This is a genomic window from uncultured Arcobacter sp., from assembly GCF_937982575.1.
Classification (GTDB): Bacteria; Campylobacterota; Campylobacteria; order Campylobacterales; family Arcobacteraceae; genus Arcobacter.
The window spans coordinates 1-57,671 of record NZ_CALJLR010000019.1 but is presented as its reverse complement, the minus strand read 5'-3'; the positions used below and the strand labels follow the sequence as shown (position 1 = coordinate 57,671).

56 protein-coding genes and 1 other RNA gene (1 of these 57 running past the window's edge) are annotated in these 57,671 nt (G+C 28.0%); 13 read left to right on the top strand and 44 right to left on the bottom strand.

Translation table 11 applies throughout. The features are described from left to right. Both Q0617_RS11505 and Q0617_RS11500 read right to left on the bottom strand, forming a co-directional pair. Positions 1-1,592, bottom strand: partial view of a transporter substrate-binding domain-containing protein gene (locus tag Q0617_RS11505; protein WP_298753445.1) — the 5' portion only. It extends 1,120 nt beyond the left edge of the window; the window shows 1,592 of its 2,712 coding nt (coding positions 1-1,592); its start codon is at positions 1,590-1,592; its stop codon lies off the left edge, out of view. 213 nt (positions 1,593-1,805) lie between these two features. Further along, on the bottom strand, positions 1,806-2,693 hold the full coding sequence (locus tag Q0617_RS11500) for a magnesium chelatase domain-containing protein (RefSeq protein WP_298753443.1): 888 nt from the start codon (positions 2,691-2,693) through the stop codon (positions 1,806-1,808). Between the two features lie 182 nt (positions 2,694-2,875). Here Q0617_RS11500 and Q0617_RS11495 point away from each other — a divergent pair, with 182 nt between their 5' ends. Then, positions 2,876-4,222, top strand: a complete 1,347-nt coding sequence (locus tag Q0617_RS11495; RefSeq protein WP_298753442.1) for a hypothetical protein — start codon at positions 2,876-2,878, stop codon at positions 4,220-4,222. A 68-nt stretch (positions 4,223-4,290) separates the two neighbouring features. Here Q0617_RS11495 and Q0617_RS11490 read toward each other — a convergent pair whose 3' ends face one another. The 4 genes from Q0617_RS11490 to tig are packed head-to-tail and all read right to left on the bottom strand — an operon-like array spanning position 4,291 to position 7,771. Beyond that, entirely contained in the window at positions 4,291-5,301 is a 1,011-nt protein-coding gene (locus tag Q0617_RS11490) for a TIGR00341 family protein (protein ID WP_298753441.1), read from the bottom strand. A gap of 37 nt (positions 5,302-5,338) precedes the next feature. After that, positions 5,339-5,851, bottom strand: coding sequence for a peptide deformylase (gene def / locus Q0617_RS11485; RefSeq protein WP_298753440.1), 513 nt, complete (start codon positions 5,849-5,851; stop codon positions 5,339-5,341). A gap of 12 nt (positions 5,852-5,863) precedes the next feature. Then, positions 5,864-6,448: an ATP-dependent Clp endopeptidase proteolytic subunit ClpP gene (clpP, locus tag Q0617_RS11480; protein ID WP_298753439.1), complete on the bottom strand. Its 585-nt coding sequence runs from the start codon at positions 6,446-6,448 to the stop codon at positions 5,864-5,866. A 21-nt stretch (positions 6,449-6,469) separates the two neighbouring features. Then, positions 6,470-7,771: a trigger factor gene (gene tig / locus Q0617_RS11475; RefSeq protein ID WP_298753438.1), complete on the bottom strand. Its 1,302-nt coding sequence runs from the start codon at positions 7,769-7,771 to the stop codon at positions 6,470-6,472. A gap of 101 nt (positions 7,772-7,872) precedes the next feature. On the opposite strand from tig, the gene Q0617_RS11470 reads away from it, so the two are divergent. Continuing rightward, positions 7,873-9,570: a VWA domain-containing protein gene (locus Q0617_RS11470; RefSeq protein ID WP_298753437.1), complete on the top strand. Its 1,698-nt coding sequence runs from the start codon at positions 7,873-7,875 to the stop codon at positions 9,568-9,570. A gap of 2 nt (positions 9,571-9,572) precedes the next feature. On the opposite strand, the gene ppk2 (Q0617_RS11465) is transcribed toward Q0617_RS11470, so the two are convergent. The 5 genes from ppk2 (Q0617_RS11465) to Q0617_RS11445 all read right to left on the bottom strand — a co-directional run bounded on the left by ppk2 (Q0617_RS11465) (position 9,573) and on the right by Q0617_RS11445 (position 14,254). Next, entirely contained in the window at positions 9,573-10,691 is a 1,119-nt protein-coding gene (gene ppk2, locus Q0617_RS11465) for a polyphosphate kinase 2 (protein WP_298753436.1), read from the bottom strand. A 3-nt stretch (positions 10,692-10,694) separates the two neighbouring features. Then, a complete protein-coding gene (gene ppk2 / locus Q0617_RS11460; protein WP_298753435.1) occupies positions 10,695-11,618 on the bottom strand; it encodes a polyphosphate kinase 2 in 924 nt (307 codons plus the stop codon). A 19-nt stretch (positions 11,619-11,637) separates the two neighbouring features. Continuing rightward, entirely contained in the window at positions 11,638-12,774 is a 1,137-nt protein-coding gene (nspC, locus tag Q0617_RS11455; RefSeq protein WP_298753433.1) for a carboxynorspermidine decarboxylase, read from the bottom strand. Then, positions 12,767-12,931 (bottom strand): rubredoxin, encoded by a 165-nt coding sequence (rd, locus tag Q0617_RS11450; RefSeq protein ID WP_298753432.1) that lies wholly within the window; start codon positions 12,929-12,931, stop codon positions 12,767-12,769. Before rd ends, nspC begins: the two co-directional genes overlap by 8 nt. A 129-nt stretch (positions 12,932-13,060) precedes the next feature. Continuing rightward, positions 13,061-14,254, bottom strand: coding sequence for a saccharopine dehydrogenase family protein (locus Q0617_RS11445; RefSeq protein ID WP_298753431.1), 1,194 nt, complete (start codon positions 14,252-14,254; stop codon positions 13,061-13,063). A gap of 143 nt (positions 14,255-14,397) precedes the next feature. Here Q0617_RS11445 and ssrA point away from each other — a divergent pair. Beyond that, positions 14,398-14,792: a transfer-messenger RNA gene (gene ssrA / locus Q0617_RS11440) on the top strand. Positions 14,793-14,802: 10 nt separating this feature from the next. Here ssrA and Q0617_RS11435 read toward each other — a convergent pair. From Q0617_RS11435 to Q0617_RS11410, 6 genes are all read right to left on the bottom strand, one after another. Beyond that, positions 14,803-16,713, bottom strand: a complete 1,911-nt coding sequence (locus Q0617_RS11435; RefSeq protein WP_298753430.1) for an ABC transporter substrate-binding protein — start codon at positions 16,711-16,713, stop codon at positions 14,803-14,805. Positions 16,714-16,788: 75 nt separating this feature from the next. After that, entirely contained in the window at positions 16,789-18,231 is a 1,443-nt protein-coding gene (locus tag Q0617_RS11430; RefSeq protein ID WP_298753429.1) for a DEAD/DEAH box helicase, read from the bottom strand. Positions 18,232-18,352: 121 nt separating this feature from the next. Further along, the gene (locus Q0617_RS11425) at positions 18,353-18,700 is read right to left on the bottom strand and encodes a DsrE family protein (protein WP_298753428.1); all 348 of its coding nucleotides are present in this window, start codon (positions 18,698-18,700) and stop codon (positions 18,353-18,355) included. 11 nt (positions 18,701-18,711) lie between these two features. After that, positions 18,712-20,427: a PAS domain-containing sensor histidine kinase gene (locus Q0617_RS11420; protein WP_298753427.1), complete on the bottom strand. Its 1,716-nt coding sequence runs from the start codon at positions 20,425-20,427 to the stop codon at positions 18,712-18,714. Next, positions 20,428-20,802 (bottom strand): response regulator, encoded by a 375-nt coding sequence (locus tag Q0617_RS11415; RefSeq protein WP_298753426.1) that lies wholly within the window; start codon positions 20,800-20,802, stop codon positions 20,428-20,430. A gap of 11 nt (positions 20,803-20,813) precedes the next feature. Beyond that, positions 20,814-22,217: a methyl-accepting chemotaxis protein gene (locus Q0617_RS11410; RefSeq protein ID WP_298753424.1), complete on the bottom strand. Its 1,404-nt coding sequence runs from the start codon at positions 22,215-22,217 to the stop codon at positions 20,814-20,816. Between the two features lie 172 nt (positions 22,218-22,389). Here Q0617_RS11410 and Q0617_RS11405 point away from each other — a divergent pair, with 172 nt between their 5' ends. From Q0617_RS11405 to Q0617_RS11395, 3 genes are all read left to right on the top strand, one after another. Continuing rightward, positions 22,390-22,686, top strand: a complete 297-nt coding sequence (locus Q0617_RS11405; RefSeq protein WP_298753423.1) for a hypothetical protein — start codon at positions 22,390-22,392, stop codon at positions 22,684-22,686. After that, on the top strand, positions 22,687-22,884 hold the full coding sequence (locus Q0617_RS11400; protein WP_298753422.1) for a hypothetical protein: 198 nt from the start codon (positions 22,687-22,689) through the stop codon (positions 22,882-22,884). A gap of 123 nt (positions 22,885-23,007) precedes the next feature. Further along, the gene (locus Q0617_RS11395; protein ID WP_298753421.1) at positions 23,008-23,337 is read left to right on the top strand and encodes a DUF2325 domain-containing protein; all 330 of its coding nucleotides are present in this window, start codon (positions 23,008-23,010) and stop codon (positions 23,335-23,337) included. 94 nt (positions 23,338-23,431) lie between these two features. Here Q0617_RS11395 and Q0617_RS11390 read toward each other — a convergent pair whose 3' ends face one another. Continuing rightward, complete coding sequence (locus tag Q0617_RS11390) at positions 23,432-23,878, bottom strand: Fur family transcriptional regulator (RefSeq protein WP_298753420.1); 447 nt, start codon at positions 23,876-23,878, stop codon at positions 23,432-23,434. Positions 23,879-24,017: 139 nt separating this feature from the next. Between Q0617_RS11390 and Q0617_RS11385 the strand changes: the two genes are divergently transcribed. Then, positions 24,018-24,254: a FeoA family protein gene (locus Q0617_RS11385; RefSeq protein ID WP_298753419.1), complete on the top strand. Its 237-nt coding sequence runs from the start codon at positions 24,018-24,020 to the stop codon at positions 24,252-24,254. Further along, complete coding sequence (gene feoB / locus Q0617_RS11380; RefSeq protein WP_298753418.1) at positions 24,242-26,359, top strand: ferrous iron transport protein B; 2,118 nt, start codon at positions 24,242-24,244, stop codon at positions 26,357-26,359. Before Q0617_RS11385 ends, feoB begins: the two co-directional genes overlap by 13 nt. Before the next feature lie 16 nt (positions 26,360-26,375). Here feoB and Q0617_RS11375 read toward each other — a convergent pair whose 3' ends face one another. From Q0617_RS11375 to trpA, 3 genes are read right to left on the bottom strand one after another with little or no spacing between them, the layout of a single operon-like run. Next, positions 26,376-26,714 carry a hypothetical protein gene (locus tag Q0617_RS11375; RefSeq protein WP_298753417.1) on the bottom strand — a complete coding sequence of 113 codons (339 nt, stop codon included), beginning with the start codon at positions 26,712-26,714 and terminating at the stop codon, positions 26,376-26,378. A 35-nt stretch (positions 26,715-26,749) separates the two neighbouring features. Beyond that, entirely contained in the window at positions 26,750-27,487 is a 738-nt protein-coding gene (locus tag Q0617_RS11370; RefSeq protein WP_298753416.1) for an arginyltransferase, read from the bottom strand. Between the two features lie 2 nt (positions 27,488-27,489). After that, entirely contained in the window at positions 27,490-28,230 is a 741-nt protein-coding gene (gene trpA, locus Q0617_RS11365; protein WP_298753415.1) for a tryptophan synthase subunit alpha, read from the bottom strand. A gap of 162 nt (positions 28,231-28,392) precedes the next feature. Between trpA and panB the strand changes: the two genes are divergently transcribed. From panB to Q0617_RS11350, 3 genes are read left to right on the top strand one after another with little or no spacing between them, the layout of a single operon-like run. Next, positions 28,393-29,202, top strand: coding sequence for a 3-methyl-2-oxobutanoate hydroxymethyltransferase (panB, locus tag Q0617_RS11360; RefSeq protein ID WP_298753414.1), 810 nt, complete (start codon positions 28,393-28,395; stop codon positions 29,200-29,202). Between the two features lie 2 nt (positions 29,203-29,204). After that, positions 29,205-30,221, top strand: a complete 1,017-nt coding sequence (ruvB, locus tag Q0617_RS11355) for a Holliday junction branch migration DNA helicase RuvB (RefSeq protein ID WP_298753413.1) — start codon at positions 29,205-29,207, stop codon at positions 30,219-30,221. After that, on the top strand, positions 30,218-31,285 hold the full coding sequence (locus Q0617_RS11350) for an AI-2E family transporter (protein ID WP_298753412.1): 1,068 nt from the start codon (positions 30,218-30,220) through the stop codon (positions 31,283-31,285). Before ruvB ends, Q0617_RS11350 begins: the two co-directional genes overlap by 4 nt. On the opposite strand, the gene Q0617_RS11345 is transcribed toward Q0617_RS11350, so the two are convergent. From Q0617_RS11345 to clpS, 6 genes are all read right to left on the bottom strand, one after another. Then, a complete protein-coding gene (locus Q0617_RS11345; RefSeq protein WP_298753411.1) occupies positions 31,282-32,379 on the bottom strand; it encodes a hypothetical protein in 1,098 nt (365 codons plus the stop codon). The genes Q0617_RS11350 and Q0617_RS11345 overlap by 4 nt on opposite strands. Positions 32,380-32,390: 11 nt before the next feature. After that, positions 32,391-33,329, bottom strand: a complete 939-nt coding sequence (locus Q0617_RS11340; RefSeq protein WP_298753410.1) for a DnaJ domain-containing protein — start codon at positions 33,327-33,329, stop codon at positions 32,391-32,393. A gap of 237 nt (positions 33,330-33,566) precedes the next feature. After that, on the bottom strand, positions 33,567-34,307 hold the full coding sequence (locus tag Q0617_RS11335) for a ferredoxin-thioredoxin reductase catalytic domain-containing protein (protein ID WP_298753409.1): 741 nt from the start codon (positions 34,305-34,307) through the stop codon (positions 33,567-33,569). Then, positions 34,307-34,903 carry a c-type cytochrome gene (locus tag Q0617_RS11330; protein ID WP_298753408.1) on the bottom strand — a complete coding sequence of 199 codons (597 nt, stop codon included), beginning with the start codon at positions 34,901-34,903 and terminating at the stop codon, positions 34,307-34,309. Before Q0617_RS11330 ends, Q0617_RS11335 begins: the two co-directional genes overlap by 1 nt. A gap of 13 nt (positions 34,904-34,916) precedes the next feature. Beyond that, positions 34,917-37,148 (bottom strand): ATP-dependent Clp protease ATP-binding subunit ClpA, encoded by a 2,232-nt coding sequence (gene clpA, locus Q0617_RS11325; RefSeq protein WP_298753407.1) that lies wholly within the window; start codon positions 37,146-37,148, stop codon positions 34,917-34,919. A gap of 3 nt (positions 37,149-37,151) precedes the next feature. Then, positions 37,152-37,451: an ATP-dependent Clp protease adapter ClpS gene (gene clpS / locus Q0617_RS11320; RefSeq protein WP_298753406.1), complete on the bottom strand. Its 300-nt coding sequence runs from the start codon at positions 37,449-37,451 to the stop codon at positions 37,152-37,154. Between the two features lie 55 nt (positions 37,452-37,506). Between clpS and bioD the strand changes: the two genes are divergently transcribed. Continuing rightward, positions 37,507-38,142 (top strand): dethiobiotin synthase, encoded by a 636-nt coding sequence (bioD, locus tag Q0617_RS11315; RefSeq protein WP_298753404.1) that lies wholly within the window; start codon positions 37,507-37,509, stop codon positions 38,140-38,142. A 38-nt stretch (positions 38,143-38,180) separates the two neighbouring features. On the opposite strand, the gene Q0617_RS11310 is transcribed toward bioD, so the two are convergent. Genes Q0617_RS11310 through ectA form a run of 7 tightly spaced genes read right to left on the bottom strand, consistent with a single transcriptional unit; the run spans position 38,181 to position 43,582 of the window. After that, positions 38,181-39,557 carry an aspartate kinase gene (locus tag Q0617_RS11310; RefSeq protein ID WP_298753403.1) on the bottom strand — a complete coding sequence of 459 codons (1,377 nt, stop codon included), beginning with the start codon at positions 39,555-39,557 and terminating at the stop codon, positions 38,181-38,183. Continuing rightward, positions 39,554-40,429 (bottom strand): phytanoyl-CoA dioxygenase family protein, encoded by an 876-nt coding sequence (locus tag Q0617_RS11305; protein ID WP_298753402.1) that lies wholly within the window; start codon positions 40,427-40,429, stop codon positions 39,554-39,556. The genes Q0617_RS11310 and Q0617_RS11305 overlap by 4 nt, the downstream gene beginning before the upstream one ends. Before the next feature lie 22 nt (positions 40,430-40,451). Then, the gene (locus Q0617_RS11300; protein WP_298753401.1) at positions 40,452-41,096 is read right to left on the bottom strand and encodes a winged helix-turn-helix domain-containing protein; all 645 of its coding nucleotides are present in this window, start codon (positions 41,094-41,096) and stop codon (positions 40,452-40,454) included. A gap of 1 nt (position 41,097) precedes the next feature. Then, entirely contained in the window at positions 41,098-41,400 is a 303-nt protein-coding gene (locus Q0617_RS11295; RefSeq protein ID WP_298753400.1) for a hypothetical protein, read from the bottom strand. 2 nt (positions 41,401-41,402) lie between these two features. Beyond that, positions 41,403-41,798 carry an ectoine synthase gene (locus Q0617_RS11290; RefSeq protein ID WP_298753399.1) on the bottom strand — a complete coding sequence of 132 codons (396 nt, stop codon included), beginning with the start codon at positions 41,796-41,798 and terminating at the stop codon, positions 41,403-41,405. Between the two features lie 3 nt (positions 41,799-41,801). Continuing rightward, positions 41,802-43,082, bottom strand: a complete 1,281-nt coding sequence (gene ectB / locus Q0617_RS11285) for a diaminobutyrate--2-oxoglutarate transaminase (RefSeq protein ID WP_298753398.1) — start codon at positions 43,080-43,082, stop codon at positions 41,802-41,804. Then, positions 43,082-43,582 (bottom strand): diaminobutyrate acetyltransferase, encoded by a 501-nt coding sequence (gene ectA, locus Q0617_RS11280; protein WP_298753397.1) that lies wholly within the window; start codon positions 43,580-43,582, stop codon positions 43,082-43,084. Before ectA ends, ectB begins: the two co-directional genes overlap by 1 nt. A gap of 183 nt (positions 43,583-43,765) precedes the next feature. On the opposite strand from ectA, the gene Q0617_RS11275 reads away from it, so the two are divergent. Further along, on the top strand, positions 43,766-44,104 hold the full coding sequence (locus Q0617_RS11275) for a MerR family transcriptional regulator (RefSeq protein ID WP_298753396.1): 339 nt from the start codon (positions 43,766-43,768) through the stop codon (positions 44,102-44,104). A gap of 22 nt (positions 44,105-44,126) precedes the next feature. On the opposite strand, the gene Q0617_RS11270 is transcribed toward Q0617_RS11275, so the two are convergent. The 10 genes from Q0617_RS11270 to Q0617_RS11225 all read right to left on the bottom strand — a co-directional run. Beyond that, the gene (locus Q0617_RS11270) at positions 44,127-45,311 is read right to left on the bottom strand and encodes an MFS transporter (protein WP_298753394.1); all 1,185 of its coding nucleotides are present in this window, start codon (positions 45,309-45,311) and stop codon (positions 44,127-44,129) included. Positions 45,312-45,321: 10 nt separating this feature from the next. Beyond that, a complete protein-coding gene (locus Q0617_RS11265) occupies positions 45,322-46,032 on the bottom strand; it encodes a hypothetical protein (RefSeq protein WP_298753393.1) in 711 nt (236 codons plus the stop codon). A 10-nt stretch (positions 46,033-46,042) separates the two neighbouring features. Continuing rightward, positions 46,043-47,512 (bottom strand): BatD family protein, encoded by a 1,470-nt coding sequence (locus Q0617_RS11260; protein WP_298753392.1) that lies wholly within the window; start codon positions 47,510-47,512, stop codon positions 46,043-46,045. Between the two features lie 2 nt (positions 47,513-47,514). Continuing rightward, positions 47,515-49,626, bottom strand: a complete 2,112-nt coding sequence (gene flhA / locus Q0617_RS11255; protein ID WP_298753391.1) for a flagellar biosynthesis protein FlhA — start codon at positions 49,624-49,626, stop codon at positions 47,515-47,517. 16 nt (positions 49,627-49,642) lie between these two features. Next, positions 49,643-50,761 (bottom strand): flagellar hook-associated protein FlgL, encoded by a 1,119-nt coding sequence (flgL, locus tag Q0617_RS11250; protein ID WP_298753390.1) that lies wholly within the window; start codon positions 50,759-50,761, stop codon positions 49,643-49,645. Beyond that, positions 50,758-52,065: a flagellar protein export ATPase FliI gene (gene fliI, locus Q0617_RS11245; RefSeq protein ID WP_298753389.1), complete on the bottom strand. Its 1,308-nt coding sequence runs from the start codon at positions 52,063-52,065 to the stop codon at positions 50,758-50,760. The genes flgL and fliI overlap by 4 nt, the downstream gene beginning before the upstream one ends. A 1-nt stretch (position 52,066) precedes the next feature. Continuing rightward, positions 52,067-54,061, bottom strand: coding sequence for a hypothetical protein (locus Q0617_RS11240; protein WP_298753388.1), 1,995 nt, complete (start codon positions 54,059-54,061; stop codon positions 52,067-52,069). Between the two features lie 3 nt (positions 54,062-54,064). Continuing rightward, positions 54,065-55,114 (bottom strand): flagellar biosynthesis protein FlhB, encoded by a 1,050-nt coding sequence (gene flhB, locus Q0617_RS11235; RefSeq protein WP_298753387.1) that lies wholly within the window; start codon positions 55,112-55,114, stop codon positions 54,065-54,067. A gap of 12 nt (positions 55,115-55,126) precedes the next feature. Continuing rightward, positions 55,127-55,876 (bottom strand): flagellar biosynthetic protein FliR, encoded by a 750-nt coding sequence (locus Q0617_RS11230; RefSeq protein WP_298753386.1) that lies wholly within the window; start codon positions 55,874-55,876, stop codon positions 55,127-55,129. After that, positions 55,876-57,671, bottom strand: a 1,796-nt coding sequence (locus Q0617_RS11225; RefSeq protein WP_298753384.1) for a flagellar hook-length control protein FliK, incomplete at its 5' end; no start/stop codon positions are given. The genes Q0617_RS11225 and Q0617_RS11230, both read right to left, overlap by 1 nt.

Here is a 57,671-nt window from a genome sequence, read left to right as displayed (position 1 = left end):
ATTGCTTTTTTTTGTCTAGTTAAAATACTTTGACGAAATAGCATAAAAAATATTATTATTATGAAAAGCACACCAACTATGTATATAAAGGTATAATCTACTTTTTCAAATTTTGTATTATGAAGCCATTTATTAATTATTTCTTGTTTTTTATTTTCATCTAAATTATCAATTAATTTATTTAAAATAGGTACCAATTCTTTATTTTCTTTATTTACCATTATTTGCACATCAAAATTAAACTTACTAGTTCCAGATATTTTTAAATTAGTAAAACTATTTCTATTAAGTTCATAATTTAAAACAGGTAATATATCAGCAACTGCATAAACTTTCCCATTGGCTAGCAGATTAAGTGCAGTTTGTATATTTTCAACGGGTACAAAATTAATCTTTGGAAAATATTTTTCAAGTAGTTTATGAGCAGAATAGTTTTTTCCAACTGCTACAGTTTTCCCTTCAAGTTTTTTTAAATCTATTAAAAAATCTTCTTTTATATTAGTTGCAATTCCAATAGGAAATGAAACATAAGGTTTACTAAAAGAAGCGTATTTTTCTCTCTCTTTTGTAGAAGAAGTGGCTGTTAATAAAGAAGTGGGATTTTGTTTAAAAAGCTTTAAACTTTCTGAAAAAGTATCTACTGGAAAATATTTTGCTGAAATTCCCGAGCTTTTTGCAATTTCATCCCAAAAATCTACTGCAATACCTTTTAAAATATTATTTTCATTAAATATAAAAGGTAACCAACCTTTTACATTATAGTAAATCGTGAATTTATTTTCTTGAATATATCTATTTTCTATAGATGATAAAATTGAAGAATGCTGATAATTTGTTACATTATTTACTATATTGATTTTATCTTCATAAGTTATTGAATTTAGTGTTTTAGTTAATATAGACTGAAGTGTTTTATTCGAGCTAGCTGCTACTGATTCAGTTTGCAGATCATTTAAAAGATACAGAGGCTTGACGTTATTAAGAAAATGTTTTTTAATCAAATAATTACCATCATTATGAAAAGCAATTAGCACATCTGCTTTATTGTTAATAACCTTCTCAAAAGCTTCAAATGTTGATTTAACTTTTATTAATTTAAATTGTTCATTATATCTTTTTAAATAGTTATCTAAAAATTTTATATTTTCTACATATACAACACGAAGATTATTTAAATCTTCAATTGAATTTATTGTTAATTCTTTTTTTCCAAAAACTCCAAGTAAATGAGTATAAATCGGGTCTGTGATAAGTAGCTTATTATTTTTTGCAGTATTTGGTGCCATTAGTGGAATAAAATCAATTTTGCCATCTTGTGCATCTTTAATTGTTTTATCCCATGTATTTGTTCTGAAATTTATTTTTATGTTTAATTTTGAACTAACAAGACTATATAAATCTGGAATAATTCCATTTACAGTGCCCTCTACCCCATCTTTATTATACAAAGATTCAAAATCTGTAGAGTAACCTGCAGTTAATACAGGATTATTTTTTAAATAATTCTTTTCTTCTTTTGTTAGTATCAACTCTTTTGAGAACAAACTATTATTTATAAATAATAGTACAATCAACAATATAATATTTTTCAAACTTTTTCTCTTATCTTACAATTTAGGTAATAATATAGTATATTCACTTATTAACGCCTAAAGTATGGACATAAAAGTTTAACTTTACAGTGCACAATCAGTAGGATTAGAAGACAAAATATACTTTTAACAAGCCAATTAATTTTTCATTATAAAAAGCTATAAAATATAATACTATAAAATTTTGCATTATTTACTGCATATTTGCATCTTTTATTGAGAATAACAACCTCCACCAAATATAGATGCCTTTGTTGACGTATGGTGGGGAGAACGAAAGACAATACTACCATCAAAGTTTGGCTCTCTTAAGTTTAAGGAGTCTAGTTTTGCTTTTTCAAGTATTTGATCAACTGTTTGTGGAGGCATAATATATTTTAATCTTTTTATTATCATAGATTTTCCACAACCAGGACTTCCCTCAAATATAACATTATGATTGCCACATACTGCTATCAAGGCTGCTCTTTTAGCTATGATTTGCCCTTTTACATCACGAAAGTCTAATTCATACTTTTTATTATAATAATAAATCTTATCATCAATAGTGAGAGTGTCACAAGGCATTTGGGCTTGAGTTACTTTATAAGTATCTTTCTCTTTTGTGTTAAAAAACATAATTGCTTCATTTAGATTTTTTACACTATATACATTTATATTAGGAATCATTGCAATTTTATTTTCTATTGATTTTGGTACTAACACATTTAGATTCTCTATCTTTTTTGCCAAAGATAATACCAAAGGAAAAATTGAACTGTTATCTTTTAGTGTTCCATCAAGGGCAAGTTCAGCAAATATATAAAAACCATCAAACTTTACTTTTGTATCATACATTGCAATTAAAAGTGCAATTGATAAATCAAAGTGGGTACCATTTTTATTTATATCAGAAGGTGAAAGGTTTATAGTGATTTTTTTAGGTGGAAATTTAAACTCATTGGTTAATAAGGCAGATTTAACCCTATCTTTTGACTCTTGAATAGATGAACTTGCTAGTCCAACTATTGAAAAACTTGGCAAACCTTTTGTAAAAGTAGCCTCTACATCCACACATATGGCATCTAAAGATTCTAAAGTAGCACTTTTGATAGTTTTCATATAAAATCCATTTAATAATTAATTTATTTATTATATGTGATTTTTTATTAATTTTATTATAATTTTATAACTTTTCTGAATATTTGTTGAAATTTATCTAAAACAATTCTTTTTATCAATTATATATAGCTTTTAAAAATAAAGAAAATGTATAATTAAATATTGACTTAGTGGAGGTATTTATGCAAGTATCAAGAACAGCTACAAAAGAAGATTTTAATCATCTAAGAATAGATGATATAAAACAACCAATAAGTGAAAGTAGATTTGATGCTCTACTTGAAAAATTGCAAATAAATAATTTATCTGAGGATGAAAAAGATTTTTTTCAATCCATTGTGGAAGATAGAATGGTTACTGAAGAAGAATTTAGTACTTTAACATATGAACAAACAAAAAAAATCAAACAATTTACTTCAAGAAGTGATTTAGAGGGAAATTATATAGCAGATAGTTCTATTGGCTTTGAAAAGCTATCTATGGCTCCACTATTATCTGCACAAAATATAAGTGATGATGAAGAGTACAATGAAGCTATTTTTAATACTTTTAAAAAACTGAATCTTTCACAAGATGATGGAATATCTATGTTAAACGAACTTGGTGGATATATTAATCAAGAAGAAAAAATCATCTTTGAAGACTCATTGACTGATGAACAATATGATTCAGGGATAAGATATAAAACCTATATAGGTTTAGATATGAAGGAGTTAGTTAGTAAACGTTTAGAAGAGCTTAACCAAGGACTTTTAGAAACAAGTGATGAAGATGTAAAAAGTGATTATAAAAATATGATTTATGTTTATAGGGAAATAGAAACCCAATACAATAATATACAAGATAAAAATAGAGTAGAAAATGAAGCACAACTTGAACAATATACTAGAAATACAAAACCAAATCCATTGTATAACGCTGACGTTGTAGAACTTTATAATAATATAACACATGAATATGAAGAAAAAGAGAAAAAAGAGTTTGATGAATTAATGGATAAATTAGATATCAGTAATTTAAACAATAGAGAAAAAGAACTTTTTAGAACTATCTTAGAAGACAAAGAGATTTCAAATATAGAAATGGACAAACTCTCTTATGAAGAGATGAAAAAAATCAATCAGTTTATCTTTAAAAAAGATGAAAAAGGAGAAATTATTGATGATACTCTAATTAGAACAAACAGTAGAATCAATGCATTACTAAGAACTACAGAATTAACAGATGATGAAACTTTTAATCAAGTGTTATTTAATACAGTAAAATCTATGAATGATATATATGAAATAAATAACTTTTTAAATCCTATTTTAAATTTAATATCTGAAAAGTTTACTGCTTTTGATGAAGTAAATAGTATAAACTTCATAACAGAAGATATGAATAAAGTCTTAGATGAGTTAATCAAAACTTTTGATGAGCATTACCAAGAAACAGAATATGACGAGATTAAAGAGCACTACCTAAGTGTAATAAATAAATATCAAGATTTAAAAGAGCAATATAATAAAACAACGATAGATAGTTAAGATAATATTTCAGGAGTATATTTTATAAAAGTCCATATAATAATTATATAGACTTTTATATAGTTTATTTACTTTTTTGAGCTTCCCGAAAAAGTCTCTTCTAATATACTTGGATTAAAATAAATATATATAAATAATATTATCAATATGATTACCCATGAAGAGATGTAAATTATCATAGCCTTTTTAGCTTCCTCTTTTTCATGCCATAATCTTGGTCTAATACCTTTAATAAAAAATATTACTTTACTAGCTAAATTGATACTTGTAATATTAATTAAAAGTAAAACTCCAGCTCCTATAGCTAACTCACTATTCCCAGATCCAATCATAATTCCTAAAACTGCAGCAGGAGGTAAAAGCGCTGCAGATACCATAACTCCAACTAACACACTAGACAGACCTGTTGTAATTGATAAAGAAGCAGCAGCACCTGAAGCTAAAGCAAGAATAAAGGAGTCATAACTAACATCTGTCCTTGATAATAATTCAGGGGCATCAAAACTTTGATTAAAGGCCATTGCAAAAAACATTGGAAGGATTATTGATATAAAAAGTCCAAATAGCACTGTTTTAATTGAAGAATACATTAACTTTGTATCTCCAATTGAAGCTGAAAAACTAAATGCAATATTAGGTCCTAATAATGGAGCAATAACCATTGCTCCTATAATAATTGCTAAATTATTGTGAATAAGTCCAATTGTAGCTACTATTGTAGAAAAAACTAATAAAGAAACATAGTTTGAATTAATATCACTATTTTGTTTCATTTCTTTATATATTGTTTCTTTTGCAGCATTTGCTTCATTTTCTTTTTTTTCTTTTTCTTCTGATTCTTTGGGCAAATAAGCTTCTATAGGAAGAATCATAACTTTTGAGCATATTTGATCTCCCATAATATGAGAAAAACTATCTATGGCTTCTTGTAAATTGTAGTCTGTTACAATCATCCGTGATATTTGCATACCATCTTTATCCACAGGATAAAAACGTAAATCCTTAGCTTTTACATTTTCAGCAATTTTTTTTATAATTTCGTTGCTTGATTCATTTAAAACAATTTCAAGATATTTCATATAATCTCTTTTTTATTTTATTGTATAAAAAAGCTCTTTATTTACTCTTTTGAGCTTTTTTATACTCTTTTTCGAATTTCTTTCTTTTCATTAAAGAAAGCTTTTCTATAAAAAGGTGACCTTCTAGATGGTCCATTTCGTGTTGCCAAGCAACTGCTGGGAAATCTTCTGTTTCCATTTGTAGATGATTTCCATATCTATCTTGATATTCAACAATTATATGTTGAGCTCTTTTTACATCTTCATTAAATCCTGGAACACTTAAACAACCTTCTGTAAAGACTTGAATTCCATCTTTATGTGTAATTTTTGGATTTATTGCTTCTATTAAAGAGTCTTTTTCTTGAATATCATTCTCATCTGGAATTAAGATAATAAGTACATTTAGAGGAATAGATACTTGAATAGCAGCTAAACCTACTCCACTTTGTGCAACCATAGTGTCGTACATATCATCCAAAAGAGTATGAAGTTCTTCATCGAACTTCACTACATCTTTTGATTTTGTTCTAAGCAGTTTGTTTGGATAAGTTATTACTTCTCTTATCATTTATTCTCTTTACTATTTATGGTTTGTAATCACTTCATCAATCAAACCATATTTGCATGCTTCATCAGCACTCATAAAGTTATCTCTATCAGTATCTTTTTCAATAACTTTTAATGGTTGACCAGTTTGTTCAGCAATCATTTTATTAAGAGTATCTTTCATTCTTTGAATCTCTTTTGCCTGAATTTGGATATCAGTTGATTGACCTTGTGCTCCACCTGATGGCTGGTGAATCATAACTCTAGAGTTTGGTAAAGAGTATCTTTTACCTTTTACTCCTGAACTTAATAAAAATGCACCCATTGAAGCAGCTTGTCCAATACAAATAGTACAAACATCAGGTTTGATATAGTTCATAGTATCATATATAGACATTCCACTTGTGATAACTCCACCCGGAGAGTTTATGTATAAATAGATATCTTTATCTGGATCTTCAGCTTCTAGAAAAAGTAATTGCGCTACAACAGTAGAAGCAACAGGATCATTAATCTCTCCACTTAACATAATAATTCTATCTTTAAGAAGTCTTGAATAGATATCATAACTTCTTTCACCTCTACCAGATTTTTCTACAACGTATGGAATATAACTCATATAATCTTCCTATTTATTAATTTATTTACCTAATTTTTCATCAAATAATTTATTTAGAACTTTATCTTCAATCATTGACATTTTAATTGCTGGCATATAACCTGCATCTTGATATTGTTTTAAAACATCTTGAGGATTTTGTCCATTTTGCATTGCTTCATAATAAATTACTTGAGTAACTTCTTGATCATTTACTTCAACACCTTCAGCAGCTGCTAAGGCATCTACAATAAATGTAGCTTTTACAGAAGTTTCAGCATCTGCTCTTAACTCATCTCTGATTACATCAACTTTTGCTGCATCTTCTTGAAGTTCTTTGATTTCTTCTTCTTTCATTGTTCTAACTTTGTTGTTTAACGCATAATTTACTTCTTGTTCAACAACTGTTGCAGGTAATGCAAAGTTTACTTTTTCAACTAATTTATCTAAATATGCAGGTTTTAACTCTTCTCTATAATAAGAGAACATTAATTCTGTTTTCATTTGCTCTTCAATTTTAGCTTTTAAAGTATCAATTGTAGCATCTTCTTCATTTGGAAGCATTTTTTTAGCAAATTCATCATCTAATTCAGCAGGAACTTTTTCTTGAATTTCATGTAATGTTACTTTAAATGTAGCCTCTTTACCAGCTAAATCTTTTGATTGGTAAGCTTCAGGGAAAGTTACTACTACATCTTTTTGCTCTTCATATTTCATACCTAAGATTTGTTCTTCAAATCCTGGAATAAAAGAGTTTGAACCAATTTCTAGTGCATATTTCTCAGCTTTTCCACCTTCAAATGCAACACCATCAACAAATCCTTCGAAATCAATAACAGCGAAATCACCATCTTTTACCATTCTTTTTCTTTTGATTTTTTCTAAAGGAGCAGAACCTTTTGCAAGAGAATCTAATCTTTCATTTAAATCTTTTTTAGCTACTTTTTTCTCTTTAACAGCTGGAATTAATGATTTATAATCACCTAATTCAAATTTTGGTTTACAAGATATTTTAAGTTCAACATCAATATCACCATTATCTTTTTTCTCATATTTAGTAACAGCTGGCTCACCAATTAACTCTTCATTCGCAATTTCTAACTCAGCTAAAGCTTCTTGTAATAAATCTCTTAATACTTCATTAGCAGCATCTTCAGATAACTTTTCACCATATCTAGCTTTTACAACATTAATAGGAACTTTACCTTTTCTAAATCCTTGAATGTTCATTGTTTTAGCAGCTTCTTTAGCAATCTTGTCTGTTTTTGCATCGATTGCAGCGCTATTCATAGTTGCAGTTATTTCTGCATTAGCTTCGTCAACTCTTTTTGCGTTAAATTCCATTAACTTTTCTCCAATATAATAATTTTGAGCGATTTTATCTAAATTTTACTAAGGCTTATATAAAATAAATTTTTAATCAAATCTACACACAAAGAGTAACAATGCAATTTTTATACCCTAATGTACTTTTTCTTATGCTAATTCCAAGTTTAATACTCTTTTTTTTGATTATTACACAAAAGAGTAAATTTGAAAAAATATTCAATCAAAATGTTTTAAATAAACTCACAATTTCAAGTTCAAAATTAACAAAAAAAAGTAGAAATATTTTACTATTTATTTCTCTTATATTTATGATAATTGCCCTTTCTAGACCTGTTAGTAATGAAAAAGAACAAAATATACAGCAAGAGTTAATTCCTATTGTTATTGCAATTGATGCCTCAAAATCAATGTTGGCACAAGATGTTTATCCTAGTAGATTAAAAATGGCAAAAAAGAAGATATTGGACCTAATAAAATCCTCAAAACAACTATCAATTGGAATTATTATTTTTGGGGAATCCTCTTTTATCTTGTCGCCTTTAACAAATGATTTTTTATCACTAAATTTTTTAATAGAGAATTTTGACTATAATTTAAACATAAGTAATGGTTCAAATATCTTTTCAGCACTAGAGGCTTCAAATAAATTATTAAAAGATTATAAATCTAAAAATATTCTTCTTCTAAGTGATGGTGGAAATGCAAATGAATATCAAGAAGAAATAGAGTATGCAAACAAAAATGACCTTAATATTTATACTATTACAATAGCAACAAATGACCCTACACCAATACCTACAAAAGATGGTTATCTAAATGACATAGATGGCAATATTGCAATGGTAAAACTAAATGAAAATATTAAAAAACTTAGCTTAAATACACAAGCAGGATATACCAACTATACTCTAAACAATGATGATATAAACTCAATAATCAATGATATTTCTAAAAAAACAAAAAAGATAAGCATGGAAGTAAAAAAACAAAAAATTTATACTGAACTTTTTTATTACCCTCTTGGATTTGCACTTTTTATACTTTTAATTGCTTTTTCTTCACTGCCAAGTATCAAATCATTTACTAAAGCCTCAGTTTTGTTAATAGGGCTATGCAATATTGATGCAAATGCCTCAATTTTAGATTTTAATACTATAAAAGAAGCAACAAAGGCATACAACAGTAAAGACTATGCTACCTCATCAAATAAATTTAAAGATTTTATAAGTACAAATGAAGGTAAATATAACTTTGCCAACTCATTATATAAAGAAAAGAAATATGAAAGTGCTTTAAAAATGTATAAAGATATTACCACAAGTGATGATTCTTTGGAGTTTAAGAAGTTGCACAATATGGGCAATACCTATGTAAAACTCAATGATTTAAATAGTGCTAAAAAAATGTATGAAAATGCTTTAAAAATAAAAGATGATAAACAGACAAAAGAGAATTTGGAACTTGTTAAAAAAGCTTTAGAAAACAAGCAGAATAAAGATTCAAAACAAAAGCAAGACAATAAAAACAATAAACAAGAAAAAGAAAATAAAGAAAATAAAAATAATAGTAATAACAAAGAGAAATCTAAACAAAATAAAGAAAATAGTACTAATAATAAAAAGAGTAAAGATAGTAAAAGTAATGAAAAGAAAGATAATAAAGAGGCTTCCCAAAGTAAAATAAATGAAGATTTATTATCAAATAAAGAGGAAAAGAAATGGCTAAATTTACTAAAAAATCAAAAAACTCCTATTCTTTTAAAAAAAGTGGAAACAAAGAACAATTCTGAAAATAGTTCTTCATCTCCTTGGTGATATTAGTAGTTAGCTGATTTTCTCATTTGCATCAACTCTCTTTGTACTGAAATATTGATTTTTTCATTTCCTTCAAAGTTAATAGCATAGTTTTTACCATCATAGTCTACTGAATTTAGTATGATTTTCATAGCTTCAATTCTAGATAAAAATTTATCATCACTTCTAACAATATGCCAAGGTGCACTTCTTGAGTTTGTTCGTCTTAGCATTTCGTATTTTTTCTCTGAAAACTCACCCCATAAATCCTGAGCTTGCATATCTACTTCTGAAAACTTCCATTGTCTAAGTGGATCATTGATTCTTCTATCAAATCTTCTTTTTTGTTCATCTTTTGAAACTGAAAAATATAGTTTAATTAGAATCATTCCTTGTCTTACTAAATCTTGCTCAAAATTAACAACATCTTCCATAAAGATTTCATGTTCTTCATGTGTACAAAATCCAAATATTGGTTCAACCATAGCTCTGTTATACCAAGATCTATCAAATAAAACTATCTCACCACCTGTTGGAAAATGCTGAATATATCTTTGGAAAAACCACTGATTTCTTTGTGTATCATTAGGTTTACCAAGAGCAACTATTCTGTAGTGTTTATTATTCATATATCTTGTGATTCTTCTGATTGCCCCACCTTTTCCAGATGCGTCTCTTCCTTCAAAAAGAATAATCATTCTTTTATTCTCTTTTTCTAAATAATTTTGAAGTTTTATTAGCTCAATTTGATAATGCTTAAGCTCTTCTAACTCATAAATCTTTTTGATACCACTTTTCATAATATTTTTATCAAGAGTTTTATAATTTCCAAGTATCTCTTTCATCTCTTTATTTTGAGATAATAGCTTTTCATACTCTTTGTTTGTTATTGATTGGTCTTCATTTTTTATTTCTATTTTTGGTTCTTCTTGTGTAGCAATAATAGTCTCTTTATAAGTATTCATTAGAGATATTGCATCTCTTTTTGTAATATTATCTTTTTTTGAGTACCCCAAAACTTTTACATATCTTTTTTTATTGTATTGAAATCTAGCTACATATTTTTTTCCAAAAGTAACGTGAGCTACTTTAGAAATATATAAACCATTATAATCTGTCTTCTCAAAATCGTTTAAATTCATCTATTATACCTTTGCAAATTTGTTTTCTTTTTCCATATATTCTATCTCTTGTGTTCCTGTATTTACGAAGTCTTTATCTACTTCAAATATGTTTGACTCAACTTTTTCTGGATAATTAACATTTGACAATATATATTTAATACAGTTTAATCTAGCTAGTTTTTTATTGTCACTTCTAATAACTGTCCATGGTGCAATGTCAGTATTAGAAGCCATTAGCATAGAAAACTTAGCCGTTGTATAATTATCCCAAAGTTTTTGTGACTCTTTATCTACAGGAGAGAGTTTAAACTGTTTTAGCGGATCTATCTCTCTTTTTTTAAATCTTCTTGCTTGTTCTTTTTTTGAAACAGAAAAATAGAACTTAAATAAAATTATTCCAGACTTTACAATCATCTTTTCAAACTCTGGGACCTCTCTTAAAAACTCATGATGTTCTTCTGTCGTACAAAATCCCATAACAGGCTCAACACCACCTCTGTTATACCAAGATCTATCAAAAAGAACTATTTCACCAGCACTTGGAAGATGTTGAGTGTATCTTTGAAAATACCACTGTGTTTTTTCTATGTCACCTGGCTTTCCTAATGCTACAATTCTTGCACCCCTAGGATTTAAATGTTCTGCAATTCTTTTGATTGTACCACCTTTTCCAGCAGCATCTCTTCCTTCAAAAAGCATCAAAACTTTTAAGCCTTGATCTTTTACATAGTTTTGAAACTTTAACAATTCTATTTGTAATAAAGTGAGTTCTTTTTCATACTCTAAGGTCTCTTTTTTGACCCATATTTGAACTTTTTTACCTTTTTGTTTTAACTCTTTTCTTTTTCTTTTAAAATTTTTAGATTTATGTTTTAAACTCTCATGGGTATCAATTTCTTCTTCATCCCTAAATTCATCTTCAATTATTGAGCGTTTTTGTCCCATGTTTATAACCTTTTTGTATTTATAGTCTTGATTTATATTCATTATAACCAAAGTTTTTTACAATTTGGTAACAACCATCCCCTTTTTTTATTGCAATAGATGGCAACTTAATTCCATTGAAAGTTGTAGTTTTTACCATCGTATAATGTATCATATCTTCTAAGATTATCTTATCTCCAACTTTCAAAGGCTCATCAAACGAATAATCCCCTATAATATCCCCTGCAAGGCAAGTATTACCGCCAAGCCTATAATTGTGTTTTTTAACATCTATTTCAGCACTATTTTTTATATCTGGTCTGTAAGGCATAGCAAGTGTATCTGGCATATGAGCTTCTGCAGAAGTATCTAAAATAGCTATATCCATACCGTTATTTACTATATCCAAAACTGTTGCAACTAAATATCCAGTTCTCCATCCTACAGCTTCACCTGGTTCTAAATATACTTCTAAATGAGGGTATCTTAATTTAAACTCTTTTAGAAGATATATCAAGCCATTTACATCATAATCCTCTCTTGTAATATGGTGACCACCACCAAAATTTACCCACTTCATTTGAGGTAAAAATTCACCAAATTTTTCTTCAAAATTATTTAAAGCACCCTCTAAAGCATCAACATTTTGTTCGCAAAGTGCATGAAAATGAAGTCCATCAACATTTTCGATTGCATTTTTATCAAAGTTTTTTCTTGTGATTCCTAATCTTGAAAATGCTCCGCAAGGATTATACAAATCAACTTCAACAGAAGAGAACTCAGGATTAACTCTAAGTCCAATTGATGTTTTTCCTATAGCTTTATGTTCAAGCTTCTTTAATTGTGCCATTGAATTAAAAACTATATGATTTGATATGGATACTATCTCATCCACTTCTTCTTCTTTAAAAGCAGGTGAATAAGTATGAACTTCTCTTCCAAACTCTTTAGAAGCAAGTAGTGCTTCATGTAATCCTGATGCACAACACCCTTGCAGATACTCTTTGCATAAACCAAAAGTAGAATAGAGTGAAAAGCCTTTTAGAGCAAGTAAAATTTTCACTCCCGCTTCATCTTGAACTTTTTTTAAAAGTTCAAGATTTTTCTTTAAAAGTTCTTCTTCACATACAAAGCAAGGACTTGGTAGTTCTTCAAAAGAATTAACAATATCACTCATTATAAGGCTCAAAGTCTTCTTTACTTACACCACAATCTGGACACTCCCAATCTTCTGGAAGATCTTCAAATGCAGTACCAGCAGCTATTCCACTATCTTCATCGCCAAGAGCTGGGTCATATATGTAATCACACACTGTACAGATATATTTTTGCATAATTTTTCCTTTAAAAATGTCCCATTTTTCAAGGGGAACCATAATCTTTAACTTCTTTTATCGATGGAAATAAATTCCATCTAAAGAAGCAAAACCTAAAGAAAGTAACGAATTACTTTTTAAAATGTTTTATTCTAACTCAACAATTTTCCAAGGAAGACCTTGTTCCATTAACTCATCCATAAATGGTTTTGCATCAAACTCTTCGATGTTGAATACACCTTTGTTTTTCCAAATACCTTTATAAAGTAATTTAGAACCAATCATTGCAGGAACTCCTGTAGTATAACTTACAGCTTGTGCTCCTGTCTCTTTATAACACTCTTGATGATCACAAATATTATAGATATAAACTTTTTTTGGCTTACCATCTTTTATACCTTCTATGATACATCCAATATTTGTTTTTCCAACAGTTCTTGGTCCTAAGCTTGAAGGGTCTGGTAATAATGTAGTTAAAAACTCTATTGGAATAATTTCTACACCTTTGTGCATAATAGGTTCAATTCCAAGCATTCCTACATTTTGTAAGCAATTCATATGTTGAATATAAGAATCGCCAAATGTCATAAAAAATCTGATTCTTTTAAGACCTTTTATATTTTTAGATAGTGATTCCAACTCTTCATGATATAAAAGATATGATGGCTTTACACCAACTTCAGGATAATCATGGTCAACTCTTATTTCTAAAGGTTTTGTTTCTATCCACTCGCCATTTTCCCAATACCTACCATTTGCAGATACTTCTCTAAGGTTAATCTCTGGATTAAAGTTTGTAGCAAAAGGATATCCATGATCACCTGCATTACAATCCATTATATCAATATAGTGGATTTCATCAAAAAGATTTTGTTGAGCATAAGCACAAAATACGCCAGTAACACCTGGGTCAAATCCTGAACCTAATAATCCCATAATTCCAGCATCTTTAAACTGATCATTTCTTGCCCATTGTTCTTTGTATTCAAATTTTGCAACATCTGGATGTTCATAATTTGCAGTATCCACATAATCAACACCACATTTTGTACAAGCGTCCATGATTGTTAAATCTTGATATGGCAATGCCACATTTAAAACTAACTTTGGGTTAACTTTTTCAATAAGTATTACTAAATCATCAACACTATCAGCATCTACAGAAGCTACAGAGATTTCTACATTTTGATTTTTTAAAATGTCATCTCTAATTGATTCACATTTTGAAATAGTTCTTGAAGCTAATGTAATTTTCTCAAATGTATCTATATTCATCGCACACTTTACAGTTGCAACTCGACTAACCCCACCAGCACCAATAATTAATATACCTTTTTTCATAAAAACCTCTAATTTTAAAATTGTATTATTATATTAAAATAATAGTTAAAGAACAACAAGGTTACCAAAATTTGGTTAAAATTTAATTACAAAAAATAAATTCTCTTTAAAGAAATTTAAGCTATACTTCTCCTCTTCGATATGGGGATGACTTGGTATCGATTAGAGCAGTGAGGATTGGTTGCATGTCGGCCTGAACACGCCGTTATACGGTTCATTTTTTTTAGACGCAAATAATACAAATTACGCTCCAGCTTACGCTAAAGTAGCATAAGTTAAACACAGACTCGCCTAACGGCTTGAGACTTTGGAGGTTTCCACTACAGATTCTATCTATGTAGTATTACGGAGATTCACCCTAGATAGATTATCATTTTAGAGTTGATTTGACTATTTTGAGACATTTAAAATCTTAGCTTCACAATATGCCTTGCAGGTTGAGTTGTTGTAAAGTGAAATTCTTCAACCTTTTACTAAACATGTAGACGCTGGTAGTAGCTGTTTTAAGACTGGAGTTCAATTCTCCACATCTCCACAAAAAATCTAAATCAATCCTTAGAAGTTTGGTTTTTCCCACTATGTTTAGATACATACATTAACTTATCTATTCTTTCATAAATAGAAGTTGGAGTATCGTTATCTTTTACTTCCGTAATACCTATACTAATTGTAATTTTTTTATTATTAACCATATTCATTTTAGAAACTGCTTCTCTTATTTTTTCTGTGACTACATAGGCTTCATCTATTAATGTTTTAGGAAAAATTATAACAAACTCTTCACCACCAACTCTAAAGATTAAATCTGTTTTTCTTATATTGTCTTTTATCTCTTTTGTCATTTCCACTAAAACTTTATCCCCTACATCATGACCATAAGTATCATTTATGACTTTAAAATCATCAATATCATACATGGCCATACAAAATTTACTTTTGTATCTATTATATAAATCAAACTTCTCTTCTATTCTTTCATTGTATGCTTTTCTGTTAAAAACTGATGTCAATTCATCACGATATGCTTGTTTTTTTAATTTTTGATATACTTCATGTAGTTCAGTTATATCTCTACTAATTCCTAAAATACCTTCATTTTTACTTTTTTTATACTTGAAAGGAACCTTTTTTGTTTGCAATAGTATATTAGAGTTTTCTATTTTTGCCCATTCATTATTTACCAATAATTTATTTTTACTAAGTACCTCTTTGTCTTTTTCATAAGATAATTGTGCATACTCTTTTTCAAAAATATCAAAATCATTTTTACCTATAATCTCAGACTCTTTTTTACCACAAAACTTCTCAAAACTCTTATTACAGCCTAAATATCTAAATTTATTATCCTTATAAAAAATCAAATCATCAGTAGAGTTTATTACTATATGAAGTAGCTCTTTGATACGTCTACTTTTATTTAAAAAATAGATAATTAGCAAAAAAACTACAATTAATGAAAGTATAAAAAACATAGTTAGCTTTTGATCTCTTTTAGAAATTTCTATAGTCATCATCTTACGAGGATTTTCATCATAGATAAACTCGTCTATATTAATCTCTTCCTTTACTAAACCAAATAGTTTAAAAACGTTATAGATATTTTCTAGTTTATTCTTATCAAGATAACCTATACCTTCATTATCAGAATAAGCTAATCTTTCTAAAATCTCACCTTCTTTTATAAGATGTATGTATGATTTATTTTGCGTATTGTATTTTTTATATATTAATTCAGCTGCTTCAGTTTTATTCTTAAATGCATATTCCCAGCCTCTTATACTTGCTTCATAAAAGTCTTTTGTAATTTTTGGATTATTTTTTATAAATTTTGAAGAAGTAAAAAGTATATCACTGTAAAAATGAAACCCATAATCACTTGGATGAAATATTTTATAATCTATATCTTTATCTTTTAATACTATTGGTTCATTTGATAAATATGATGCCATCGCATCAGTTTTTCCTACTATTAAATCATTTATATCAAAAGAGTGTTTTTGTACGATATAATCACTATTTTTTAAGTTATTTGCACTTAACATTGCCAATAAAGATGCAGAAAAAACAGCATCAGGTGTAATCATAACTTTTTTATTTCTTAAATCTTGAACACTATTTATATTTGCATCTTTTCTTACTAAAAGCATCAAAGGTGATTCTTGAAAAATTGCACCCAAGGCAACAACATCCTCACCATTTTCTCTCTCAACTAATAAAGAAGATCGACCAACTGCAAAATCAGCTTTGTTTGTTTTAATATCATCAACTAAATTAGTAGTAGAAGTAAATTCTTTAATTTCTACATCAAGCCCTACATCATTATAAAATCCTTTTTCTTTAGCAATATAATATCCTGCAAATTGAAATTGATTTAGCCAGTTAAGTTGAAGTGTTATTTTTTTATTATTAGCAGATAAAAGAAGTGAAAAAAAAGTTAATAGTAAGAGTATCTTTTTCATGAATTGCCCTTGTTTATAACATTAGTATATCAATATTTTTATTATTTTTCCACTTTTTTTAAGAGTTCAAAGGGATTAATCCTTTTGAACTCTTGGTTTTCGTTGTCTATTTTGTCTATTATCTACTCTTGAAGAGTTTGGTTTAGCTGAGCCAAACTTTGAGTTATTTGAAGATTCTTTAAATTTTTTACCTTCATTACTCAATTTAGACTTTCTATTTTCTTGAGTATTTTTTGATTCATTATCTTTTCTAAAAGGTTTTTTATCTTTATTTCTGTTATCTCTTGGAGCTCTTGTATCAGTTTTTTTAGGCGAATTTCTAGATGATGAATTGTTTCTTCCTCTATTTCCACCTGCTTTAATAGGTTCAGCTTTTATTCTAGGGTCTACTTCAAAACCTTCTATTACAACTTTTTTTATTGAAGTTTTGATTAATTTTTCTATACCTTTTAAATAGTCATGTTCATCAACACATACTAAAGATACAGCTTCTCCTTCATTTCCTGCTCTTCCTGTTCTTCCGATTCTATGAACATAATCCTCAGCAACATTTGGCAACTCAAAATTAACCACATGGGGAAGTTGGTCTATATCTATTCCACGTGCTGCAATATCTGTTGCCACAAGTACTCTTACAGCACCTGCTTTAAAATCAGCCAAAGCTTTTGTTCTAGCACCTTGAGATTTATTACCATGTATTGCAGTAGCACTAATTCCATCAAGTTCTAATTGCTGGCTTAATTTATTTGCTCCATGTTTTGTTCTTGTAAAAACAAGTATTTGTTTCCAATTACCCTCTTTTATAAGTTTTGATAAAAGTGCTTTTTTTCTATCTTTATCCACTAAGTGAATAACTTGAGAAACCATTTCAGAAGAAGTGTTTCTTCTAGCTACTTCTATTAACTTTGGATTGTTTAATATTCCATCTGATAATTTTTTAATCTCGTCAGAAAATGTTGCTGAAAATAGAAGGTTTTGTCTATGAGCTGGTAAAAGAGCAAGGACTTTTCTAATATCTCTTATAAAACCCATATCAAGCATTCTATCTGCTTCATCAAGGATAAAACATTCAACATGTGATATATCAATTGTATTTTGTTCTATATGGTCCAAAAGCCTTCCTGGCGTTGCAATTACTATATCAACACCTTTTCTTAAAAGTGCTTTTTGGGGATTTATTCCAACTCCTCCAAAAATAACTGCTGTTTTTATAGGAAGATATTTTCCATAATCATCAACACTTTGTGCAACTTGAGCTGCTAATTCTCTTGTGGGTGTTAAAATCAAAGCCTTAATATTTGGCTTTGTATTTTTTGAAGTTTTGCTACTTAATAATTGTAATAATGGAAGTGTAAATCCTGCAGTTTTACCAGTACCTGTTTGAGCACCTGCTAAAACATCATGTTTGTCTAAAATAACAGGAATAGCCTGCTCTTGTATAGGACTTGGTTTTGTATAACCTTTATCCTTAATTGCTTTTAATAATGGTTCAATTAAACCAAGTTCTTTAAATGTCATAAATACCTTTTGTAAATATATGTTGTTTTGTTGGTTGGTTTTTCGTAAGAATTACTAGAAACTGAGTCAATCTGTGAGTAATATATTTTATTTTGTATATTATAGCATATAAATCAAACTTTTATACTGTAAACATAGCCCAATGCTTGTCATCTTTTAAAGCAGTAGTTAAAAGTTCTCCTGTGTGATTACAAATAATCCCTAAACTTTCTAATTGTTCAACTGCTCCATATTCCTCAACACATACAATACAAGAACTAAATTCAACGCCAACTTCTAAAAGTTCTTTTACTTTTTCTTGTAGTGCAGTTTCATTTTTAAGGGTTTTAATTGAAGCTCCCCAAAACATAATATGAACTCTTTTCCAATACTCTCGAGGTAAAGAAACACCACCATATAAAAAAGGAAATTTCAATATTGTATCTAGATTATCAGTTGAAATTACAATTAAAAGATTCTCTTTTGCCATATTTATAATCTTTATTTATTTCTTCTATCTTTATTTGGAAGAATAATTTTAAAATTAACACCATCATTATAATTCTTAACACTAATCTTACCACCAAGTTTATCCACAATAAGTTTTGTTGCATACATTCCAACACCTGTACCTAAACCTATTGGTTTTGTAGTAAAGTTTAAATCAAATATTTTATGAAGAATATTCTCTTTTATTCCACCTGCATTATCAAAATAATCTATTTCTATATTCTCATCTTTTTTAAAAAATAGTATCATTATTTTTCTATTGCTTATGCTATTTTCGATAAAAGCATCTCTTGAATTACTAATAAAATTAAGAAAAATATGTTGAAACTCATTTGATATGCCATATAATTGAATATCTTTATTACCATCAATTTTTACATCGATTTGATTATTTTTTAGCTCATCATCAACTAACAATAAAACATTTTGTAGATTTTCATATAGAGTAAATTTATCATAAGTATCACTTGGATTAAAAAAAGTTCTAAATCCATTTAAAGTAGATGCTAAGTGAGTTATTTGTCTTTGTATCTTTCCTGATAAGTCATCAGCATAAGCTTGATTCATCTCACCATGTTTTACACTCTCACTCAAATCAATAGCATATAAAGACATTATAGATAAAGGCTGTTTCCACTGATGTGCAATAATATCAACCAAATTACCAATTAGTGCTTTTTTAGATTGTTGAACTAAATTGGAATCTAAAACTTCCATTTCATTAATATTTTTTTCAATTTGTTTTTTAAGTTCACTATTTATATCATCCAATCTTTTTTTATCTGTGATATCTTTTCGAAATGAGATAAAACCACTTATATTCATGTCTTTATCATATTTTGGAACAATTGTTCCATCAACCCAATATGTATGTCCATACTTATCAATATTTTTAAGCTCACCCTTCCAAATCTTTCCAGAATGTAAACTTTCCCACATATCCTTAAAAACACTTTTTGGAATATCAGGATGTCTTATTATACTGTGAGGTCTTCCTATTAATTCATTTTCTCCATAACCAGTAATCTCACTAAAAGCAGATGAGATATGAGTTATTATCCCATCTCTATCTGTCTCTGTCATTAGAATATATTTATCCATAACATCTAACAGATTTTTATACTCTTCATTTTTTAGAGCAAGTCTTGCTTTTATATTATACACATAATATGCATGTGCAATTAAAATTAAAATCAAGATTGAAAGAACAAAAAACAATATCTTTGTTCTATATTTCATATCGTAAATTCCTGCTTGATTATTAAACTCTATAAAATAGTTTAAATCTCTTTTTATATCATAATAAGGAATTAAAGATATTGATACTACTTTTTTATCTCTTTCAAATAAAAGAATATCTTTTTGTGCATATTTAATTGCATTAAATACTTCAGTTTTTTTCAAGTAGTATAACTGTTCTTCATCTGTAAATATTGAAGAAAGTGTTAGCAGTCTTTTTTCATATTCTAAATAGTTATGAATATCTTTTACTGAATTTAGTAAAATGATCTTACGAAACTTATTATAAATTTTTTTGTCAATATCTTCTGAAAAAAACTCTTTTATAACTTTAAACTCTTTATAGTCACTGGCTAAAGTATTTTCTAAAACACTATTTATATGTAAGTTTTGATTATAAATTAAACTAGTATATATGACTAATTCTAAAAATAAAAAAATAAAAAAAGTAGAAATTATATTTAACATTTATGCACTTAAAACAGTTTCTAACTTTTTCTCAATATTTTCCATAGAGCTAAATGGCTTCATTATATAATGAGTTGCTCCATTTTTGTGGGCTTTTAAAACTCTATCAAGAGTTGAACTTGCAGTCATCATAATAACTTTTATTCCAGGATTCTTTTTGACTATCTTATCTAAAGCTTCAAGTCCATCCATTTGTGGCATAACAATATCTAAAAAGACTACATCTATCTTAGAGTCAATATTATCAATAGCAGTAAGAGGATTAGAATAAGTAGAGATATTATACTTTTTACTTCTTGACAGAGACTTTTGTAACATATCAATTATTTCTCGTGTATCATCAACAATAGCTATATTATAAATTTTATCATTCATTATCTATCCTTTTATTTTTTTTCAAATAATTTATTAGCAGCATCATGCATTAGGTGTTCATTTTTTTCTTCTAAAATTTTATCTAAATACTCAAATACACCAGCACTTGCTTCTTCTATTTTTTGTATTTTATTCTCGATAACTTCTGTTGTACATATTTCATCTTTACTAGAACACTCTGTTGCAAGTTCATTTGCATTGTCATGTACAGCTTTATGGTAAGGTTCTAGTTGTTTATATGATTTAACAAAGCTAAATTCTGTTTTTCCAAGTCCATTTTCATACCATTTACCAAGTCTACAATTATGGTGATCTACTCCATTAAAGCCGTTTGGTTCACCAAACAGTAGTTTATATAAATTATTTTTGTAAATAATATGATCTAATTTTGCTAGATTAATGAAAATTTTATTACTAATACTTTCCACTTCAAAAACAGACCGGCTAGAATTTTTCTCAAAACCATTCATTAACTTAATTAGTTCATCTACTCTTGATTTTGTTTCATCTACAGATTTTGCAATTTGGTCTGAACTATTTTTTATATTTACAGTCTCATTTTGAATTAAATCAACTACACTTTTTATCTCTTTTGCAGCTTCTGCACTTCTTGTTGCTAGATTTCTAACCTCTTGTGCAACTACGGCAAATCCTTTACCTGCTTCTCCTGCAGTTGCTGCTTCAACTGCAGCATTAAGTGATAAAATATTTGTTTGAAAAGCAATTGCTTCTATCATGGTTATAACCGATGAAATATTTTTACTATTTTCCACAAGATTATGTACCATAGTATTTTCTGATTGAATATGATTTTGTATACTTGCTGTATCTTTTACAATACTTTGTGTTAAATTAAGACCAAGGTGTGAGCCATCAGCTGTCTCTTTTGATTCTGTCATCATCGAGCTTAAGTCATCTAATAAACTAACATAAACTGTTTGGGTAGAAGTTAAGGCATTTCCAATATTTTCACTATTATATTTAGTAATAGAGCTATTTTCTGCATCTTTTATTGATACTTTTGTAAGTATTGCAATATTTACATTATCAAATTTTTGAAATGTTATTTTTGCTTCACAATCACCTAGCACTATTGTAGATGCCCCTTCAGTTATTGCGTTTACTATTAAAGAGCTATCTTCAATATGCGAAGCTGCTCTATCATTTTTAAAGATTTCATTCATATTTTTATCAAATGCAATAAGCCCCTCTTCATATGAAGATTTAGAAATATTTTTGTAAATCTCTAATTTTTTTTGTAGATTTTCTATTTCATTTTTATGTTTATCTTCATTTTCTCTTTGAAGTGATTCAAACTGGGATTTTTGAGAGTTTAAACTATTATTTAACTCTTCTACCTCTTTTTTTAATTTAGCAATTTCTAAATCTTTTTCTTTACTGTTACCAAAAAACATTATTATCTCCTATATTGCAAAAATAATAGCAAAAGTAAACTTAGTTTAATAAGTATAAAATGCCTATTTTATACTTCTGTCATTGTTTTTCTATTATATTTTGACATTTTAGTTTAATGAAAAAAATTTTAGCTATAATTTTTCTTTATACATCAAAGGGGTTAAATAATTAATGAAAAACAGTGATCAAATAATAATACTAATAATTACATTCTTAGCAGCGGGATTAACATGGAAAATGGTTTTTGATTTTTATAAAACAAAACTACACAAAATATTTACACATCTAATCTCAGTTATTACAGCATCATTTATGCTTTTATCAACAACATTTTTATTTATGAATAAAGATTATCAACGTGGTGGGACTGAGCCTGAGATGATTTTAAGTGCACAATCATTTGCAATACTTTTTGCAATGCTATTTGTTATCTTTATATTCTTTAAATATATTCCTTCAAGAAAATAGATGTTTTTTTTAATCCCAGAAGATAAACGAGTACTAATATTTTATATCTTAGTAATTCTAACTGGGATTTTCTTGGAGTACTTAGATATTATTGCTACTGAGAAATTCGTAGGAATAGTAATCCTTATTGCCATTGTTTTTTTTGTAATAAGAACTCTTATTTTTGGATATTGCACAAAAAATTGTGATGAAGAATAATCTTTACTGATAACAACTATCAATATTAACATTAATTTAAGTTTACTTTCTATAGTATTTTAATAATTATTATCAAAAACAAAAATATTGTTTGAAAATAAACTTAAAATTAAAGGAAATATCATGAGTGTTTTAGTTATTGGAGGGGATAAAATATCAACCATTATATCCACATTACATGAACTAGGGGTGAGTTCTGTTAAGCACTGGGATGCAAGAAAAAAATCATCTGCACCAAAGAAAAAGATTCCACAAAATACAGATTGTATTATTATGTTAACTTCATTTTTAAACCATAATGTTATGCATAAATATAAAAATATAGCAAAAAAACAAAATATTCCATATATTTGTACAAAGCATTCATCTACTTGTGTTCATGACGAATACAAAAAAATGATTGATGCAAGCAATTGTGAAAATTGTGATAAAGTTTGTGAAGCAAAAAAATGAAAATAATTAAAAATATAGAAAAATTAAAAAAAGCTATAAAGCATAACTTATACTTACAGTCTATAGAGTAATATTTAAGGGAAATCCTTAAATATTATTGACAATTAGAACAATTACCTAAAAGTTGCATTACATGACTTGTAATTTTAAAGCCATTATCTTTTGCAATTTTCTCTTGTTTTTTCTCTATTTCTTCATCCATAAATTCAATTATTTTGCCACAACTTACACAGATAAGATGGTCATGATGTTTTTTAGAGTTTGATTCATATTTTTTTCCATCAGTTCCAAAAGTAATAGAAGTAATTAAATGAACTTCTTCTAAAAAAGACAGAGATCTATAAACAGTTGCAATACCTATATTTGAGTCAGGATTTGCAAGTTTTACTTCATGGTAAACCTCTTCTGCAGTTAAATGCCCCTTTGCTTTTAAAAGAACTTCAAGAACAATTTCTCTTTGTTCTGTATATTTTAATCCTCTTTGCTTAACTATTTTTTTTAATTCATCTTTAATATCGTCAAATTTATTGTCTTTGCTCATCTGTAATATCCTTTTGATTTAAACATAAGAGTATAACAAATTAAATTAAAAAAATCAAACTGATAATTAGTATCACTTAAGTACTTATTTAATTACTCTGGAATACAATATGCACTTATGTCTTAAATAAAGAGGAAATATGAATTTAAGTGAATTACAAAAAGGCGAATGTGGAATCATTACAAAAGTAACTGCAGCACAAGTTTTAAAATCAAGATTAAACTCTTTTGGAATAACAAAAGGTGCAACTATTTATGTAATAGAACAAACCATGTCAAAAAATACAATCGAAATTAGACTACATAGTACTAAAATAGCTCTTAGAATAAATGAAGCAAAAACCATCGAAGTAGAAAGAAGTGAATGCGAAATTTAGATGAAAATAAATTAATAAAAATTGCCCTTGTAGGGCAGCCAAATGTTGGAAAATCGATGCTTATTAATTCGATTTCCAATTCAAAATTAAAAGTTGGAAATTTTTCTGGTGTAACAGTTGAAAAAAAGCAAATAGAATTTAAATACAATGATTATCTTTTCCAAATTACAGATTTACCTGGCTCATACTCTTTAAATGAATATACAATTGAAGAAAAAGTCACTAAAAGCTACCTTGAAAAGGGGGATTATGACATTATTTTAAATGTCCTGGACTCTACTAATTTAGAAAGAAACTTATACTTAACTACAGAATTATTAGCCTTAGATAAGAAAATGGTTATTGCCTTAAATATGAGTGATGAAGCAGATTATGAAGGCTTAGTTATAGATGAAAATCAATTAAGTAAAATCATTGGAAAACCATGTGTAAAAACATCTGCTAAAAATATAACGGGAATAGATACTTTAATAAAAACTTTAATTGAAAAATATAATTCTCCTAAATTTGAATCTAAACTAATTTTTTCTAATGTAATGGAAGAAGAGATATCAAATATAAAAACACTTTTAATAGAAAAAAAATATAAAAGTGATGTTCACTATAGAGAAGTAGCAATAAAACTTTTACAAGAAGATAAAAAGACTTTTTTAAAGTTTCATGATGAACCCATTTGGATAGAACTTCAACCTTTGCTAAATGAAGCATTTGAACATATTTACTTACACTATAATACAAAAGATTTAGATGAGATATTTGCCGATGAGAAAAATGCCTTTGCAAGAGGTGCAACACAAGAAGTTATAACTTCAAAAAAAGAGTATGAAAAAGACTTAAGTTCTAAAATAGACTCATTTTTAATAAATAAAATTTTAGGTATCCCTATATTTTTATTTTTTATGTGGGGACTTTTTCAACTTACCTTTGAACTAGGTAGCATACCAATGGATATCATTGACTCTTTTTTTGCCTCCCTTATTGATGGAACAAAAAATATACTTGGAGAAAATGAGCTCTCATCTTTAATTGGTGATGGAATTATTGCAGGTGTTGGAGCAGTGATTTTATTTGTGCCAAATATTGTAATACTATTTTTTGGAATTGCATTACTTGAAACAACTGGTTATATGAGTAGAGTTGCTTTTTTACTTGATGGATTTTTTCACAAATTTGGACTTCATGGGAAGTCATTTATTCCTTTAGTTACTGGATTTGGATGTTCTGTTCCAGCTTACATGGCTGCCCGTACACTTAAAAATGATAGAGATAGACTATTGACCTTGTTTATTATTGGATTTATGTCTTGTGGGGCTAGGCTTCCAATATATGTACTTTTTACAGGGGCTTTTTTTGGAGGTGAAAATGCTGGTAATATCCTCTTTTTAATATATATCACAGGGGCTATATTAGGTCTTTTTGCAGCTAAACTTTTAAAGATAACAGTTTTCAAAAGTGAAGATGAACCTTTTGTAATGGAGATGCCAAAATATAGATTGCCAACTATGAAACTTGTTTGGCATACTGTTTCAAATCAAGCTTTAATGTATCTAAAAAAAGCAGGGACATATATCTTAGCTGCATCTGTTCTTATTTGGTTTGCTTCAAACTATCCAAAACATGAAGAGTATGAAGCAAAAATCAATACCCAAATAGAACAAACAGAAGATGAAACAAAAAAACAAGCTTTAGAAAATAGTTTAGTTCAGTATAATTTGGAAAACTCATATTTAGGAATTGTAGGAAAGTTTTCACAACCATTTTTTGAACCTTTAGGTTTTGATTGGAGAATGACAGTAGCACTAGAGACTGGTTTAGCAGCTAAAGAAATAGTAGTTTCTACTTTAGGAATTCTTTATGGTTTAGGGGATGAGTTAACAGAAGAGAGTGAAACACTACTTAATAAGATTAAAAATAATATACCAGTAACATCAGCACTTTCATTTATAATGTTTGTAATGATTTATATACCTTGTTTAGCGGCATCAATGGTTTTTGCAAGGGAAGCTGGAGGGTGGAAGTATTTAGTTTATCTTTTTATTTTTACAACAAGTACAGCGTGGGTTTTATCTTTTATAACTTATAATATCGCAAAAGTGGTTATGTAAAATATTTTTTACGTAACTACTCTTCTTCTTTAATTTCAAAAGTTGTATTAAAAACTTGATCTTTATCTATTACTCTGAAATTCCAAACACCCATTTCTCTGCCACTTAAATATCTAAAATCATAAACAGAACCATGACCTGACGGGAAAAGAACTTTTCTAGTTCTTGATACTTCACCTTCTGGATTAATCCATTCCATTGTTACAAATTTATCTTCGATTGATCGCTCTGTCATATATTTACAAATAATTGAGTTTTCTTCTTTTATAACTAAACAATCAACTTCGCTACCAATATAATCACTTCCAAGACAAGATGAGATTATCAGGAATGCAGTTAATAATATTTTTTTCATTTTTATCCTTAAAATAATCGTGCAATACAGTTTTATTATACCTTATATTTACTCCAAATAGTGTCCTCATCTAAAGAGGCCCTATTTTCTAGTACTTCAAAAGGTGTGAATGCTTCTTTATATCCCATAGAAAAATGATTTTTTATCCAATAACCCAAATAAATATATGGTATATTTAGCTGTTTTGCAACTTTTATTTGTGCCAATATGGAAAATTTTCCAATTGATAATTTTTCATAATCATGATCATAAAAACAATATATGGATGAAATAGAGTTTGGTAAAATATCTGTTAATGCAACACCTATTAGTTTATCGTCTCGCATATATAAAAACTCTTTTGTAAAAGATGCTTTTCCTTCTACATATGACCTGCTATACTCTATTGGCTCTATTGGAGAATATGGCCATGCTTTTTTATCATTCATATATTTATGGTATTTGTCATATAAATTTAAATGGTCAATTGAGATTGACGGAGGCTGAATATAGACTTTTGTATCTTTATTTTTTGCCAATACTCGTTTTTCTGATTTAGAAAATTTATAGTTTGCCACATCAATTCTAATACTTATACATTTTGTACAATTTTTACACTCTGGAACAAAATGCATTCTACCAAATCTTCTCCATCCATGCTCAAGCATGTTTTGATAATCTTCTGGCGTACAGTTCTTTAAGTATCTATATCTTATATCAGATATTTCATCATCAAAATAAGAACAATCTTTGTTATTCTCAACAAATTCTACTTCATCGTTTATTAATTGCATTACTACTCGTTTATTTTTTCTTTTATCTCTTTTGCTATTGCAGTTATTTTTTTAATTTTTTCACTATTACTTAAACTATCATCTATCAAATGTTTTACAAAGGCAGAGCCAACAATTACGCCATCTACACCTTTTACTTTCTCTTTTGCTGTATTTTCATCAACTCCAAAACCAATATATAATGGTGTTTGTGTATATTTTTTAACATTTTTTATGATAGTTGTCAAGTCTTCTGCTTGTCCACTACCTGTAATACCTGCATAAGCAACCAAATAAACAAATTCACTAGAGTTTTCAACAACTTTTTTTATCCTTGCTTCATCATGTGTTGGAGCTACGAATGAGATTAAAGATTGATTATATTCTTTAGCTAAATTTTGATATTTAAGTGCTTCTTCATATGGTAAATCAGGAATAATTGCACCTTTTACTCCACACTCTTGTGCTTTTGTAAAAAACTGCTCTACACCCAAATGATAAAATGGATTTGCATATCCCATCCACAATGTTCTAATCTCTGGTGCTATTTTTGCAGATACTTCAAATAAATCTTTTAATTTAAAACCATTTTCTAAAGCAATTAAATTTGCTTTTTCGATTACTGGACCATCTGCAACAGGGTCTGAAAAAGGTATACCTAATTCTAAAATATCAACACCAGCCTGCCCCATAGAGAGTGCTAAATCTACTGTAAAATTATTTTCAGGTAGTGATGATGTAATATATCCAACAAGTTTTTTCAAAATATTATCCTAATAAAATATTAATTTTAGATTATTTTATCTAATTTTATCTTGCATAGATATGAGAAAAGTATTTAATCACGCCATTTAACTTTTCTCAATTTTTCAAAAAAAAGGATATTTTAGATACAATTATTACTTATAAATTTCAAGGATTATTCAGTGAGTATTATTAAAAATGATTTTGAGAAGATGAATATTACAAAAATAAAAAAAGCTAAAAATAATAAAAAATTGACAATGATAACAGCCTATGATGCCCTATTTGCAAAACTTTTTGAAGAGATTGCAGATATTATTTTAGTGGGGGATAGTTTAAATATGAGTTTTGCTGGAAAACCGGATACCTTATCAGCAACACTAGAACAAATGATTTACCATACAAACGCTGTTTGTACAGGTGCAAAAAAAGCCTTTGTTGTACTTGATATGCCTTTTGGAACTTATATAAACAAAGATGAAGCCCTTAAAAATGCTGTAAGAGTTTATCAAGAGACAAATGCAGCTGCAATAAAAATAGAAGGTGGAGAAGATAGAGCTAGTATAGTTGAACATCTTACAAAAAACTCTATTGCTGTTATGGGACACATTGGGCTTATGCCTCAATATGTAAGAAGTGAAGGTGGCTATAAAGTAAGAGGTAAAACTAAAGAAGATAAAGAGCAACTTATTCGTGATGCAATTGCTATTGAGAAAGCTGGTGCATTTTGTATAGTAATTGAAGGTGTTATGAGTGATGTTGCAAAAGAGATTACCCAAGCTGTTTCTATTCCCACAATAGGAATAGGTGCTGGTAAAGATACTGATGGTCAAGTTTTAGTATGGTCTGATATGTTAGGATTTTTTGAAGAGTTTAAACCAAAATTTGTAAGACACTATTTAGATGGTGCTAGCCTTGTAAAAGAAGCTACATCAAACTATAGAACTGATGTACAAAACAAATCTTTTCCAAGTAAAGATGAGGAATACTAAAAGTGGATGATAGATTAGTAGATGTAGAACAAATATCTTTTGAAGATGAAAGTACGGAAGTAAGTTTACGACCATCTTCTTGGGATGACTATATTGGTCAAGAAAAAATCAAAAAAAACCTAAGAGTTTTTATAGATGCAAGTAGAAAAAGAGCTGAAGCCCTTGACCACATCCTATTTTATGGACCACCAGGTCTTGGTAAAACAACTCTTTCATATCTAATCTCAAATGAGATGAACTCAAATATAAAAATTACAGCTGGTCCCATGATAGAAAAATCAGGAGACTTAGCTGCAATTTTAACAAACCTTGATGAGGGAGATATCCTTTTTATAGATGAGATACATCGTCTAAGCCCTGCAGTTGAAGAGATACTTTATCCTGCTATGGAGGACTATAGACTTGATATCATAATTGGAAGTGGACCAGCAGCACAGACTGTAAAAATCGATCTTCCAAGATTTACACTCATTGGTGCAACTACGCGAGCTGGAATGTTATCAAACCCTTTAAGAGAGAGATTTGGTATGCATTTTAGAATGCAATTTTACACCCATCTTGAATTATCAAAAATTATTCAAAAAGCCGGTGTAAAACTAGATAAAGAGTGTGATAATGATGCTAGTTTAGAAATAGCCAGAAGAAGTAGAGGAACACCTAGAATTGCTCTGAGACTACTTAGACGTGTGAGAGATTTTGCAGAAGTTGAAAATGAACAATTAATTAAATTAGCTAGATGTAACTATGCCCTTGATGAACTAGGTGTAAATGAAACAGGTTTTGATGAGATGGATATTAACCTTTTAGAACTACTTGTTACAAACAAAGGAAAACCCATGGGTCTTTCTACTATTGCAGCAGCACTTAGTGAAGATGAAGGTACTATAGAAGATGCAATAGAGCCTTACCTACTTGCAAATGGATATATAGAAAGAACTGCAAGGGGAAGAATTGCTAGTGTAAAAACATATGAACTCTTTAGACTTACAGCTCCTAAAAGTGAAGGTAAACTATTTTGAAACCACAATATTTTTTAATAGTAATTGGAGCAATAACTCTATATTTCTTATTTGAGTTATTTAGCCCCTACTTAAAAGCAATGATTGTTGCACTTTTACTTGCAGTTGCTACAAATTCTATGGGTACATACATAACTGCAAAAATTCCTAGTAAATTTATTTCATCGCTCGTAATGACACTATTTTTAACCTTTGTATTTTTTATTCCTTTATTATATTGTCTATTTTCATTTGCAACTCTAATAAATAATATTGACCAACAAGCACTAGCTAAGATGTTGACAAAATTTGAGTCTTGGGTTGCACTTTTACCAAATGATTTTGTTATTGTAAAAGAGCATTTGATGGACTTTATTGATAAAATCAATATAAAAGAGTTAATCCAAAACTTGCTATCTTTTGGAGCAAACTTAGGTAAAAATTCTGCAAAATTTATACTTGATATGGTTCTAATTTTGGTATTTTATTTCTTCTTTAATTTTTATTCAGCACAATTAACAAGCTATTTAAAAAGTGTTTTACCTCTAAAAAAAGAGGATGCAAGTGCCCTATTCTTCGAATCATCTACTGTAATGAGCGTTGTTTTATATTCTATTTTAGCAACTGCAATATTAGAGGGATTTTTATTTGGAATATTCATTTCATTTTTTGGTTATGATGGAATATTACTTGGAGTTTTATATGGATTTGCTTCCTTGATTCCTGTTGTTGGAGGACTAATAATGTGGCTTCCTATAGCAATATATGAAGGTTTTACAGTCTCTTCTACAAATGCACTTATTATTGCTTTATATTCTATTATTATAATATCTATTGTTGCAGATACATTTATTAAGCCTGTTATAATTAAATACATAAACTTAAGAGTAGTAAAAACAAAAGCAAATATAAATGAACTATTAATCTTTTTCTCTATAATTGCTGGGTTATCTACATTTGGATTTTGGGGTATGATTATTGGACCCGCAATGGTTACCTTTTTTATATCAATAGTTCAACTATTAAAAAAGTTTTCAACTGATGCACAAAATAATGATATCAATACTTTAAAGAAAACTATTTAATTAAAACTAAGTACACTTTTTTGTATAAATTCATCAAAGTTATTTGATAAAGAAACCCCTTTATCTACCTCTAGCCAAGTCAAATCTTTAAGACTGGCTAATTCACAAGGAAGATGAGATATTTTATTATTTGAGAGGTTAAACTCTTTTAAATTTATTAGCTTATCTAAATTATCAGGTAAAGCAATTAAGCAATTATTTGATAACCATAGTTCTTTTAAATTTGACAAAGATGATACCTCATTTGGAATAGTTTTTAAATAATTTCCATATATCCAAAGATCTGTTAATTCTTTTAAATTTCCAATACTTGATGGAAGCTCTTCTAATCTATTTTCATACAACCATAATACTCTTAGTTTTTCTAAATTTCCAACACTTTGTGGTAGTTCGACTAAATAATTGTGATTTACTAATAATTCAGTAAGATTCTTGAGATTTCCAATATCATTTGGTAAATATTCTAAATTGTTGTTAAAGACGCTAAGACTATCTAGCTTTTCCAAATTACAAATACTACTTGGCAATATTCTTAATTCATTTCCTAAAAGATTTAGTTTTACTAAATTCTTCAAATCGCCAATTTTAGTAGGAAGCGACGCAATTGAGTTTTCAAATAGAGCTAAAACTTCTAAGTTTTCAAGTTCACAAATTTCATCTGGCAATCTAGATAAATTGTTTTTAGAAAGACTCAATTCAACTAAATTTTGTAAATTATTAATCTCTTTTGGAATAAATCTCAATCTATTTTTATATAAATGAAGTTTTTTTAATTTTGTTAAATTACATATTTCACGAGGCAAATATGTCAAGTTATATTTTGATAAGTTTAACTCTTCTAATTCCAAGAGTTCTTTCTTATTTCTTGGCAAACCTCTTGGATATTTACTATTAAAGCCTTTATTTATATAGTGCAATTCATCAATTTTATTTTCATCTGCCCAATCAAATATTCTAGTAATCCAAGAATCATCTAATAATATATCAATTGGATTTTCTAATATCTTTTGAGTGTATGAAATCAGTGTTTTACTCTTGAAAAGCTCCATATAAGGGGAGTCATTTTTAATGATTAATCCAGCTCTACTAGTCATATTTACTCTTTTTATATTGTTGTTGAATATTCACGCATTTTCGCAACTAAGTTCTCTTTTTCTTCTTTTAACTCATTTTTCATTTCAAAAATATATTCATCTAAATTATCTATTTTATTTATCAGTATAAACGTTTGGTCTTTTTTTATAACCTCTATTTCTGTTTTTGCTAACTTTATCTTTTCCCTTGCTAGTTCTATTTTATTTTTTAAAATATTCCTATCAAACAGGGCATCAGAGTCACAAGAAAAGCTTTCTGCATTTAGCAAGTTATTTAAAATATCAGATACTTTTTTTAAGTTATTTTGCTGATATGCAGTATTTAACTCTTTAAAAATCTCTTCTGCTTTATCTTTTTTAGTATCTTCAATAATATCAGGATGGCATAATCTACTAGCTTTTCTATAAAGTCTTTTTAGCTCTATTTTCTCTTTTTTTGTAAGCTCAAAAGGGTCATCTAGCTTAAACTTTTTTACCTCTTGATGGAAATTTTCAAAATCTTTTTTGGCTTCAAAATACTCATACTCATATTTTTTACCCTCTTTTTTATATAAAAATTCAAAATATTCTTCTCTTAAAATAAGTATCTCTTCTATTAAAACACCCACTTCTTTATGATATCTTGCATTAAAGTCATTGATTTTATTATGATACTCTTCAATCTTACAACTAAGAATTAAAAGTTCTTTTTCTAAAACTTTTAACTCTATTTTCAAACCTTGAACTTCTTTATCTTCGTGAACAACTAAGTTAGAAAATTGAGAAAGATATTGATCTATCAAAGATACAACTTCTTGAAAATTTGTATCTTCAATTAGTTTTAGTATATCTTTTACTTTATCATCAATTTGTAAAGAGTAAAGTCTATGCACTTGAGGATAAAGGCTCTCTTCATCTTCTATGGCAATACAACTTTTTATGATTTCTAATCTCTTCAAAATCTCTTTCATAACGACCTTAAATCTTTTTATTATAACACTCTATTATACAAAAAAATTATTCTTGAAATTTTAAAATCAAAAGGGAATAAGAAAAATTATTTTAAAAATTATTTAAAGATTTTGGATTATTTTTAGGCAGAAGTGCCTAAAAATAGTCTTTACAGAAGTTTTTATTTTTATTTTTATTTTAAGTAAAAAATATTTATACTAACTTTAAGAAATATAGAAAATTATTTATCGAATTTTCTATTCTCCTGATAGTAATTCACCTTGATAAGTCATAATTCCGCGGTCTAAGTTACAAACACTTTTAAAACCATTTGAAAGCATTATTGTTTGACAATATGCACTTCTACTTCCACTATGACAATAAACAACTACAGGTATATCTTTTTTATCATCAAGGACTTCTATTGATTGATAAAATGAAGTTGTAGGAACTAAATAGTCTGTACCTTTGATTCTATGTCCTACCCACTCCATCCACTCTCTTGTATCTACAAGATTAAAGTTTATAAACCCTAACTCTCTAGCTTCTAATAGTGCTTCAACCTCTATGGCATTTATTTGTGATTTATTTAAAATATTTTCACACTCTTCTTTTGTAAATCCCTTTGAGTGAGTAACTTCTTCTTTTACATCAGTTGTATTACTTATGCTATTAGCATACTCTTTAGTACAAAAAATTCCACAATGACAATGCCCTTGTGTTGGGATCTCTTTTTCAAGTGCAGGAGTACAAGGACAGAGTCTATTGTCTGCTTTATTTTTCTCTTCTTGTGTTTCTCCTATTACCATAAAACATGGGCAGTATCTATTGTCATAGATTAGTTTATTTCTTGTTAATCCCATTTGAATAGATTCATTTACATCATCTTCTGGATTATAAACAAATCCATGTTCTTCACAAACTTTATCAGTAAACTGTTTTGTTAGCTCAAATGTAGTTTGGAACTCATCACTATTTATATCTATCTTTTTTATCATTATTTTCCCATTTTAGAAATATATGTAGATAAAGATTTGATGTCAGCTTCACTTAAATTCATAACTTGTGCTTTCATCACGCCTTTCATATTTCCACCATAAGTTCCATCTTTATAACCTAAAAGTGCATTTTCGATTTTTACTTCGTCCCATTCATTTATTTTTTGAGATTTTCCTAGAGCATGTATTTCGCCATTTTGTCCATGACAACCTGCACATTTTGTATATAATGCTTTAGCATTATCATTAGTATCACTTCTACTTTCAATAACATCATCAATACTCTTTGTAATCTCTTTTGCAACACTGTTTGCTTGTTTTACAACATCAGTACTTACTTCTTTTGCTTTTTCTACAACATCTTTAGTCATCTCTTTTGAGTTGTCAACTACTTTTAAAGTCTCTTCTTTTACGGCAACTGCAATCTCTTTACTTGAGTTTAATATTTCATTACTTTTTTCTTTTATTATCTCAATATTTTTGTTATTTTGAGTAGTTGCAACACTTTTCTCACTTTTTACCTCTTCTTTTTTTTCTTCAGTACATCCAGTAAAAAGTAGTACAGCAGCCATAGAACTAAGTAATATATTTTTCATATTTTTCTCCATTTTATAATTTCTCATATTCAAATACAAATTCATTTTTCACAAAATCAACTTTTACTAAACCACCATTTTTAAGTTTTCCAAATAAAATTTCATCTGTAATCTTATCTTTAATTTCAGTAGAGATAACTCTATTAAGTGGTCTAGCTCCCATATCTTTGTCATATCCTAATCTTGCTAACTCTTTTTTAGCTTTTAGGGTTAATGTAATATCGATTTTCTTATCTGCAATTTGTTCTTTCATGTCATCTATAAATTTACCAACAACTTTTGAAACAATATCTAAAGTAAGTGGTTTAAAGGTTACAACACTATCAAGTCTATTTCTAAACTCTGGGGCAAAGAATTTTTTAATTGCTTTATTTTCATTTAGTGAATCATCTTTTGCAAATCCCATTACATTGGCTTCTGAAGAACCTAAATTTGAAGTCATTATTAAAATAACATTTTGGAAATCTGCTTTATTACCACTATTATCTGTTAACTCTGCATTATCCATAACTTGAAGTAAGATTGACATCAAATCAGGATGTGCTTTTTCTATCTCATCAAGTAATAAGACACAATGTGGATGTTTTCTAATGGCTTCAGTTAAAAGTCCACCTTGTTCAAATCCAACATACCCAGCTGGTGCTCCTATAAGTCTTGAGACAGTATGAGCTTCCATATATTCACTCATATCAAATCTTTCAAAATGAACACCCAGTTGAGTAGATAACTCTTTTGCGACTTCAGTTTTACCAACTCCAGTAGGTCCAGTAAAAAGAAAACTTCCAACAGGTTTTGACTCACCACCTAGCCCTGCTCTATTGATTTTTATTGCTTTTATGATTGAAGTAATTGCATCATTTTGACCAAAAACTCTTTTTTGCATATTTTTTTCTAAAGTTCGCAATAATGTTAAATCAGATTTTGTAGCTGATTTTGGTGGAATATTTGCCATAAGAGCAACTGTATTTTCTATATCAATAGCTGTTATATTTATAGCTTTTTTCTTTTTACCATTTGGGTTTAATTCTAGTTTTTTAGTAGCAGCAACCTCATCAATAACATCAATAGCACTATCTGGCAAAAATCTATCATTGATATATTTTTTACTCAATTCCACTGCTGTTTCTAATGATTTTTTATTAAACTTAACATTATGAAACTCTTCATATTTTGATTTTAGACCTTCTAAAATTGATACACAATCTTCACTTGTAGGTTCATTTATATCAACTTTTGCAAATCTTCGACTTAGTGCTTTGTCTTTTGAAAAATCATTTCTAAACTCTGCAAAAGTTGTAGCACCGATACATCTTAGTTTTCCATTTGAAAGCATTGGTTTTAAGATATTAGAAGCATCCATCGCTCCTCCACCAACACTTCCTGCACCAACTATTGTATGTATCTCATCAATAAATAAAATAGAGTGAGGGATTTTACTTATCTCTTTTAAAAGTGATTTTAACTTCTTCTCAAAATCTCCTCTATATTTTGTCCCTGCTAACATAGAACCCATATCAAGTGAAAATACTTTTGAATTATTTAAAATAGAAGGAACATTTTTATTGGCAATTTCTAAAGCTAATCCTTCAGCTATTGCAGTTTTACCAACACCTGGTTCACCCACAAGAATTGGGTTGTTTTTCTTTCTTCTACTTAATATTTGAATAACTCTATGTATCTCTTTTTCTCTACCTATCACTGGGTCAATTTCACCTTTTTTTGCTAAGGCTACTAATTCTACTGAGTTATTTTCTAAAACTTCATTTTTCTTATTTAATAACTTTTCTTCATCTTCATTTTCTTCTTGCACATCAACTTCTACATCTCTATGAGCTATCTCTTCTAAGATATCAATTCTTTCAATTCCTTGACTTTTTAGGGCATATGTTGCATATGATTTATCATTTTTTAAAATTGCTACAAACATATCATCTACATTTGCATAACCTTTTCCTGATGTTTGAGTATGTGCAACCATATGTTCAATAACAGCTGTTAAAGTTGTAGTCTCTATTGGTTCATCATTAACATCAGCAGGAAGTCTTGGAGTACTAATATCAATATGTGCTTTTGTATCATTAAATATCTTTTTAGTATCTAAACCTAAATCAACTAACATATTAGCAATAAATTCATCATTTAGTAACATCAAAAAAATATGTTCTAAGGTCAAATACTCATGTTTACTTGTCTTAGCATAGGATACTGCTTGTGCAAATATCTCTCTTAATTCTTTACTTATCATAATTTACTCTTCTTCCATAATAGCTTTTAAAGGAAATCCCTTTTGTCTTGCTAAATTTTTCACTTGCATTACTTTTGTAGAAGCAATTTCATGGGTATAAACACCACACACTTCTTTTCCATTATTATGAATATTTAGCATAATAACAGTAGCTTCATCAGTACTTTTTTTAAAAACTTTTACAAGTATCTCAATTACAAAATCCATTGTTGAATAATTGTCATTCAATAATAAAACTTTATATTTTTTGGGCTCTTGTACATCTAGATCATCATTCAACTCTATTTCAAACTCATTTGCCAACTTAAAACCTTTTTAGGATAAAATCAAATAATATTATACCAAAAAAGAATTTACAATGATAAAAAAGAAAAATTACGTTTTAAATCAAAGCTTATTTATAACTGGCACAAATACAGATGTTGGTAAAACTTATGCATCTTCTGTTCTTTTAAAGAGATTATCACAAGAAGGATTTAAAGTAGGATATTTTAAACCTATTGAAACAGGAGTTATAGACCACCCTGTAGATGGTCTAGCAATGTTAGAATTAACAAAAAAATTAAATCCAAACTTCAATGTTAACATTGATTTTATTGTACCCTATCAATTTAAATTACCAGCAGCACCTTATGTAGCTAAAAAAGATACAAATATTGATATAGAATTTTTAATAAAAAGAAAAAATGAACTTGAAGAACTTTGCGATATCCTTATAATTGAAGGAGCTGGAGGTCTTATGGTGCCTATTATGAAAGATTTTTTTATAATAGATTTAATAAAAAAGTTTAAATCAAAAACAATTTTAATATCTCCAAGTAGATTAGGAAGTATAAATGATACTCTTCTTTCCCAAGAAGCTTTAAAAAATAGAAATATTGATTTTGACTGGTATATAAATCTTTTTGAAGATAAAGATAGTTTTGATGAAGTTACACTGCCTTTTTATAAAGACTATTTTGATGAAATAAACTTTTTAAATGACATTGCATAAGTAAACCCTGAAAGATTAACTTATAAAAGTTAATCTTTCTAAAATTCTTCTTTTTGTAATAGTTTTTTATAAAGAGTCTGCAAGGCATTATTTGCAGTATTTTGAGATATTCCAATATGAAGTGAAATTTTAGATGGACTCATATCAAACATTTCAAATGAAATATTATTTTCTTTTAATGCATTGATTGCATCAACTATTGCAAAAGTATTCTCCTTAAGACCTATTCCTACAAGAGTGATTATAGATAAATTATAAGATACAAAAATATTATCAGTTTTTAATCTTTTTTCAATGGATCTTCTTAAGTTATTTATTTTTCCTTTTAAATCCTCTTGTTCAACTAATATTGCAATATCATCCTTATCTGTTGGATAGTGATAAGTATTTATTCCAAATTCGCTAAATATTTTTAAAAGTTCTGCTGTAAAACCAATCTCATCAGCTAACATATCTTTTTGAAGGTGAATAGAAGCCATATTGTCAAGTTTTGCAATTCCTACTAAATCCTCCATAGGAACTCTCTCACTTAAAATAATAGTCCCCTCATGCTCTTTATTATTTGTATTTCTAATATTAATAGGAATTTTACTTTTTTTACAATTTAACATTGCATCAAAATGAAAAACATTAAAACCTTTTGAACTAAGAAGTCTTAACTCTTTAAAAGTAAGTCTTGGTATTACATTTGCACTACTAATTACTCTTGGATCTACTTCATAAACACCATTTGTATCTGTCCAGTTTTCGTAAATATCTGCATCTAAGGCATAAGCTAACTCTCCACCAGTTAAATCACTTCCACCCCTACTCATTACAGCTATTTCATTCTCATTAGTTACTCCATAAAATCCTGGTACTAAATATTTTACATCTTCGGTTATTTCAAAATTTTTCTCTATATTTTCATAGGTTTTAGGTAAAACCTTCCCATCTCTAAAGTCTTCACTTAATATAAATCCAAACTCCTCAGGAAGCATAAGTTTTATATTCAAACCTTGGCTTATAAAATAATTTGTAATAATCTTTGCATTATAATGTTCACCTCTTGATAAAAAGTAAGCTTCTCTTTTTTCATCTTCTAAAGTAGACTCATTCAAATCTTTTTCTAAAGAAGCAAGTATATGCTTATCTTCAATTTCTAAATCAGAACACAATTTTTTATATTTTTTTATAATTGCATTAAAACTTTGTTCTTTTGATATATAAATCTTTTGTTCATCAAAATATTTACCACAAGTTGCAACATTTAATAAATGGTCAGTAATTTTTTCATCATACTTCTCATCTCTACCAGGTGCGGAAACAACAATAATATTTCTACTATCATCATTTTTAACAATATCTAAAACTTTTTTTATTTGTATAGCATCTTTTACAGAACTGCCTCCAAATTTACATACTTTTCTACTCATTTTGCCTCAATTGCTTTAAAATCTTTTAAACATAAAAAGTCAGCTCTATTTTTAGGAGCACCAAATGGCTTCACAGGTTTATTTTCAACTGAATTAAATACAAAAAATGTATTTGTTCTTGAATCAGGGGAAATATTATCTGGACTTCCATGCAATACATTACCATCGTGAATTACTAATGTTCCAGCCTTTCCATAAGCTCCTACAAGTTCACTATTTTTTGTTAACTCTTTTATTGCATGAATACTAGGAACACCATATTCTTGTTTTTTTAATGATTTTTTATAGTTATCTTCAGGAGTAAATCCTTTACAAGAAACAAATTTCTTATGACTTCCTGGAATAAGATATAAAGGCCCATTAAACTGTGTATTATCTGTAAGCATTATCCAAGCAGTTAAACATCTACACCTTGGAAGTCCATCTTCACAATGCCAAGTTTCAAAATCACTATGCCAAGGAAATGATTTACCCTTATATGCAGGTTTTATATTAACTCTACTATGATGTATATATACATCACTTCCAAGTAGCTGTTTTACCTTATCAATTATTCTTGCATCTTTTGAGATTTTTTCAAATAATGAACTAAAAAGGTGTTGATTAAAAATAGTTCTTAATTCATTATTTCCTGGCTCTTTAATAAACTCTTCATTTTTTACTAAGTCTTCATTTGAAGCCATATAATCTATCTCATTTATCTCATCTTGACTAAACAAATTTGGGAAAACTACATATCCATTATCTTCATACTCTTTTCTACTTATATTGTCTATAGAATATTCTCCAACAGCTTTATCACTGTATACAGTTGGATCTATTCTCTCTATTATGCGCTCAGTCTCTTTTCTTGATGGATATAAGTCATTCATATATTATGCTCCTTTATCTTATTTAGTTAGGTATTACTTTGTATCCTCTGTGTCTTACCGTTTCTATAAAGTTTTCATCAAACTCTTTTTTTAGATTATTTCTAATATTATTTATATTAATTTCTATTACATTATCAGATACCATTTCTGGTTCATCCCATATTGCATGTAGAAGTTCATCTTTTGAGATTGGAGGTCGATGTTTGTTTTTAATAAGATAACTTAAAATTGCAAATGATTTTCCAGTTAAATATACTTTCGATTGGTCATGATTAAATGACTTTTCTTGAATATTTATTTTATATCCATTTTTAAATGGAATCACATTTTTAAAATTTTCTCTATGTATAGATTCAATTTTTGCTAATATAAATTCATTACTTACAGGCTCTTTTAAAATACTAATAGCGCCAAGTTTAAGTAACTCTAACTCAAACTCTTTACTATTATTATCAGTTATAATTATCACTGCAGTTACTTGGCTGTTTATCTTTTTTAATATTTCTTTGCAAGCAAAGATATTATTCTCTTTTATCAAAATAAGATTATAGTTTCTCACTTCACTATGATAAGTAGCATCTTCTACATCTTCTGCAATATCAGTTATGTAGATATCTTCTATACAAGCAATTAGTTTTTCATCTATATTATAAGAAAGCAATCTCATTTTATATAGCAACCTTATTTATTATTTTTTCTTCATTTAAGATAATTAATTCATTCTCTTCAAATATAAGTTTATCAACAAAAAGTGTGTCAATATCTTTATCATCATCAAAAAATTTATCTATTGAAGATTTTGCAATATCAAAATTTGACTCAATACTTAATTCAAGTATTAATGAATTGTCGTTTAATATTATTTTTTGATTATTGACTTTAAATTCATCAAAAGAATATATATATTCAATAAATTGATTTTTTTTTATTTTACTAATATTTAAATAGTTTTTAATATAAATAAATTTCATTCTTAGTCCTCTAAAGGATAAACTCCATTTTCATCATGGTTTTCAGTTCCCTTTATTGGTGGATTAAATACACAAATCATTCTCATATCTTCACTTCCACCATATAGGTTATGGTCATCATGTTCGTTTAGTGCATACATAACACCATCATGAAGTTCGTGAACTTCTCCAGTTGCTAAATCTTCAATTTTCCCATTCCCACCTACACAGTAAACTGCTTCTAGGTGATTTTGGTAATGAATATGTGTTTTTGTATTAGCTCTAATAATAGTTTCATGAAATGAAAATCCCATTCCGTCATCTTTTAATAACATTCTTCTACTAACCCATTGCCCTTCTTCAGCATGTACTTCTTTTTCTGTTCCTATAATGTCTTTGTTAATATCTACTACTATCATCTTCTAAAATTCTCCAGTTAATTTTTCTTTTTTGTCTGCTACTAATTTTGTAATAGCATTTTCAAATCTTTTTAAACCCTCTTTTAATGTATCTTCATCAATAATCAATGGAGGTAAAAACTTCACAATTTGACTTTCGCTACCACAAGTCTCTACAATTAACTTTTCAGCAAAAGCATAACTTGATATTTCGCCTGCAACAGAGTTATCACCTTTGATTTCAAAACCATAAGCTAAGCCTCTTCCTCTAACTTCAATATCAAAGCTATCTTTAAACTTATCAGCAATTTTTTCTAAAGTCTCTTTTAAAAGTTTCTCTTTGTATTTAACTGCATTTGATAAATCATCATTTTGCCAATATTGTTCAATAGCAACTTTTGCTGCTACAAAGGCTAAGTTATTTCCTCTAAATGTACCTGTATGTTCACCTGGTTTCCATTGGTCTAAATCTGGTTTTAAAAGTACTATTGCCATTGGTAATCCACCACCAATAGATTTTGACATAGTTATAATATCTGGATTGATACCTGCAAATTCAAAAGAGAAAAACTCTCCACTTCTTCCATTACCTACTTGAATATCATCAATGATTAATAAGATATCATACTCTCTACAAATAGATTCTAACTCTTGTAACCACTCTTTACTAGCAACATTAATCCCACCTTCACCTTGAATAGTTTCAACAATAACTGCTGCTGGAATATCAAGTCCACTACTACTATCTTCTAAGAACTTTCTAAAAAATGACATAGTATTCATATCACCAAAGTACCCATCAAATGGCATAAATGATGCATTTGTTCTACTAATATAACTCTCATCTCTATAATCATTATTTCCAGTAACTGAAGATGAACCTTGAGTTAAACCATGAAAACCATTTGTAAAAGAAACAACATTACTTCGCCCTTTTACTAGTCTTGCAAGTTTAAGTGCAGTTTCAACGGCATTGGTACCTGTTGGTCCTGTAAATTGTATTTTATAATCTAAGTTTCTTGGTATTAATATAGTGTCATTAAAAGCGTGTAAAAACTCTTTTTTTGCACTTGTTGCCATATCTAATCCATGAACAATACCATCTTTTTGAATATATTCAATCAATGCTTTACTAATATGTTCATTGTTATGTCCATAGTTAAGTGTTCCTGCTCCTGCAAAAAAATCAATAAAATTTTCACCTTGCTCGTTTGTTAAAACTGCACCTTTTGATGTTTCAAATATTGTTGGGAAACTTCTAATATAACCTCTAACTTCAGACTCTAGGTTTTCAAATATTCTCATTATTTTTCCTTTAATTTAAATGGTCCTATTTCATATAGAACCTCTTCTTCGTGTGAATTATTAAAATCTTCTTTTTCAAAAAAGCTTTTATTAACTATCTGTGTTTTTAACTCTTTGCTTAATTTCTCAAATACTCTAATTGATGAGTTGTTACTTGGAGATACCGTTGTGTTTATAAACTCTAAATCTATATTTTCTTTTCTTTTTATAATATTCATTAGAAGTATCTTTGCAAGATTATTACCTCTAAATTTTTCATCAACTGCAACTTGCCAGATAAATAGTGTATTAGGTCTTTGTGGAAGTCTATATCCAGAAACAAAACCAATAACATCATCACCACTTAATGCAACAGAACAAGTATTTTCAAAATGAGTTGATTGTAAAAGATATAGATATTCAGAATTTAAATCTAATACTTTACTATTATCAACAAGTTTGTAAATTTTTTTCCCATCTTCCTTTTTCGGACTACGTACTAGTATATCAATTTCAGACAATGAATTACTCCTTATTTTATTTTATTAAGTAGAATATTTACATATATTGTGTAAATATTCTACTTAAATGATGTAAGAATATAACATACAAAACTAAGATAAAGCTTAAAAAGTATTCATTTTTAATAAAAAGTTATGAAAAAAAGTGTATAATTACAATTCAATTACAAAAAAAGGAATAAATTGGCTCTATTAGATAATAATAAAGATGTTTTGCCATTAAGTAGCATTGCGGAATTGCTAACTGCAAAAGTAAGAACTCTTAAAATGTATGAAGATAAAGGATTATTGCCACCAAAAAAAGATATAAAAAAACTTTATTCTATCAATGATGTGAAAATCATCTCTTTTGTACACTACTTGGCAAGTGTAAAAAAAATCAATGCAACTGGAATCAAATATATTACAGAAATGTTAGAAAATAATATGGATGAAAAAAATAAAAGCGAATTTTTAGATTTAGTAGAAAGCAAGATGGAAAAACTTTCAGGAATAGATGTAACAGATGTTGAAATAATCTAATCTATTTTAGAAAATAACTTTATTATAAAAAAGGTAAAATAACTTTTTTATAATAAAAAGCTACAAAGAAAAAAGCAATCCCTAATATAATAGTAATAAAGCTTAGGGGAATAATATCTGCTAAAACACCAATAAAAAGTGTTGTAAGTACATTTGAAAGCATAAATATCATATCATTATATGATATAACGCGTCCAAGATACTTGTGTTCTACTCGTTCTTGAATAAAAGCATAAGTTATGGACCAAATTGTTGTTGTTGTAAAACCTGTTAAAAATACCATAATTAACGCTAGATAAAAATCAAACTGAAACATCCCCCATAAAACTATAGCAAAGCCTTGAAAGATGAAAAGAACAGTTAATCTATCTTTGTTTACCCAATTTGTAATAATAAAAGGGCCTACCATCAACGCTAGTGCTCTAAGTGCATTTGTTATACCTATTGATAAGGGTACTGCAATTACATACTTATACTCATTTTTAGCTAACAAGGTCACAAGTGTATCAAAGGCAGTTAATCCTACAGAGGCGTGTAAGATTAAAAGATGTAATACAAACTTATTGTTTTTTATGTATACAAAGCCACCTTTTATCATAGATAAGATTTTTTCTTTTGTATGTACTATCTCTACTTTAAAGTCAATATTAAAAAAGACTATTATGGCTAAAATAAAAAATAAGGCATCTAAAATTATAGCTGTCTTTACTCCAAAGTAATTTACAACAACACCACTAATAGCCATACCAAAGGCATAGCTAAAAGACCAAATTATAGAGTGAATTTCATTTGTCTTTTTTAAAACATCTCCAGATACTATTTTTGGTAAAAGTGTCATTTCCGCTGAGAAAAATATTGAAGCACTGCTCATTCGTATAAATATAAATATCAGTAATAGCCAAATCTCTTCTTTACTATCAATTGTAAGAAAAAGTAAAGTCATTACTAATTCTGTACTTAATAGGGTTAACATTAAAGGCTTGATTTTAAATCTATCTATGATAGTTCCCGATAATGGTGCAATAATAATAGCAGGAATAAAATGCATGGCAGTAACTACTGAGATAGCAAAAGCACTAGAGTTGAACTCTACAAGCATAGTATAAATAGCTACATTTGAAAACCAAGCTCCAAAATATGCTATTACTTGTAGAATTGAGAGTTTTCGTACAAGTGGGTAGTTAACTAAAAGTTCTTTATAGTTCAAGTTATTCTATTTATTTAAATTCAATTTTAACTAATCTTGAAAATGTTTTTGGATCATCAATTAATATTTCACATTTATATGAAGAGATATGTTTGCTATCAGCAACTTTATAAATCTTGTTGATTTTTAAATCAGTTTTTTCTCCATTCATATAAATAGTTTTATTTGAAACAATTTCATAATCTGATATTGGAATATATATTTCTAATTTACCTTTAGTCAGATCTTTTGCTTCATATAAAAGTGTACCAGGAGTTACATAATCTCCTTGTTTAACACTTATATTGTATATGTACATATTATCTTCAAATAGTAGTTTGTTTTTGATAGTATCTTTTAAAGTAGCAATTTTTATCAATAAGTCACTTTTTGATGATTGTAAATTTAAAACTTGGATTTTTTGATTATCTTTTTCAAAGGCAGATTTTGATGAGATTTTATAAAGTCTATTATAATTTTTTTCTTGAATCTCTAACATAGAGTTTAATACATCTAATTTTTTTTGAGTCTGAGCTAAATCTATCTTATCAACGCTATTATCAATTTCAACAATTTTTGTTTTCTTATTTAGTGATTTACCTTCAATCTTATCATTTGAAAATATCACTTTTCCACTTACTGCTGATTTTATAACATAACTATTATATGGCTCTAATTTAGAGTAATACTCCATCCCAAATACAAAGCTTGTAAACAGTAGTATAAAGCTAATAATTTTCATAAATTTCCTTTTACAAATTTAAAGATTCAACTATTTTAATAATCTCTTTTTTAATATTTTTTAAATCAATATCTTCGTTTTTTTCAAGTTTAAAAATCATCTCATCTAAAGTTTTATTATATCCAATATATGGAAGAAGTAGTTTTATTACTTCATTGTTAGTTTTTGATATTTTTATTGATTTAACTAAGGGTAAATCTTCTTTTTGTTCTGATTTTCTATTTTTAACATAGAAGTATAAACCAAATGTTAATATTGTAAAAAGTATACCAAAAACAAAAAATAATATCATCTGTTTTAAAGATGTTTTGTAAACAATTTTTTCTTCAATAATTTTTTTATTTTCTTGTGGTTTTGCTTTTTCAAGACCCAAAAAAGAGACTTGTTTATCTGTTCTTTTTACATCTATTTTATAACTCTTACTTTTTTGTGTCACAACTTTCTTAATATTTTTATCAAAATAGCTAAGTTCTATTGAGGGTATTTCAAAATCTTTATTTGCAATTATTGAAAAAGATTTTTTATAGCTTCCTACATTCTTATTATTCTGTATTTTAGTTTCTATTTTTGCTTTATCTTCAAAAATTGTTACATCATCTATTTTAAGTTTTATATCTTCAATATCTTCGATATTTCCCGTTCCATTTATTTCAACTTTGTAAGATAAGGATTCTCCTTGTCCTATCTCTTCTTTTGAAACAGAAGTACTCAAAATAAACTCTCCAATTAAGTTAACATTAGCAGGCAATGGTTTTACATCAAACTCTAATGAATTTGAGTATATTTTTTGGGTTTTTGTTCCTTGTGAAAATAGAGAATAACTGTAGTTATTCATATCTATTACTTTTGCCTCTATTTTTATTGAAGGTATTTTAAGCAATCCACTTTTTTGAGGTGATATTAAAAAATTTAGTTCTTGAACAACAAAACCATTTTCTTCATAACTACTATTTTGTTCTTCAATTTTTTTACTCCAGATATTGTTAAAAATTGGCATTAAAAAAGATAAATCAACTATTTCTAAATCTTTTTTATATTTAAACTTTAAGTTTAATACTGCCTCTTCTCCCACATATAAGGAGCTATTACTTAGCGAGATTTGAAAATCAAAATTTGAAAGCTGAGATTTTTTAACTGTTTGTTGAGTTATAATTTTCTCTTCTGTTTTAAATACTTTTCCATCTACCTTTAGCTCAAAAGATGGCAGTGTAAAATTATTTTGTGGTTTAAATGAATAGGTTTTTTTTATCTTGTTTATTATGTTTCCATTTATATTAGACATGGTTCTACTCGTGCCTAAATTTACAACTACTTGATTGTCAATCTCCTTTATATCTGGAAACTCTATGTTTGAGCCTTGTGCTTCTATTTCAAAAACAAAGTTTTCATTTAATATAAAACTATCATTTGATTTTAGTAAAACATCACCATAAATAAAAGTTGTAAAGAATAAAAGAATAAATTTAAAATATAATTTCATAATTAAAACTCTAATGTTCCTTCTATTGCAAAATTTGCTTTAGAATCAAGTTCTGCATGACTAAGAACTGCTATTTCTAAGCCAAATTTTTCATAAATTTCAGAAATTCTTTTTCTCAACACTGGATCAACAACCATTGCAACTTTATTGTATCCTTTAGCTTCCACAGATTTAACTAACTCTTTTGTATGAGTAACTAAATTATTTATTTCTCCAATTGATAACATAAGCTGAGAAGCCCCACCTTTATCTTGAAGTTTTCCAATAAACTGTTGTTCTAATTCTGGTTTAATTGTAACTATATGCAAAATATTATCACTATCTAAATATCTGTTAGTAATAAGTCTATACAGTTTACTTCTAACATGTTCTAACAACACATCTGGAACTTTAGTATACTCTGCAATATCTGCAACTGCTTCAATAATAGTTAACATATCAACAATAGGAATACCTTCGTGTAAAAGATCCTTTGCAACCTTTAAAAGAGTCCCATGTGATGTTAATTTCATAGCTTCATCAACAACAATTGGGAAGTCTTTTTTCAAGCCATCAACAATATCAACAATATCTTGTCTAGTAAGTATATCTTCTGCATGTTTTTTAATTATTTCAGAAATATGAGTAGAAATAATTGTTGGAGCATCAACTACTGTAAATCCTTTTAATAAGGCATCATCTTTTAATTCAGGCTTTATCCAAGTAGCTTCAAGTCCAAATACAGGCTCTAATACTTTCTTACCTTCAAGTTTTGCTTTTGCTGGTCCTCCCATTGCAAGGAGTTTATCAACCTCGACATTTGCAACAGATAAAGGTATTCTTTTTAAATATAGTGCATATTCACTAGAGTTTAAAGCTGCATCATCTGAAATTTTTATTTGTGGAATAATAAATCCTAAATCAGCAGCAACTCCTTTTCTAATACCTCTAATTTTATCTAGTAAATCAGAATTACCTTGAACTAATTGTAGAAGTCTCATCCCAAGTTTTAACTCTAAAACTTCCATTTTCATGATATTGTCAATTGCTTCTTTATCATTTGTAGGTTTAGCAGCTTTCTCTTTTTCTTCTTTAATTTTGTCTAATATATCGTTTTGTGCTTCCTCTTCTTTTTTCTTAAAGAACTTAGTTATACTATTTTCTTGTCCACTATCAATCATATAGATAAGATAACCAATTAACCCAAGTAATGATCCCATTACAATTAATATTCCTGAAGGGAAACCTGGAATCATAGCAAATAAGAACAGCGCAAGTGCTAGTATCATTAATGATTTAGAATCTTTTACAAGTTGATTAATTGCTTGATCTGCAAACTTATCTTCATCAAGATTTGATCTTGTAATAATAATACCTGTTGCAGTTGATAAAATAAGTGCTGGGATTTGAGCAACTAATCCATCACCAACAGTTAAAATTGTAAAAATCTCAGCACTCTCTGCGATACTTAAATCATGTTGAAATACCCCAATTAAAAGACCACCAATAATATTTACAACAGTAATTATAATACCTGCAGTGGCATCCCCTTGAACAAACTTAGAAGACCCATCCATGGCCCCATAAAAGTTTGCTTCTGCAATTAACTCATGTCGTCGTTCAGTTGCCTCTTTATCATCTATAAATCCTGCATTTAAATCAGCATCAATAGCCATTTGTTTACCAGGCATTGAGTCAAGTGTAAATCTAGCTGTTACCTCTGCAACCCTTGTAGAACCCTTTGTTACGACCATAAAATTAATAAGTACTAAAATAATAAATATGATAATACCTATTACCATATTCCCACCAACAACAAATTCACCAAATGCTGAAATAATTGAACTTACAGCATCAGGACCATTATGACCATCTGTTAAAATAGACCTTGTTGTTGCAATATTTAAAGATAATCTAAATAGAGCAAAAATCAAAATAAGTGTTGGAAAAGTTGTTAAATCTGTAGGTTTTTTAATATATAAACCAATTAGTAAAATCAATAATGAAATAGATAAAGATAAAATCAAAAAGAAATCTAATAAAAATTTCGGTAACGGAACAATTATTATAGAAAGTATAGCAACAAAAAATGCTACAGCAAATAAATCTTTTGAAAATATCTTTTTAATGTTCATCTAATAAAGAACTATTTTAACTTAAATAATTAACTAATGATAAGCTATTTGTTTTACTAATTGTTGAATAAAGTGTTTTATATATTAACTCTAACTGTTTTGATTCAATGGCTACTTTTGTCATATCAGCAGAACTATTTTCAATAGATAACACATTAAAATGTGTTAATTTTGAAGTAACTCTTTCATATGCTGTTTCAAAAGTCTTATTTCTACCACCAAGTTCACCATGTGCAGTATTTGCTGCATCATATGCATTATTTAAATCATCAAGTGCTAAAGATATTGCATCACCATCATTGTTTCTTAAAGCAGCAATTGCATCATCAATAGCTTGAAAACTATTATGTCTTGCATTAAAAATTTTTTCACTTCCATCTTCATTTGTTGGAACTTCTGCAATTGTATGTACTTTATCTGGTGAATCACCAGTTGTAGTTACTTCAACAAAATCTTTAGTTGCTTTTCCATCTTCATCATATCTTACAAGAACAGTCTGTGCCGCATTTAGCTTCCACTCATCTCCATTTTCATCAATGATTCTTTCACCTTCTTTGAAACTTACCTCTTGTCCAGAAACTGTTGTTGAGACACTATAGGACATCATTTCAAATCCTGTAACACCTCTATCTCTATATGAATCTATTTCCACTGCACTTTCTCTTAAGTTTGGATTACCATTATAAGTAATCTTCCCATCTTGATCTTGTACAAAAGCTTGAACATTTGTTTGAGAACCACTAAAAATATATTCATCCTCAACTCTTTCATTTACAAGTTTGAATAGGTTCTCTTTTGCCCCTTCTATTTGTGTAGCTATTGCATTTCTTGAAATAGGATCACTAGTATCATTTCTTCCTTTTATGGTCTCTGTTTTAATAAAATCTAAAAGGTTTTTAATTTCTGCTAATGTTGAATCTGAAACATCATTTTGTGCACTTGTTTTTTCAATTTGTCTTTTTAAACCTTCAAAAACATTAAGTTTATCTTCAATGTAGAGTTCTTGCGTATAAATTTGTGTGTCATCACTTCCTTTATCAATTGCATCTCCCGTACTCATTTGATGGTTAACTTTTAACTGTTGCTGATTTAGCATGTCAAGTCTATATAGTGTTGATCTGTCTGTATTAATCATTTAATCACCTCCATAAATTGGCTAAATATCTGGTTAAAGTCATGTTTTTCAGCGGTTCCTTGAAAAAGAAAGCTTTTTATTTTCTCTCTTTTTGCTAAAGCCTCATCTAACTCTTTATCCATACCTTGCTTATAAGCACCCACACGAATTAAAATTTCATTCTCTTTTATTAGTGATAATACTCTTTTTAACTTTAAAAATCCATTATAATGTTCAGGACTAACAACTTTATCCATAACCCTTGAGGCAGACCTTAGTAAATCTATAGGTGGATATTGACCTTGTTCTGTTAGTTCTCTTGTTAGTACAATATGTCCATCAAGAATTGATCTACTTTGATCTGCAATTGGATCGTTCATATCATCCCCATCAACCAAAACAGTAAAAAATGCCGTAATTGAGCCTAGTTGAGTATTTCCAGCTCTTTCCATAAGTTGTGGTAATAGTGCAAAAACTGAGGGTGGATATCCTCTACTAACTGGTGGTTCACCAATACTTAAACCTATCTCCCTTTGGGCCATTGCAAATCTCGTTACAGAGTCCATCATTAATAAAACATCGTGACCTTTATCCCTAAAAAACTCTGCAATTGCCATGGCAGTGAAGGCACCATATTTTCTCATAAGTGCTGACTCATCAGATGTAGCTGCTATTATTATTGTATTTTCTAGGTTATTATTTAAGTTATAGTGAATAAATTCGGGGATTTCTCTACCTCTCTCACCAATTAGTGCTACAACTTTTATTTGTGCTTCACACCCTTTTACTATCATCCCCATAAGAGTTGATTTACCAACACCACTTCCTGCAAAAATACCTACTTTTTGGCCTTTTCCTGAAGTAAGCATTGAATCTATTGATTTAACACCCGTAGAGAATCTTTCATCTATTATTCCTCTTTCAAGAGCGGGAATAGATAGTTTATTTATTGCAGAGTTTTGTTCTAAATCGCCTATTTTCCCCTTTTTATCAATTGGCTCACCCAAAGCATTTACTACTCTTCCTAATAAACCATATCCACTTTTTACACTAAGTCCATCTTTTTGTAAAAATACCTTATCATGGATTCTAAATCCTTCAATAAAAGAGAATGGAACTATTTTAAATCCATTACTCTCAACAGAAGCTACCATTCCTAAAACCGTATACAAGTGTTGTTCCGACTCTATTTTTACGATATCTCCAACTGCTACTTCTATACCTACTGCTTTTATTGTTGTAGAACTAATATGTGTAATTCTTCCAAAAGGAATAATTAAATTATTTGTATCAATATCATCAATAAACTTGTCGAAATCTACCATATTACATCTTATCGCACATGTCTTTATATAAAGACTCTTGTGCATTTTTAATATCTTTACATCTAGTTATAAATTCATTTTTCAAATCACTTAAACCTTCATCATCATATAATCTAATTAATTCGTAATAAACTCTTGCTTGATCATTTGGCTTCATATTTCTAGTATTTTTTATAGAGTCAGTCAAGTATTCTATTGCTTTTGTAATATTATTTTTTCTTTTTTCTAACATTGCTAATTCTATATCTACAAATGGAGAATAAATATATGCTTTAAACTCTTTTTGTTTATTATATAGTTTATCCAAAATCTTTTCTGCCTCGTCTTGTTTATCTTTTCCAATTAAATATAGATAATACTGATAATAAAAATCTATAATAATTGGATTATCTTCATTATTTTTTATAAATTCTGGAAATCTTGTTGCATAGTAAAAAAACTTTTCCATTGCAATCGTATCATTTTTTGCACTATAGACTAAAAATCTGTATAAAAACTCTTTTTCTAAAATTTCTTTATTATTTATCATTTCAACTTTTGAGGAGAAATCTAATGCTTCATCAACTAATCCTAAAGCATATGCCATTCTTTCTAAGTATAAATATAGTGTCGCATCTCGACTTGTATTAAATGTCTCTTTTAATAATTCATAAGCCCTTTCATATGGTACTTCAATTAAACATTCAAAAAATTTATATTTTACTTCTTTATCTTCAATTAAAAGTTCCAAAGTCTCTTTTCTTGTAGTTTTTAAGGCTTTATTCATTAAAAAACATTGGTCTTTTTTTAGATAGTCTTTTATTAGTAAAACATTAATCTCATCAAATAAAACTCCAATGTTTTCGTATGAAAACCTTTGGGTTATTGTATTTGCAATTTTACTATAAACTCTTTTTGACTTTAAAAGAAATTCATACTTTTTCTCTTTTTTAAAGTTTAATAACTCTTGCAATAGTGCTTTTTGTTTCATAGCTTCAGAGTTTGGATACTTGGATACAATTAAATTAGGAGATATATTACCTTCACGCATTAAAATTTCATCAATATACATCTTTGATTCTTGAACATATAATCCAGTTGGGTATTCACTTAAGATATCTTTATAAAGCTCTTTTGCTTTAAATAAATAGTAGTTAGTTCCATCATACATATTCATATAAACATTTGCCAATTTAAATTTAAACTCTTCTATAAACTCAGCTTTTGTTGCTCTATTTAATAACTCTTTTAAAATTTCTACAGCAAACTCTGGCATATTAGCATCTACAAGTTTATCTACTTTTTTTAAAGCTACAAAAGAATCATCTGAATAATAATCGATGTTTTTATCTAATACTTTTGAGATAAGTTCATAAGCTTTGTCTTTTTGTCCATCTAATATATATATATCAAATAGTTCATCTGCAACAATTGTTGCAACTAAAACATCTGTCGTATCAACCAAAATATTATATAAGGTTTTTATTGCATTGGAATAAGACTTTGTATATTTGTAAACTTTTGCTAAATAAATTTTTCCATATGCATTTGTGATTTTATCAGAAAAGTTATTGATGATGATTTCTGCAAAGTATTTTGCTTCTTTTACTCTATTGGTTGCTAATTTAAAATCTACCATTAGCATATATGCTTTTGATAAGTCTTCTTCTCGAATAACACCTGTATTTATAGCAAGTTCCAATTCATTTGAAGCCTCGGAGATTATTCTTTTTGTCTCTTCTTTTAGTGCAATTTCAGAGTATGTAAGTATTACATCTGATTTTAAAATTTCTATTTTATTTAATTCTTTAAAATTTTTAATTTCTGCGTAAGCTTCATCTATTTTGCCATCTTTAGCCATCTTTTTAATTTGATTAAGTAATTCAAATCCATCTTTTATATCATTTTTTCTTTGTTCAGAAATTTGAATTCCTGATGGATTTATAAAACTATAATAAAAATCTACTTTTGCATTTGAAAGTGTAACTAGTAACAAAAATATTAATAAAAACTTCAAAACTTACCTTTTATTTTTATTTAATTCATGGACATAAGAAAATACTTCAGCCATTGCTTTATAAAACTCTGAAGGGATCTCTTGATCTACTGCTATTTGATCATATAAAGCCCTTGCTAAAGAAGGATTTTCAATTATTGGTATATCATTATCCCTTGCAATATCCCTTATTTTTAAAGCTAAAAAATCAATTCCTTTTGCAACAATTTTAGGAGCTGCATCTACTCCACTATCATACTTTAAACCAACTGAGTAGTGAGTTGGATTTGTAATAACAACATCTGCATCTTTTGCATTTGCTCTCATTCTCTCAAAGTGTAGTTGAAACTGAATATTTCTAATTTTGGCCTTTACCTTTGGATCCCCTTCCATATTTTTATGTTCATCTTGTACCTCTTGTTTACTCATTTTAAGAGACTTAGTATAATAATGTTTCATAAAAAAGAAGTCTATTATAGCAAATATTATCACTATAAATAGTATAGCTTGTAAAAAATATAATAAAAGAAAAAACATAGCATCTAATGATGTAGAAATATCTTGATCCATCATTGCTAAAAATGCTTTATATGTAAGTCCAAAAAGTATAAACATCACAAAAACAATTAATGACAATTTTGCTAATAATTTAACTCCCTCTAGAAGTTTTTTTAAAGAGAATAGACCTTTTATTCCTGATATTGGATTTAGCTTAGAAAACTTGATTTTTATGGGATTCATTAAAAAACCAAATTGTGCTACATTTAAAACAACTGCTAAAATTAATACAGCTAAAAAAAAGGGTGCTAAGGCATAAAAAGTTTGGTGAATTATAGTATCTACTATATTATAATAATCAGTACCGTTTAACTCTTTTCCTATTTGATTAAAAATATATATCATAATTCTTTTTATAGAATCATATGTATAGGTACTCCAAAAAAGCATATAAACTGTTCCAAATAAAAGGATAGCAGCTCCTACAACTTCTGCTGATTTGGGAACATTTCCTTCACCTCTAGCTTTACTTAACCTTTTGGAGGTGGGGTCTTCTGTTTTTTCTTCTTCTGACATAGGTTCCCCTCCTTATTGAAATTTCATTATAAAATAGTTAGTAAAGGCTTCAGTAAATACTTCCATACCTAACATAATAAACAACATAATTAAAGCAAATTTTAACTGAAAAGTAATAACAAAGGGAGAAAATGCTGTCATTGATTTTGTGCCATATGCATAATATACATCTATAACAAAGCCCACAAAGAATAGTGGAAAAGCAAAAGCAAAAGTAAAAGCAAACATTCTATTAATTTCGTCAATAGTCATTTTAAGCCCATCAAAAGAGAACAAATCAAAAGAGCCTAAATGAACAAAAGAAAAACTCTTTGCTAACATAGAAAATGTCATCTCATACATACCTGATTCAAAAAAAACTGCTAAACCTATATAAAACATCAATCTTGCCAAAATTCCCTCATTGGTTCCTGAGGCAGGGTCAAAAAAGTTTGCCATTGCAAGGGCTGTTGCATAACCAACAAACTCACCTATCATTTTTACAGCATTAAATATAATATTTACTAGCATTGATGCAATTAAACCTAATGTTGCTTCTGATAAAAGGGCTAATATAAAATTATCTGGAGTTACTTGTGATTGGATTTCAATTAAAGGAAATAAAAATATAGTTACATAAAATGCAAAAGCAGCTCTAATTGTAACATTAACTGCTTTATGTCCAAAAATAGGCATAAGAGCCATAAAGGCAAGAATCCTTGCAAATAATAGTGTAAAATTAATTACTACATTTTCATTAAGTAAAGATAATAGGGCTTCCATTACAGATAATTATAGCTATTATCTTCTATGACTTTACTTTCTTGTGTTTTATTATTTGTTTTTGAATTTAACTCTTGTGCAAATAAATTTTGATTATCAGAAGAATCTTCATTATTTTCTGAATTTCCAAAATCTAAATCAAATGACGTGGCAGTTCCTGCAAAACTTTTAAATAAACTATCTTTTAAAGATGTTTGATTATCTTCAAGACTCTCTTTTGTTGCACTATTACTGGCTTTCATACTAATAGATAAAGAGTTATTTTTTTGTTCATTTCTTATTATTATTGATATGCTTCCTAAAGCAGCTGGATTTAAACTTATTCTAAATGCAGTAACAGGAGGATTATAGTTTTCATACATAGTTCTAGCTAAATCTGACATCATTGAAGCCATTTGTTGTCTTGCACCTATTATTCTATTTTGTATAGTTTGAGCTGCTGCTGGACTTACTGTCATATTAATTAACTTAGAATCTTTTAATTCATCACCAAGTGTTTTACCATTAACTAAAAATCCATTGTTATGTTTTTTTGAATCATGAGAGTTTGAATTTTTTGAATTATTTGAACTATTTTTAAAAAAAGACAATCTATCAAAAGTAGATGAAGATTTTCTATCAATTTTCTCTTCAACTGACTCTTCAATATTTACTTCAAGTTTTTCTAAACCAAGATTTAAAACCTTTGCACTACTCTCTACTTCTTTTGTAGTTGTTGCATTTTTTGCAAGTTGTACACCCTCATGTTTTGTCTCTAAATTTTTATCATTTATTGATTTCTTTTGAGTACTCATATAGATATTTGTTAATATACTATCTTTTGATTTAGCACTATTATTGCTTTGAGTATCTGAACCTTTTAATAACTCTTTAAAAGATGAATTATCTTTTGGTTCTTTATCAGATTTTATTGTATCTTTCTTATTTTCATTTAAAATTTTATCAATTAAAGATTCACTTTTTTTGCCATTGTCTTTTTGAGATAAAAGCTCTTCTTTTTCAAGACTTATATCTTTACTACTTGTTTGTGAATCTATTTTTGCTAATTCATTTGCAACTTTTTGATTCTTTACTTCACCAGTAGATGTCTTACTATCCAATTGTTCATTTTTTAATTCATTACTATTTTTTAAAATACTGCTATTTTGTTTTTCATCTTTTTTAGAACTTTTTTCATCTATTTTTTCAGTAACTAAAGTATCATTTTTTGCACTATTTTGTGAACTTGAGTTTTTATTTGTACTCTCATTTTTAATATTCTCACCAAGAGTAGATACATTTTTTACTTCAATATTATTACTGTCATTTTTGCCATTTGTTAAAGATTCTCTAGCTTTTTGACTATTTTCTAAGTTGTTATCAACTTTTATATCTTTACTTTTTGACTTTATTTCTTCTGTATTATCTTTTTTTATCTCTTTATTATCAGACTTTATTTCATCTGTATTCTCTTTTTTTACATCTTTTGTTTTTGATTTTGACTCTTGAACTAATCTATCCATCAAAGAAGTTGGTTTTGCTTCATTTTTTACATTATTTTCTTTTGCACTTTTATCTTCTTTTGTATCTTCTACTTCTTTTTTTACATCTTTTGTTTTTGATTTTGACTCTTCTACTAATCTATCCATCAAAGAAGTTGGTTTTGCTTCATTTTTTACATTATTTTCTTTTGCACTTTTATCTTCTTTTGTATCTTCTACTTCTTTTTTTACATCTTTTGTTTTTGATTTTGACTCTTCTACTAATCTATCCATCAAAGAAGTTGGTTTTGCTTCATTTTTTACATTATTTTCTT

Excerpts from the sequence above, each read along its gene's own strand:
- Q0617_RS11405 (WP_298753423.1), top strand. The coding sequence starts at position 22,390 with ATGAAAAACAGTGATCAAATAATAATACTAATAATTACATTCTTAGCA.
- Q0617_RS11295 (WP_298753400.1), bottom strand. The coding sequence starts at position 41,400 with ATGAAATTTATTTATATTAAAAACTATTTAAATATTAGTAAAATAAAA.
- Q0617_RS11375 (WP_298753417.1), bottom strand. The coding sequence starts at position 26,714 with ATGAAAAAAATATTATTAACTGCATTCCTGATAATCTCATCTTGTCTT.
- fliI (WP_298753389.1), bottom strand. The coding sequence starts at position 52,065 with ATGGTAGATTTCGACAAGTTTATTGATGATATTGATACAAATAATTTA.
- Q0617_RS11340 (WP_298753410.1), bottom strand. The coding sequence starts at position 33,329 with ATGAAAGAGATTTTGAAGAGATTAGAAATCATAAAAAGTTGTATTGCC.
- Q0617_RS11305 (WP_298753402.1), bottom strand. The coding sequence starts at position 40,429 with ATGAATGACTTATATCCATCAAGAAAAGAGACTGAGCGCATAATAGAG.
- Q0617_RS11300 (WP_298753401.1), bottom strand. The coding sequence starts at position 41,096 with ATGAGATTGCTTTCTTATAATATAGATGAAAAACTAATTGCTTGTATA.
- clpA (WP_298753407.1), bottom strand. The coding sequence starts at position 37,148 with ATGATAAGTAAAGAATTAAGAGAGATATTTGCACAAGCAGTATCCTAT.
- Q0617_RS11415 (WP_298753426.1), bottom strand. The coding sequence starts at position 20,802 with ATGAATGATAAAATTTATAATATAGCTATTGTTGATGATACACGAGAA.
- Q0617_RS11500 (WP_298753443.1), bottom strand. The coding sequence starts at position 2,693 with ATGAAAACTATCAAAAGTGCTACTTTAGAATCTTTAGATGCCATATGT.
- clpP (WP_298753439.1), bottom strand. The coding sequence starts at position 6,448 with ATGAGTTATATTCCATACGTTGTAGAAAAATCTGGTAGAGGTGAAAGA.
- Q0617_RS11495 (WP_298753442.1), top strand. The coding sequence starts at position 2,876 with ATGCAAGTATCAAGAACAGCTACAAAAGAAGATTTTAATCATCTAAGA.
- Q0617_RS11430 (WP_298753429.1), bottom strand. The coding sequence starts at position 18,231 with ATGACATTTAAAGAACTTGGTTTAATTGAACCATTATTAAAAGCAATT.
- Q0617_RS11265 (WP_298753393.1), bottom strand. The coding sequence starts at position 46,032 with ATGAAAATTATTAGCTTTATACTACTGTTTACAAGCTTTGTATTTGGG.
- Q0617_RS11335 (WP_298753409.1), bottom strand. The coding sequence starts at position 34,307 with ATGATAAAAAAGATAGATATAAATAGTGATGAGTTCCAAACTACATTT.
- Q0617_RS11420 (WP_298753427.1), bottom strand. The coding sequence starts at position 20,427 with ATGTTAAATATAATTTCTACTTTTTTTATTTTTTTATTTTTAGAATTA.
- Q0617_RS11490 (WP_298753441.1), bottom strand. The coding sequence starts at position 5,301 with ATGAAATATCTTGAAATTGTTTTAAATGAATCAAGCAACGAAATTATA.
- Q0617_RS11395 (WP_298753421.1), top strand. The coding sequence starts at position 23,008 with ATGAGTGTTTTAGTTATTGGAGGGGATAAAATATCAACCATTATATCC.
- Q0617_RS11390 (WP_298753420.1), bottom strand. The coding sequence starts at position 23,878 with ATGAGCAAAGACAATAAATTTGACGATATTAAAGATGAATTAAAAAAA.
- Q0617_RS11290 (WP_298753399.1), bottom strand. The coding sequence starts at position 41,798 with ATGATAGTAGTAGATATTAACAAAGACATTATAGGAACAGAAAAAGAA.
- ectB (WP_298753398.1), bottom strand. The coding sequence starts at position 43,082 with ATGAGAATATTTGAAAACCTAGAGTCTGAAGTTAGAGGTTATATTAGA.
- Q0617_RS11400 (WP_298753422.1), top strand. The coding sequence starts at position 22,687 with ATGTTTTTTTTAATCCCAGAAGATAAACGAGTACTAATATTTTATATC.
- Q0617_RS11230 (WP_298753386.1), bottom strand. The coding sequence starts at position 55,876 with ATGGAAGCCCTATTATCTTTACTTAATGAAAATGTAGTAATTAATTTT.
- ppk2 (WP_298753436.1), bottom strand. The coding sequence starts at position 10,691 with ATGAATTTAAACGATTTTGAGAAGACAGATTATAATGGTTTATATATT.
- flhA (WP_298753391.1), bottom strand. The coding sequence starts at position 49,626 with ATGAACATTAAAAAGATATTTTCAAAAGATTTATTTGCTGTAGCATTT.
- Q0617_RS11445 (WP_298753431.1), bottom strand. The coding sequence starts at position 14,254 with ATGAAAAAAGGTATATTAATTATTGGTGCTGGTGGGGTTAGTCGAGTT.
- flhB (WP_298753387.1), bottom strand. The coding sequence starts at position 55,114 with ATGTCAGAAGAAGAAAAAACAGAAGACCCCACCTCCAAAAGGTTAAGT.
- Q0617_RS11425 (WP_298753428.1), bottom strand. The coding sequence starts at position 18,700 with ATGGCAAAAGAGAATCTTTTAATTGTAATTTCAACTGATAATCTAGAT.
- bioD (WP_298753404.1), top strand. The coding sequence starts at position 37,507 with ATGATAAAAAAGAAAAATTACGTTTTAAATCAAAGCTTATTTATAACT.
- def (WP_298753440.1), bottom strand. The coding sequence starts at position 5,851 with ATGATAAGAGAAGTAATAACTTATCCAAACAAACTGCTTAGAACAAAA.
- feoB (WP_298753418.1), top strand. The coding sequence starts at position 24,242 with ATGCGAAATTTAGATGAAAATAAATTAATAAAAATTGCCCTTGTAGGG.
- flgL (WP_298753390.1), bottom strand. The coding sequence starts at position 50,761 with ATGATTAATACAGACAGATCAACACTATATAGACTTGACATGCTAAAT.
- Q0617_RS11330 (WP_298753408.1), bottom strand. The coding sequence starts at position 34,903 with ATGAAAAATATATTACTTAGTTCTATGGCTGCTGTACTACTTTTTACT.
- Q0617_RS11385 (WP_298753419.1), top strand. The coding sequence starts at position 24,018 with ATGAATTTAAGTGAATTACAAAAAGGCGAATGTGGAATCATTACAAAA.
- tig (WP_298753438.1), bottom strand. The coding sequence starts at position 7,771 with ATGGAATTTAACGCAAAAAGAGTTGACGAAGCTAATGCAGAAATAACT.
- nspC (WP_298753433.1), bottom strand. The coding sequence starts at position 12,774 with ATGAGTGATATTGTTAATTCTTTTGAAGAACTACCAAGTCCTTGCTTT.
- Q0617_RS11260 (WP_298753392.1), bottom strand. The coding sequence starts at position 47,512 with ATGAAATTATATTTTAAATTTATTCTTTTATTCTTTACAACTTTTATT.
- Q0617_RS11370 (WP_298753416.1), bottom strand. The coding sequence starts at position 27,487 with ATGCAATTAATAAACGATGAAGTAGAATTTGTTGAGAATAACAAAGAT.
- Q0617_RS11345 (WP_298753411.1), bottom strand. The coding sequence starts at position 32,379 with ATGACTAGTAGAGCTGGATTAATCATTAAAAATGACTCCCCTTATATG.
- Q0617_RS11410 (WP_298753424.1), bottom strand. The coding sequence starts at position 22,217 with ATGTTTTTTGGTAACAGTAAAGAAAAAGATTTAGAAATTGCTAAATTA.
- rd (WP_298753432.1), bottom strand. The coding sequence starts at position 12,931 with ATGCAAAAATATATCTGTACAGTGTGTGATTACATATATGACCCAGCT.
- Q0617_RS11310 (WP_298753403.1), bottom strand. The coding sequence starts at position 39,557 with ATGAGTAGAAAAGTATGTAAATTTGGAGGCAGTTCTGTAAAAGATGCT.
- Q0617_RS11470 (WP_298753437.1), top strand. The coding sequence starts at position 7,873 with ATGCAATTTTTATACCCTAATGTACTTTTTCTTATGCTAATTCCAAGT.
- ppk2 (WP_298753435.1), bottom strand. The coding sequence starts at position 11,618 with ATGGGACAAAAACGCTCAATAATTGAAGATGAATTTAGGGATGAAGAA.
- Q0617_RS11435 (WP_298753430.1), bottom strand. The coding sequence starts at position 16,713 with ATGAAAAAGATACTCTTACTATTAACTTTTTTTTCACTTCTTTTATCT.